The following is a 55,829-nucleotide window of genomic DNA, read 5'->3' as shown; positions in this document are numbered from 1 at the left end:
ATCTGGAACACAACCAGAACGTCTGCCCCACCTGCGGTCACCACCACCGCATCGGCGCCCGGGCCCGGCTCAATGCCTTCCTCGATGCCGAGGGCCGTTACGAGATCGGCCAGGAGGTGATCCCGGTCGACGCCCTCAAGTTCAAGGACAGCCGCAAGTACCCCGAGCGCCTGAAAGAGGCGCTTGAGAACACCGGCGAAACCGACGCCCTGGTGGTGATCGGCGGCTCGGTGCACAGCATCAACCTGGTCGCGGCCTGCTTTGAATTCGACTTCATGGGCGGCAGCATGGGCTCGGTGGTCGGCGAGCGCTTTGTGCGCGGTGTCGAGACCGCCATCGAGCAAAAAGTGCCCTTCCTGTGCTTCACAGCCACTGGTGGTGCGCGCATGCAAGAGGGCCTGCTGTCCCTGATGCAGATGGCCAAGACCAATGCGGCCCTGACCCGCCTGGCCAAGAAGGGCCTGCCCTACATCAGCGTGCTGACCGACCCGACCATGGGTGGCGTCAGCGCTGGCTTCGCCTTTGTGGGGGACATCGTGATTGCCGAACCCAAGGCCCTGATCGGCTTTGCCGGCCCTCGCGTGATCGAGTCCACCGTGCGGGTGACGCTGCCCGAGGGCTTCCAGCGGGCCGAGTTCCTGCAGTCCAAGGGAGCCGTCGATTTCATCTGCGACCGCCGGGAACTGCGCAAGACCGTGGCCAGCGCACTGGCCATGTTGCAGCGCCAGCCGGCCGACGCCGTGCTCTGAGCCCCTCCCCTCACATCTCCGTCAAAAGGCCTTTTCAAAGGCCTTTTGCTTTGTCAGGCCCAGCCCATGGAATCATCCACCCCGCCCACCTCACCCATCGCCCCCACCTTCTGGCAGGCCCTGCGTTACTGGTTCAAGCTGGGCTGCATCAGCTTCGGCGGGCCAGCCGGGCAGATCGCGATGATGCACGAGGAGCTGGTGGAACGCCGGCGCTGGATTTCAGAGCAGCGCTTTTTGCACGCCCTCAATTACTGCATGCTGCTGCCCGGGCCCGAAGCCCAGCAACTGGCCACCTACATCGGCTGGCTGCTGCACCGGCGCTGGGGCGGTTTGGTGGCGGGGGGGCTGTTCGTGCTGCCCTCGCTGCTGCTGCTGATGGGCTTGTCGTGGTTGTACATGCGCTTTGGCAGCACGCCGGCCGTGGCCGCCGCCCTGTATGGCGTCAAGCCTGCAGTGACCGCCATCGTGCTGGCGGCGGCCCACCGCATCGGGGGGCGCGCCCTCAAGAACACCCCTCTGCGCCTGATCGCGCTGGCGGCCTTCGTGGCCATTTTTGCCCTGAACCTGCCGTTCCCGCTGATCGTCCTGGGCGCTGCCGGGATCGGGTACCTCGGTGGCCGCTGGGCACCGGCCGCCTTCAGCCTGGGGGGCGGCCATGCCAGCGCCCATCAAGCCCGGCACGCCCCCGCCCTGATCGATGATGACACCCCCACCCCGGCCCACGCGCGCTTCAGCTGGGGTGGCTTCGCACGGGTGCTGCTGGCAGGCCTCGGCTTGTGGGCCCTGGCACTGGGCAGCCTCGTGGCCCTGCAAGGCTGGGACGGCCCACTCACACAGATGGCCTGGTTCTTCACCAAGGCCGCCCTGCTGACCTTTGGCGGTGCCTATGCCGTGCTGCCCTACGTCTACCAGGGGGCGGTCGAGCACTTCCACTGGCTGAATGCCACCCAGATGATGGACGGCCTGGCCCTGGGTGAAAGCACACCGGGCCCCCTGATCATGGTGGTGTCCTTTGTGGGTTTTGTGGGCGGCTGGGGGCAATCGCTGTACGGGCCTGAGGCCCTGCTGGCGGCCGGCATGGCCGGTGCAGCCGTGGTGACCTTCTTCACCTTTCTGCCCTCCTTTGTGTTCATCTTCCTGGGAGGGCCTTTCATCGAATCCACCCATGGCAAGCTGCATTTCACGGCGCCGCTGACGGGCATCACGGCCGCCGTGGTGGGCGTGATCCTCAACCTGGCGCTGTTTTTTGCCTGGCATGTGCTGTGGCCCGCTGGCTGGCAGGGGCCGTTTGAATGGCCTGCCGCAGTGATTGGGCTGGCGGCGCTGGCCGCCCTGATCCGCTACAAAGTGGGCGTGATGACCGTGGTCGGGGCGGCCCTGATGGCCGGCCTGGCCTTGCAGTGGCTGCGCTGACTCAGAACCCGATCAGAAGCCCATCAACACCGACGCCTGCACATACCCCAGCACCAGGTTGCCAATGTGCAGCGCCACCAGCAAGGCCAGTGGCGCCAGATCCACCCCGCCGACCAACGGAATCACGCGCCGGAACGGGGTCAGCAAAGGGTCACACAGGCGCTGCAGCACATGGAACATGGGGTTGGGCGACTGCACCCAGGACAGGATGGCAAACACGATGACCAGCCCCGTCATGCCCGTGAGGGCCAGCTTGAGCATGCCGAACACCGCCAGCACCGGCAGACTGACCAAGCTGGCATGACCGCCCAGCAAAGCCCACAGCAGCAAAAATTGCAGCAACTCGATCAACCAGGCGCCCAGCAGGCTGGACACATCCCAGCGCCCGATCGGCGGCACCACCCGGCGCAAAGGCAGCACCAACCAATCGGACAAGGCAAACACCATCCGCCCCACCGGATTGCCGAAGGGCACGCGTTGCAGTTGCATGTACCAGCGCAACAAACAGGCGCCGCCGAACAGGCCGGCCACCACATCCAACAAAAGTGAAGCGATTTGATAAAGCATGATCGGAGCAGAACCTTTGAAGACGTGCAATGCCGCACCCAGCGGATTATCAACGCAGCACAGCGGTGACCTGGCTGCAGCCCTGCAAGCCATGCGCACAAGCGCTGGATCCATCGCTGCGAACGCATCGAATCCGCTTCGATCTGTACCAAGGCACCGGCAAAAAACTAAAATACGCGGTTTGGTCCTTAGAGACCCCCATTTGACCCGTTCAACGAACGCATTCCATGTCTGAAAACCAACACACCGCGCACGCCACCCCCGCCCAGGACGACAACCAGCTGATCGCAGAACGCCGCGAAAAGCTCAAAGCCCTGCGCGAAGCCCAGGCCCGCGGTGAAGGTGTGGCCTTCCCGAACGACTTCAAGCCCGAACACCATGCCGATGCCCTGCATGCGGCCTACGGCCACTCCGAGGCCGAAGACCTGACCGCCCGCCCCGTGACCGTCAGCGTGGCAGGCCGCATGATGCTCAAGCGCGTCATGGGCAAGGCCAGCTTTGCCACGGTGCAGGACGCCACCGGCCGCATTCAGCTTTATGTGACCCGCGATGCCCTTGGCGAAGCGCATTACGGGGCCTTCAAGCACTGGGATCTGGGCGACATCGTGGGCGCCGTGGGCACCCTGTTCAAGACCAAGACTGGCGAACTGTCGATCCATGTGACCCAGTTGCGCCTGCTGACCAAGAGCCTGCGCCCGCTGCCCGACAAGTTCCATGGCATGAGCGACCAAGAGCAGAAGTACCGCCAGCGTTACGTGGACCTGATCACCGACGAGCATGCCCGCAAGCGCTTCGCGGCCCGCAGCAAGGCAGTGAGCGGACTCCGTGAATTCATGGTGCAGCACGGCTTTCTGGAAGTTGAAACCCCCATGCTGCACCCGATCCCGGGTGGCGCCAACGCCAAGCCCTTCGTGACGCACCACAACGCGCTCGACCAGGAGATGTACCTGCGCATCGCGCCCGAGCTTTACCTCAAACGCCTGATCGTAGGTGGGTTCGAGCGCGTCTTCGAGATCAACCGCAACTTCCGCAATGAAGGCATCTCGGTGCGCCACAACCCCGAGTTCACGATGATGGAGTTCTATGCGGCCTACTGGAACTACCAGGACCTGATGAGCTTCACTGAAGCCCTGATCCGCGACGCCGCCCAGAAGTCCGTTGGCACCCTGCAACTGACCTACCAGGGCAAGGCCGTGGACCTGGCCCAGCCCTTCGAACGCCTGACCATCCGTGAGGCCATCCTCAAGCACACCCCCGACGCCCAGGTGGACGACGCGGCCTGGCTGATCCAGAGCCTGAAGAAGATCGGCCTGTCGGAAGAAAAAAACAAGCTCAGCGGCCGCAGCGTGGCCAGCCTGCAGGTCCTGCTGTTCGAGGAAACCGTCGAAGAGAAGCTGTGGCAGCCGACCTTCATCATGGAACACCCGACCGAGATCTCGCCCCTGGCCCGTGCCAATGACCAGCGCCCCGAAGTGACCGAGCGCTTCGAGCTGTACATCACCGGCCGTGAGTTCGGCAATGGTTTCTCCGAGCTCAACGATGCCGAAGACCAGGCCGCACGCTTCCACGCCCAGGTGGCCGCCAAAGACGGTGGCGATGACGAAGCCATGTTCTTCGACCACGACTTTGTGCGAGCCCTCGAATACGGCCTGCCCCCTACCGGCGGCTGCGGCATCGGCATCGACCGTTTCATGATGCTGCTCACCGACAGCCCCAGCATCCGCGACGTGATCCTGTTCCCGGCACTGCGCCGCGAGGCGTGACAGTGGGGGGAGGGAAAGCCCTCCCTTGGTAGGTCAAGACGGTCAAACCAGGGAGAAATGCCGGATTCGACAGTTCAAGTGACCCAAAAGCCCCTTAGCATGGGGCCCTAGATCGAATGCCTGAAGTGAGACCCAACATGCCTCTTTCTTACGGAAGCCCCTTCACGGTTCTGGTGGTCGACGATCAGGAGGCCATTCGCTTGGCGCTGGCGCTGGAGCTCAGACAAGTGGGCGTACAAACCGTGTGGCAGGCCGGCTCTGCCGAGGAAGCACTGGAAGTATTTGCCACCAAGCGCCCTGATCTGGTGCTGCTCGACATCCGCATGCCCGGCCATGATGGTTACTGGACCGCCCAGAAGATCCGCGACAGCGAGCCGGGCAACTGGACACCCATCATCTTTCTATCGGGCATGGACCGCGACGAGGACCTTTGGCGAGGCATCGAGGCGGGCGGCGATGACTACCTGATCAAGCCGGTGACCTCCACCGTGCTGGCTGCCAAGCTGCGGGCCATGCAACGCCTGCTGGGGATGCAGCGCCGCCTGGTGGCAGTGACAGAAGAACTGAACCTCGCCAATCAGAAGCTCAACGAACTGGTCGAGCGCGATCCGCTCACCGGCCTGGTGAACCGCCGCGGCCTGGACAGGCTGCTTTACGCCGAGATCCGGCAGGCCCGGCGCGACAGCAAACCCCTGACCTTGATGCTGTGCGACATTGACCACTTCAAGCTCTACAACGACCGCCTGGGGCATGTCGAGGGCGACCAGTGCCTGCAGAAGATCTCGGGCATGCTCAGCACGATCTGCAAGCGGCCCTCAGATGTGGCGGCTCGCTACGGTGGCGAAGAATTCGCCCTGATCCTACCCGACACCCCTAAATCGGGAGCCATGACCTTTGCCCGGGCCTGCGCCAAGATGCTGCGGGGCCTGAAGCTGGCGCACCCCGACTCACCCACCGAACCCTGGGTGACGATATCGGGCGGTATCACCACCTGCCTGCCCGACGAGTCCACCAGCCCGGAAGGCATGCTGATGCGGGCAGACGAGGCACTTTATGCGGCCAAGGCCCAGGGCCGCAACCGCTTCTTCAGCTTCGAGTTCCAGATGGACACGGTGGAGCACCTGCAAAGCTGAGCGTGCCCCGCACAGCCTCAGGGCAGCAGACGTGCGGCCCTGACAGCGCGCCCTTCAGGGCAACAATGCCAGCGCGTTCAGATAGGCCGGCTGCAGCATCAGCTCATCCCAGGCCTGCGGCAGGGTCTCGGGCAGCAAGGCCAGTCGGCGCGACTCACTGTCCTGGCTGGGGTGCCAGAGGCCAGCAGCCCGCGCCGCAGTCAGGCCGTCCAGCAAACCGTCGACCGCACTGCCATCGCCCAGGCTTTGGTTGCACAACAACACCAGATCGCAGCCCGCGTTCAGGGCGGCCGCACCCGCCTCGGTGTAACTCACCTCCCGGCCATCCAACAGCCGGGCACCAGCCATGCTGAGGTCGTCGCTGAAGATCGCCCCATCAAAGCCCAGTTGACGGCGCAGGATCTCCTGTAGCCAGCGGCTGGAAAAGCCCGCCGGGCGGCGATCCACCTTGGGGTAGATCACATGGGCCGGCATGACGCTGGTGAGCGTGCTCGACAACCAGGGGTAAGGTGCAGCATCGTCGGCCAGGATGGCCTTGAGGCTGCGCTTGTCCACCGGGATCTCGGTGTGTGAATCCGCCTTGACGAAGCCATGGCCGGGGAAGTGCTTGCCGCAATTGGCCATGCCCGCCTGCAGCAGGCCGTGCATCAGGCTTTTGGCCAGCAGGGCCACCACACGCGGATCACGATGGAAAGCCCGGTCACCGATCACGCCACTCTCGCCCCAATCCAGGTCCAGCACCGGGGTGAAGCTGAAATCGACGCCACAGGCCCGCAACTCGCTGCCCAGCACATAGCCCACCGCGGTGGCAGCGTTGGTGGCGGCCAGCGCACCGCTGCCCGGACCACCCTTGCCGTCCTTCATCCACAGATCACCCAAGGCGCGCATGGGCGGCAAGTGGGTGAAACCATCCGAGCGGAAACGCTGCACACGCCCCCCTTCGTGATCCACGCAGATCAGCAAGTCGTCGCGCACCGCCTTGATGGCACTGGTGAGCGCCAGCAACTGAGACCGGTTTTGCCAGTTGCGTGAAAACAGGATCACGCCGCCGGTCAACGGGTGGGCCAGGCGGCGGCGGTCCGCGGCGCTGAGTTCGGTGCCGGCGACGTCGAGAATCAGAGGGGCATGGTCGGACATGGTGCGGGGTCTTCCAACGGGAAACAGAAAAAGAAATCGGGTTCAGGCCGCAGTGGCGGCGCCAGGTGCGGTGTGCTCCACCACCACAAAGCTGGCGGCGTAATCGGTCTCATCGGTCACGGTGACATGGGCACGCAGCCCGCGGGCTTCAAACCAGGTCTTGAGTTCGCCGTGCAGCACGATCACCGGCTGCCCACTGGGCAGCTTGGCAATCTCGCAGGAACGCCAGGTCATGGGCATGCGCATGCCCATGCCCACGGCCTTGCTGAAGGCCTCCTTGGCCGAGAAACGGGTGGCCAGGTAGCGAACACCACGCTCAGGCCAGCGTTCAGTGCGTTCACGCCAGGTTTGCAGCTCGGCGGGCGCCAGCACACGCTCGGCAAAGCGATCGCCATGCTGGGCCAGGCTGGCCTGGATGCGACGGACGTCGCAAATGTCGGTACCGATGCCGTAGATCATGACAAGACCCGCGACTCAGGCTGGCTGGGCCGCCACGATGCAGCGCAGGTAATCACGCACCGTGGCCTCGTAGCCCAGCTCCAGGGCATCGGCGATCAAGGCGTGTCCGATCGAGACCTCCAACACGCCAGGCACGCCCCGCAGAAAGGCACTGAGGTTGTCTCGGGACAGATCGTGGCCGGCATTGAGCCCCAGGCCAACCGCCAGTGCAGCCTTCGCCGTGTCGGCAAACTGCGCCAGCACGCGGGCTTCATCAGGGGTGCCATGGGCACGCGCCCAGGTCTCGGTGTAGAGCTCGACACGGTCCGCGCCAAGGGCGCGTGCGGCCGCCATGGCTTCCGGAATCGGGTCCATGAACAAGCTGACCCGAACGCCGAGGGCGTGGGCTTCGTCAATCAGCGGTTTGAGGCGGCCGGCATCCTGAGGAAAGCTCCAGCCATGGTCGCTGGTGAACTGACCTTCGGTATCGGGCACAAACGTGGCCTGGTGCGGCCGGAACTGGCGCACAGAGTCCATCAGGTTGTGGAAGGGATTGCCTTCGATGTTGAACTCTGCCGCCGGCCACTGCTTGAGCAAGGCCGCCAAGTCGCCCACATCATCCGCGCGGATGTGGCGCTCATCAGGACGGGGGTGCACGGTGATGCCGGCTGCACCGGCCTGCAAACAAAGCGTTGCCGCCCGGGTGACGCTGGGGATGCCCAGGTGTCGGGTGTTGCGCACCAGTGCCACCTTGTTGAGGTTGACCGACAGGGCGGTGAGCGGATGCAGGGAGGAGGTCGCAGCGTTCATAGGTTTTGCAGGTCGATCATGAGTTGCCGGGTGCGCAAGGTGCGCGAACCGCAATGGTAGTGGAGCAAGGCCCGCAGTTGGTGCTTGAGCTCGGCCGTGCCATCTGCGCTGGCGCGCAAGGTGGCCGCCAGTGGCGCGGGCTCATCGAGGGCCCGCTGCAGTCCGATCCACCAGGCACCGGGCAGACCGCCACGCTCCTGAGGTCCGGCTTCGCGCAGCCCCCCCTCGGCCACCAGCACGTAAAGCCTTTGGGCGCTCAAGGGGGCCAGCGTAGCGGTTTGCTGGTCCAGCGCAGGCAGCAGGCCCAGGTCGCGCAGCAGCACCAGCTCAAACGCCCGCAGCACGGGCTGCAAGGCATCGCCATGTTCACTGGCCAGCACACGCACCACCGCGGCATAGGCATCGAACAGGCCCGGATGCGGGTCGTCACGCGCCAGCAGACGCATCAACAGCTCGTTGAGGTAGTAGCCTAACAACAAGGCATCGCCGGTGGGCATGATGTGCCCGCCCACCCAATCAGCCGCTTTGAGGGTGTGGATTTCGGCCTGCGGATCCGGTGTCAGGCTGTAGCCCAGGCGCAGTGGCTGCAGCGGCAACAGCACGGGCCGGAAATTGGAGGTGGGCTTCTTGGCACCCTTGGCCACCAAGGCCTGGCGGCCGTGGTGCCGGGTCATGACCTCAAGGATCAGGCTGGACTCACTCCAGTCGTAGCGGTGCAGAACGAAGGCGGGTTCGTCCGCAATGCGCTTCGGGGGCGCCACGGCGAGGTCGCTTACTCGTAGCCGAAGCTGCGCACACGGGCTTCATCGTCAGCCCAACCCGAACGGACCTTGACCCACAACTCCAGGAACACCTTGGCATCCATGAGCTTCTCAAGCTCCTGACGGGCTTCGGTACCAATGCGCTTGAGGCGCTCGCCCTTGTCACCGATCACCATGGCCTTGTGGCCGTCGCGCTCGACCACGATGGTGGCCGAGATGCGCAGCATGCGGTTATGGGTCTTGCTTTTTTCTTCGTCGAACTTGTCGATGACCACGGTGGAGGTGTAAGGCAACTCGTCACCGGTGAAGCGGAACAGCTTTTCACGCACCGTTTCGGAGGCCAGGAACTTCTCGCTGCGGTCGGTCAGCTCATCGGCGCCATAGAACCAGGCCTGTTCGGGCAGGTATTTCTCACAGATGCCAAACAAGCGTTCGATGTCGCCCTTGTTCTTGGCCGACATGGGCACAAACTCATTGAAGGGGTGGCGCTCCTGCATGCCCTTGAGCCAAGGGGCCAGTTCGGCGCGGCGGTTCACGGTGTCGAGCTTGTTGGCCACCAACAGGGCCGGGATGCCCGGCTTGAGCAAGGACAGCACTTTGGCGTCGGCCAACGTGAAATTACCCGCCTCAACCACGAACAGCACCAAGTCCACATCACCGATGGCACCCATCACGGTCTTGTTGAGCGATTTGTTGAGCGCCGTGCTGTGACGCGTCTGGAAGCCGGGGGTGTCCACAAACACGTATTGGGTCTGACCCAGGGTGCGGATGCCGGTGATGCGGTGACGCGTGGTCTGAGCCTTGCGCGAGGTGATGCTGATCTTCTGCCCGATCAAGGCGTTGAGCAGTGTGGACTTGCCGACGTTGGGCTTGCCCACGATGGCGATCACACCGCAGCGCTGACCTTCGATCGGGGCGGCGCCAGCCACCACATCAGCAGCGGTCACTGGGGCTGCGCCTGGCTTGGCCGCGGCCAGCATGGCTTCGAGGTCGGCATTCGTGCCGGCTACAGGCTTTGTAGCGTCGTTCATTTGTATTTCGCTTTCAGGGTGAGCAGCATCGCTGCTGCGGCGGCCTGCTCGCCGGCACGCCGGGAGCCGCCGATGCCTCGCTCGGTCAGGCCCAGTTCGGGAATTTCACACTCGACATCAAAGGTCTGGCGATGCGCCACCCCGGTGGTGAGCACCACGCGGTAGGACGGCACTTTCATTTTGCGAGCCTGCAACCACTCCTGCAAGCCCGTCTTGGCGTCCTTGCCCATGGCTTGCATCTGAGGGTTGATCTCCACGGCCTGGTAAAGCCGATGCACCAAGGCCTCAGCCGAGCCATAACCAGCGTCGAGGAACACCGCGCCGATCAGGGCCTCTACGGCATCGGCCAGGATGGAGGGGCGCTTCTGTCCTCCAGAGCGCGACTCCCCCTCACCCAGGCGAAGCACGCCGGGCAGATCAAGGTCCAGCGCCAGTTGGTGCAGGGTGTCTTGCTTGACCAGATTGGCCCGGGTGCGGGACAGATCGCCCTCGGTCAAGGTGCCCAGGCGCCGGTACAGCAGGCTGGACACCGCCAGGTTGAGCACGGAGTCGCCCAGGAATTCAAGACGCTCGTTGTGGTCAGCGGAAAAACTGCGGTGGGTCACCGCCCGCTGAAACAGCTTCGGGTCCGCAAATGTGTGTTGCAGCTTCTGCTGCAGGGTTTGAAGTCGAGGGTCCACCTAGTTGGTCTGCGCGCTGTATTTCATGACCAGATAAGCTGGCCCGATGAGATGAATTTCACGGACATAGGCGAAGGAGACAATGATTTTGTCGCCGTTCTTCCGAATGTCGAGGTCTTTGCCCGTGATCGATGTGATGTCGTCGATGGCCGCAGAGCGATCAAACGCCTGCTGGATTTCTGCCACCGTGTCGCCCGACTTGGCCCGGTCAATGGCCCGCTTGGCCGCGACATATTCAATGCCCGTGGGAACCACTTGAGCGCCCACGACCAGAACAGACACGATCAGCGCTGCCATCAGAACCAAGGTGATGAACGACATGCCGCGCTGTGACGAGCGGCCAATTGACATGCGTCTTTTCATATTTAAACCCCTCCTGTGCCCCGGAAACGGTGCATGCACACCTGCGCCCGACTCAATGGAATGGCCCGATGCGCTTCAGATTGCCGAAGTTCATCCAGACAAACACGGCCTTGCCGACGATGTTGGCATCAGGCACAAAGCCCCAATACCGTGAGTCGAGCGAATTATCGCGATTGTCGCCCATCATGAAGTAATGGCCTTCAGGCACCTTGCAGGTCACACCTTCAACGGTGTAGTGGCAGTTGGCCTTGAACGGAAAGTCTTCCACGCCTGGCACAAAGGCAGGACGGTCCGGGTCGTTGAGCAGACGGTGAGGCCGGTCACCCAAGGCTTCCTCGAACTGCTTGAAGTAGCGCACGGCATCTTCGTCGAAGAAATCAGGGACGGCTGTCGTCTCAAGGGGCTTGCCGTTGATGGTCAGGCGCTTGTTGAGGTAGGCCACTTCATCGCCGGGCACGCCGACAACACGCTTGATGTAGTCCAGGCTCGGCTTGGGAGGGTAGCGGAACACCATCACATCGCCCCGCTGCGGTGGGGTGCCATCGGTGATTTTTTTGTTGATCACCGGCAAGCGGACGCCGTAGGTGAACTTGTTCACCAGGATCAGGTCACCCACCAGCAAAGTCGGAATCATCGAGCCCGACGGGATCTTGAACGGCTCAAACAGAAAAGACCGCAAAACGAAGACCGCCGCGATCACCGGGAACAGGCCGGCGGTCCAATCGAGCCACCAGGGTTGCATCAGCAAGCGGCTCTTGGTGTCTTCGACATCGCCATCGACCTGCTTGATGCCCATGCGGGTGAGTTCCTCGCGGCGCTGGATTTGAGCCGCTTCCACAGCCACCACAGCCTGGCGCCGGCGTGGCAGAAAGTACAGGCGCTCCGCCAACCAGTACGCACCGGTGACCAGCGTGGCCAGGAACAGCAGCAGCGCAAAGTTGCCTTCGATGCCACCGATGTTCAGGTACCAGGCCCCGATGTAGGCCGCAAAGCCGGCCAGGATGATGGCCGTGACCGTTGACATGGCATTCATCATCAATCCTCCACCTGCAGAATGGCCAGGAACGCCTCTTGTGGCACCTCGACCGAACCGATCTGTTTCATGCGCTTTTTACCCGCCTTTTGTTTCTCGAGAAGTTTGCGTTTGCGGCTGACGTCACCGCCGTAGCACTTGGCCAGCACGTTCTTGCGCAGGGCCTTGATGGATTCGCGGGCAATGATGTTGGCACCAATGGCGGCCTGGATGGCCACGTCGAACATCTGCCGGCTGATGATTTCACGCATTTTGGCTGCGACCGCCCGGCCTCGATATTGGGACTGGCTGCGGTGCACGATGATGGACAAGGCGTCGACCTTTTCGCCATTGAGCAAGATGTCCACCTTGACCACGTCAGAGGCCCGGTACTCTTTGAACTCATAGTCCATCGAAGCGTAGCCGCGACTGACCGACTTGAGCTTGTCGAAGAAGTCGAGCACGATTTCGCCGAGCGGCAGTTCGTAGGTCAACATCACCTGGCGACCGTGGTAGGCCATGTTCATCTGCACGCCACGCTTCTGATTGGCCAGCGTCATCACGGCACCGACATAGTCTTGTGGCATGTACAGGTGCACCGTCACGATGGGCTCGCGGATCTCCTGAATGCGAGCTTGGTCAGGCATCTTGGCAGGGTTCTCCACCATGATGACCTCGCCATCGCCCTTCACCACCTCGTAGACCACGCTGGGCGCGGTGGTGATCAGATCCTGATCGAACTCGCGTTCCAGACGCTCCTGCACGATCTCCATGTGCAACAGGCCCAGAAAGCCGCAACGGAAACCAAAACCCAGCGCCTGTGACACCTCGGGCTCAAATTGCAATGAGGCGTCGTTGAGCTTGAGCTTCTCCAGACTGTCGCGCAGAGAGTCGTACTGGTTGGCCTCGGTCGGGTACAGACCTGCAAACACCTGCGGCTGGATTTCCTTGAAACCTGGCAGCGCTTCGGAGGCCGGGCCAAGGTTGTTGGGCAATTTCTTTTCGAGCGTGATGGTGTCGCCGACCTTGGCAGCCTGCAACTCCTTGATGCCGGCGATGATGTACCCCACCTCACCGGCCTCAAGCGACTCGCGCGGCAGGTTGGCGGGCGTGAACACCCCCAGGTTGTCGGCGTTGTAAACCGTGCCCGTGGCCATCATCTTGAAGCGCTCGCCACGCCCCAGACGACCATCGACCACACGCACCAGCATCACCACGCCGACATAGCTGTCAAACCAGCTGTCGACGATCATGGCCCGCAGGGGCGCGTTCGGGTTGCCCTTGGGGGCCGGGATCTTGGCGACGATGGCTTCAAGAATCTCGTCAATGCCCATGCCTGTCTTGGCCGAGCAAGGAATGGCATCGGTGGCATCAATGCCAATCACATCCTCGACTTCAGCCTTGGCGTTCTCGGGATCAGCCTGTGGCAAATCCATCTTGTTGAGCACGGGCAGCACCTCGACACCCAGGTCGAGCGCGGTGTAGCAATTGGCCACGGTCTGGGCCTCGACACCCTGCGAGGCATCCACCACCAGCAGCGCGCCTTCACAGGCTGACAAGGACCGACTCACCTCATAAGAAAAGTCCACGTGGCCCGGGGTATCGATCAGATTCAGGTTGTAGATCTGCCCGTCCTTGGCCTTGTATTGCAGCGCGGCGGTCTGTGCCTTGATGGTTATCCCACGCTCTTTTTCGATATCCATCGAATCGAGCACCTGCGCCTCCATCTCACGCTCTTCAAGCCCTCCGCAGCGCTGAATCAAGCGGTCGGCCAGCGTTGATTTGCCATGGTCGATGTGGGCGATGATCGAAAAATTTCTGATGTGATTCATCAACGAGAACGCTTAAGTAATTGAATTGTCTGGGAGAGACGCAAGAAAAAAGGGCGCGTCTTGTGGCGACGCGCCCTGAACCAACAATCTATGGCAACTGCGATAGTTGGAGCTTCATTGTAGGCAAAAAGCCTGGGACGTACAGCCCGAGCAAGACCAAGACCCTGTCGTTGCAACGTTGCAACAGGAAACTTATCAACAGTTTATCCACAAATTTCTTCAGAACGTTCTGAGTCACATGTGGGCGATCTGTGGATCACTCTCCTTGGAGGGCCTGGCTTCCCGTATCGTGGTTTTCAGTCTTCTCGATATGCCTTAGCGCATCGGTCAACAGCGCGATTCTACCTAAACGGCGCATTAGGACTTGAATAGGTAAGTACCTGCAAACTTTTTATCCCCAAGCCCACCGCCGTTTGAAAAAAGCGCCAAGCCCATGAAAAACAGGGCCTGAGACCGAACAAACCCGAGCGGTCAGCAGGGTTGAAACAAGCCCGGCGTCCCGCTCAACGTGCGGGTCGCAACGTCGCCAACTGCGTCCACTCGCCACGACGGAACAGCATGCTGATGACTTTGTTGCGGTCAGCCTTGGCCAAGGCCTGCTCAAAATCCTTCACGGAAAGTGTTTCACTGTTGGCCACAGAGAGAATCACATCGCCCTCGCGCAAGCCAGCCCGGGCGGCAACATCAGTCGCCGCGTCAACACGGACGCCGCCTTTGAGCTTGAGCTCTTTCTTCTGGGCAGCCGTCAGCTCGGTGACCACCAGCCCCAAGGACTGAGCCGCCGACGAGCTGCGCGGCTTGTCGTCACGTTCGGTTTTGCGTGCGGCCACCGAATCAGGCTCGATCTCAGCGACGGTGATCGCCAGATCGCGATTGCCCCCTCGACGGAAGACCGTCAATGTACTGCGCGAGCCAGGCTTGGTGTTACCCACCAGACGTGGCAGATCGGCACTTTTCTCAATCGGCTTGCCGTCAAAACGCAGAATCACATCACCTGGCTCCACGCCCGCCTTGTCTGCCGGTGATCCAGACTCGACCCCCCTGACCAAGGCGCCCTGCGCCTTGCTCATGCCCACAGAGTCGGCAACCTCTTTGGTCACCTGATCGATCTGCACGCCGATCCGGCCCCGGGAGACCCGGCCACTGACACGCAACTGGTCACTGACCCGGATGGCTTCGTCGATCGGAATCGCAAAGGAGATGCCCATGAAACCACCCGATCGGGAGTAGATCTGGCTGTTGATGCCAATGACCTCACCGCGCATATTGATCAGGGGGCCGCCCGAGTTACCCGGGTTGATCGCGACGTCCGTTTGAATGAAAGGCAGGTAATCACCTGTTTCACGCTGCTTGGCACTCACGATGCCGGCCGTGACCGTGTTCTCCAGGCCAAAGGGAGAGCCGATGGCCATCACCCATTCGCCGACTCTCAGACGGGACACCTCACCCAGCTTCACAGCCGGCAGGCCTGCGGCTTCAATCTTGACGACAGCGACATCGGTGCGTTTGTCTGAGCCGACAATGCGGGCCTTGAATTCGCGTTTGTCCGTCAAAGTGACCAGCACCTCATCCGCATCCTCGACCACATGAGCATTGGTCATGATGAAGCCGTCCGGCGTCAAGATGAAACCCGAGCCCACACCACGAGGCTGGGCCTCTTCTTCGGGCTGGGGGCGCTGGGGCTGCTTGGGGCCCTGTCGAGGCACCTGGGGCACCGGCAAGCCGAAACGCCGGAAAAACTCCAGCATGTCTTCGTCCATGCCCGTGCCGGCGCCAGGCCGGCTTGAGACCTTCTCAAGCGTTCGAATATTGACCACCGATGGCCCCACCTGGTCCACGAGGTCCGTGAAGTCAGGCAAGGTTCGCTGCGTCGGGGCACTTTGGGCTTGGGCAGCGTGGGCCGGGAACAGAGACAGTGCGGAAGCACTGCCCACCGCAGCCAACAGCACCCAGGCATTCAGGTTTTTTTTCCAAGGGACGATCGGCATCATGGTCCTTTCAAGAATCGATTCATGCACCAGGTCCGAAACAGCTCAGGCCCGTCGCCGGATCAGCAACGAGCCGATGGACTCTGGGGAGGGATTTATTTGAGCCGCTCAAGGTTCTGAGCAAACAACTTCAAGGTCTGTGCGGGGACCTCGCCGACAAGGGTTACCCACCAATCGCCGAGCACACGCTTGCCCAGGGTTTGTGTGGCGCCCATGGAGAGCTGCACCTCATCGGCGGCGCGAGGCTGACGATCGTAGGGCTCAATGAACAGCGAAACGGTGGCCAGGCCATCAGAAAACGTCCATTGCAGGGTGGGTTCCGGCGGGCCCTTTGGGCCGATCGTGGGCGCTGGGGCCATCCCGCGCCTGTAGCAACTGACCGTCTGAAAGCCAGCCACAGGACTCTTGAGGGCCCAGCCCTCTTGCTGAGCCGTCGTCTTGGTCAGATCGGGGTGCTCCACCCGGTAGCCGCTGGTGGCCGCCATCATCTGGGCGAGCTTTTCCATTTTGACACTGGCATCGAGGTCCAGTTCGGAGAAGGCCGCCTGCTCCAGAACACGCCCGTCGGCATCCAGGGTCTGGATTTTGACCACCAACCCAGACTTTTTTTCACTCCAGATGCGGTAACCAAATCGTTGGGCGTCCTTGGCCTGGATCAGCACCACATCGGCATCGAAGCCTGCCACACGGTCCACGCCCTGAGCGCTGGCCTGGTACAGAGTGGCCAAGGCCGGATCGCCGCCTCGACGCAAATTGGGGAAGACGCCGAAGGACTCGCGTTTCTCAGCCTTCGCCACCTTCAAGTCGGGCAAAAAGGTAATGACCTGATCGTTGCGACGCAAAGTCGAACGGGGGGGGCCAGTCAGAGCGTCGATGCGTTCCATCTGCACATCGCCATCACAAACGTGCCAGATGCGCGAGCTGTACATGCCGCCTGCAGCCGACATGACCACAAACGTCCCGACATAGGCTTTGCGGCTCGACGCATTGTGCATGCGCAACAACCACTGGTTCAAGTCAAGCTCTGGCGCGGCCGGCTTGGCGACCGGCGCTGGCCCCACGATGGCCTGCACGGGCGGCTGCGCCTGCACCGGCAAAGCGCCAGACTGCAGACCCAATGCCACCATCAGTGGCAGCAATGCACGACCGATCCTCCGGGGCATGCCATCGGCACCAGGGGCAAGGCTCACCGTGATGCCCCCTCAAAAGTCGCGTTGCGCAGAAAGCCGGCCGGCGTCTGCAAAGCAGAGGCTCCGGCCGCCTGCTTGTGGGCGGCCAACAACTCATCCAGACGAGGATCGCGCAGCATGACAGCACCCTCGTCACCCGGCAGCGAGACGGCCACGGCCTGCACACCGGCAGCCGCACCGCCGTTCGCGGCCATTTGCTCACCCATGCGCGCGGGCTGCTGGTGGGCAATCACGCCCCAGCCCACAGCCGCAACCGCCACCACTGAAGCCAAGCCGGCAACCATGCGCCAGCGGAAAAGAGGTTGATTGGCTGCTTCTGCTTGAAATGTTCGCGGCGCCTCTGGCTGGGGCTGCAAGGCAGGCACCAGGGGTTCAATCTGCTCGTCAGCCAGACGGGCACGCAAACGCACCATGAAGTCAGGCGACAGGTCTGGCACGGCAGCGGCCACATTTGCGCTTGAACCCCACTCACCACGAAGCACGTCCCGGCTGAGGTGGTAGACCTCCCACGAGACGGCAGCATCGTCGTCTGCATTCAACTGATCCAACAACTTGGCAGCATCGGCGTCATCAAGGCGCCCATCAGCCAAGTCAGAGATCAACTCGCGGTTTTCAAGCTTTCGGTCCATTTGCAATCCCTTGGTTCATCACCAACGTTTCCCAGTCTGATTGGTCAGCAACGGCTTGACCTTGGCCGAAATGGCCTCCCGGGCGCGAAAAATCCGGGAGCGCACCGTACCAATCGGACAATTCATCACCTCAGCGATTTCGTCGTAACTGAGTCCTTCGATCTCCCGCAGCGTGACGGCCTGCCGCAAGTCTTCAGGCAAGGCTTCCATGGCAGAGTTCACCGCTTCGCCGATTTCTTTGGCAGCCAAGACGGTTTCCGGGGTTTCATCGCTGCTTAGTTCGTTTGAAACCGGGGAAGTTTCATCATCATCGTCACGACCGCGCAGCGCGCTTTCGTTCATCACCGGGTTGCGGCGCAGATCGACCAGGGCCTTCTTGGCGGTGTTGACCGCGATCCGATAAAGCCACGTATAAAACTGCGCATCACCCCGAAATTGATGCAGCGCGCGGTATGCCCTGATGAAGGTCTCCTGCACCACGTCATCGACCAGATCGGAATCCCGGACCATGCGCGCCACCAGGCGGGCAACGCGCCGCTGGTACTTCAGAACCAGAAGCTCAAATGCGCGCTGATCACCAGCGACCGCGCGTTGAACCAACAACAGATCACTGTCGTCCGGAACTGGCAATAGGGTTGTGGGGGTGAGGGTCATGAAAACGAAGACAACACCGAACTCAAGGCCCGATGGGCTCTTTTGACGGCTCGTGTGCAGCGCGCGAATATACCGCACAGCGCAGCAGGTGCCAGCGAGAAGGCTGGGTTCGGCGTTCCAGCCAGATCCATTTCCCGGCCAGCAAGCCCTCTGCCCGCCAACGCATCAACAGGACGACCTGCAAATCCAACAGCACATTCAGCGAGCCATGCCCGACCCAGACAGACGCGCGACGCGTCTGCAAATGGAGCGACCAGGCCATGCCGTCCCAAGCAAGCTCCCCAGGCAGGGCACGCCAGGTTGACTGCACCATGAGCGCCAAAGCAAGAAGACACAGGCTCAAGGCGCTCAGCCCCCAAGCCATGGGAGGCGTGGTCTGATAGACCCAGAGACCCAGGCAGAACAGGGTGAAAACGAAAACGCCCCCTTCACCAAGCCGTCGAAGCCGCGAGGGCTTGATCGGATAGCGGACAGGGGGCGCGGCATGCATCAATCAGCAACCGGCATGAAGTGTGTATTGATCAGAGACCACAGGGCGAGCCGCCCTGTGCCGCCGGATCAAGCCAGACGCTTGAAGACCAGCGTGCCGTTGGTACCGCCAAAACCGAAGTTGTTCTTGACGGCCACATCAATCTTCAGATCACGGGCCTCATTGGCACAGTAGTCCAGATCGCAATCCGGATCCTGATTGAAGATGTTGATGGTGGGTGGGCTCTTCTGGTGGTGGACCGCGAGTGCGGTAAAGACACTTTCGATACCACCCGCGCCACCCAGCAAGTGCCCGGTCATCGACTTGGTCGAATTGACCACGGTCTTGTAGGCGTGATCGCCCAGCGCCGCCTTGATGGCATTGGTTTCGTTGGTATCACCCAAGGGGGTCGAGGTGCCATGCGCATTCAGGTAATGGACCTGATCCGCATTGATCCCCGCATTGCGCAAGGCCATTTCCATGGAACGACGCGGGCCGTCCACGTTGGGGGCTGTCATGTGGTATGCATCGCCGGACATGCCAAAGCCTATGATCTCAGCGTAGATGCGGGCACCCCGCGCCTTGGCGTGCTCATACTCTTCGAGCACCATGACACCAGAGCCTTCACCCAGAACAAAACCATCACGGTCCTTGTCCCAGGGGCGAGAAGCCGTCTTGGGGTCATCGTTGCGGGTGGACAGCGCACGGGCTGCGGCAAAGCCCCCGATGCCCAGAGGCGATACGGTCGACTCGGCGCCGCCCGCCACCATGACATCACAGTCGCCATACTCGATCATGCGAGCCGACAAACCGATCGCGTGCAGACCGGTGGTGCAAGCGGTGACCACGGCCACATTGGGGCCCTTGAAGCCGTATTGAATGGAAACATGACCCGAGATCATGTTGATGATCGAGGCCGGCACGAAGAACGGCGAAATTCTACGCGGGCCCCGGTTGGTGTATTCGCCATGGGTCTGTTCGATCATCGGCAAGCCGCCGATGCCAGAACCAATGTTGCAGCCGATACGGGCTGCCTGCTCTTCGGTCAACGCGTCGCCGGTGGGCAAACCCGAGTCAACCACCGCCTGCATGGCAGCAGCCATCCCCAGGTGAATGAAGCGATCCATGTGACGCGCTTCTTTCTCCGGGATGTACTGGGTGATGTCAAACCCCTTCACTTCGCCAGCAAACTTGCAGGCGAAAGAGCTGGCATCGAACGACTTGATCAGGTCGATACCAGACTGGCCGGCCAGCAAATTGTTCCAGGACTCGGCAACCGTATTGCCTACGGGGCTGATACAACCCAGGCCAGTGACGACAACGCGACGACGGGACATATGAAAATCTCAGTTTGGCCGGACGCAAAGCGCCGGCGGTCTGTGACAAGCCAGGCAAAGCCGCAAGGCCCTGCCGGCCCGCACTCCAAAAGTGTAGGACCGGTCCGCCAGGGACTCAGGCCTTGTGGTGCGTGTTGGCGTAGTCGATCGCGTTTTGCACCGTGGTGATCTTCTCGGCATCTTCGTCCGGGATTTCGATGCCGAACTCGTCTTCCAGAGCCATCACCAGTTCCACCGTGTCCAGAGAGTCTGCGCCGAGGTCTGCGACAAAGGCTTTTTCGTTAGTCACTTGAGACTCTTCCACGCCGAGTTGTTCGGCGATGATTTTTTTGACACGTGCTTCGATATCGCTCATGGTTCCCTCTGAGGGTTGTGAAAAGATCCGTGATTTTAGCCGCCCCGGAGAACAATCCCGAAGCATTTGCCGCACGGACCAATCGGCTTTGATTTGCTGTTAATTTACATGTACATGCCGCCATTGACATGCAACTCTTGCCCAGTCACATACGAGGCCTGCGGCGAGGCCAGGTAAGCGACGGCATGAGCGATGTCGGCGGGCTGACCCAGATGACCCAAAGGGATCTGGGTCAGCAAGGCTTTTTGCTGCTCTTCTGGCAGCGAAGCCGTCATGTCGGTGTCGATGAAGCCCGGGGCCACACAGTTCACAGTAATGCCGCGGCTGCCCAATTCACGGGCCAGCGCACGCGTCATGCCAGCCACCCCCGCCTTGGCGGCAGCATAGTTGGCCTGCCCGGGATTGCCCGAGGCACCGACGACACTGGTGATGCTGATGATGCGTCCATAACGCTGCTTCATCATCTGACGCATCACGGCACGGCTCATGCGGAAGACCGACTTCAAATTGGTATCAAGCACCGCATCCCAATCCGCATCCTTGAGGCGCATGGCCAACATGTCGCGCGTGATGCCAGCATTGTTCACCAGGACCTGCAGAGCGCCCTGCTCTTTCACGATGCGATCGATCAGCGCATCGACGGCGGCACCATCATTGACGTCCAGCGTGGCTCCCAACCCACCCACGGGGGCCAGCGTGGCGGAGATTCGGTCGGCACCCTCATCCGTCGTGGCCGTACCGATCACCTTCAAACCCCGCCGAGCCAACTCCATGGCGATCGCCGCACCAATACCGCGGGATGCACCCGTGACCAGGGCAACCTGTCCTTCAAATTTCACGTCAGTCATGCCAACAATCCTTTGGTTTCTGCCAGTGTGGCGGGATCCAGCACCACGCCACCCACCAGCTCTGCATCGATGCGCTTGGTCATGCCAGCCAAGACTTTGCCGGGACCGCATTCAATGACATGCGCCACACCGCGGGCCTTGATCGCCTGGATGCACTCCACCCAGCGAACAGGCTGAAAAGCCTGGCGGTACAAAGCATCCCGGATTCGCTCAAGATCCGCCTCGACTTGCACGTCGACGTTATTGACCACAGGAATCTGTGGCAGCCCCAGCGTCAGGGTTGCCAATTTTTCGCGCAGTTTTTCTGCAGCAGGCTTCATCAGACTCGAATGGAACGGCGCCGACACCGGCAAAGGCAAAGCCCGCTTGGCGCCTTGAGACTTGAGGTACTCGCATGCCTTTTCGACCCCCGCCTTGCTACCGGCAATCACCGTCTGCATCGGATCGTTGAAATTGACCGCCTCCACGACCTCCGGCGAGCCTGCGCCAAATTCGGCCGTCACAGCCTGGCAGCCCGCCACGACCTGCGCCGCGGGCATGCCCAGAATGGCGGCCATGGCCCCCACACCAACGGGCACAGCCTCCTGCATCGCCGCGGCACGGAAACGAACCAAAGGCGCGGCCTGCGCCAAAGTCAACACACCAGAGGCCACAAGCGCGGAGTACTCACCCAGGGAGTGACCCGCCACCACCGCAGGCGCCATGCCCGTCTCAGCCATCCATGCCCGGTAGGCCGCCACCGCAGCCACCAACATCACAGGCTGCGTGTTGGTGGTGAGCGCCAAAGCCTCTTTGGGACCTGAATGGATCAATGCAGCAACATCCTCACCCAAGGCGTCGGACGCCTCACTCAAGGCGCTGCGCACTTCGGGGTGATCACCCCAGGCATCCAGCATGCCCACCGACTGGGAGCCCTGGCCCGGAAATACAAATGCAAATGGAGTCATGTTTTTTTGGAGACTGGACAAACGAGAACCACGTCACCCCAACACCCGGCTGCGATAGAGCACAGGGGAGGCGACACCCAGACAGAGGCCAATCTGCTCAGGCCAGCCCTCATGCCGGCCTGCAGATATCCCCTAACGGTACCTATCAATAGCGCAGGAAAACCGCACCCCAGGTAAAACCACCCCCCACCCCTTCCAGCATCAGGTGCTGGCCTCGCTTGACCTGGCCGGCGCGCACCGCCGTGTCCAACGCCAGGGGAATGGAGGCTGCCGAGGTATTGCCATGCTGGTCAACCGTTACAACCACCTTGTCGAGGGGAAGCTTCAATTTGCGCGCCGTGCTCTGCATGATGCGGATATTGGCCTGGTGCGGAATCAGCCAGTCAATGTCAGCATCTGTCTTGCCGGCCTTGGCCAAAGTGGCACGTGCGGCATCTTCCAACACCCCCACTGCCAGCTTGAAGACGGCCTGACCGTCCATCTTGAGCAAAGGATCGCCCAGGACCTGACCACCCGAGACATGCCCCGGCACACAAAGAATCCCCACATGCTTGCCATCCGCATGCAAGTCCGAAGCCAGAATGCCCGGCTCATCCGAAGCCTCCAGCACCACAGCACCCGCACCATCGCCAAACAGCACACAGGTCGTGCGATCCGTGAAGTCCAGCAGACGCGAGAAAACCTCTGAGCCCACCACCAGGGCGCGCTGCGCCGCGCCAGACTGGATCATGGCATCCGCCACCGTCAGCGCGTACACAAAGCCACTGCAGACAGCCTGCACGTCAAAGGCCGCCGCACCGGCGTTGCCCAATTTATGCTGAAGAATGCAAGCCGTGGAAGGAAACACCATGTCGGGCGTCGACGTGGCCACAATGATCAAATCAATCTGCGAAGCTTCCAAGCCTGCGGCCTCCAAGGCCCGTCGACTGGCCTGCAAGGCAAGATCGCTGCTGCCCATGTCGGGCGCTGCAAAGTGCCGGGCACGAATTCCAGTGCGCTCGACAATCCACTCATCTGAAGTTTCGACACCCTTGGCAGCCAGTTCGGCAGCCAGATCTGCGTTCGTCAGTCTGCGGGGGGGGAGATAACTGCCAGTACCGGCTATGCGCGAATAACGTCTCATTGTGCGGAGGAGCCCGCCACGCCGGCCCCGGCTTCACCCGGCACCGCCGCCAACAAAGGCGCAGCGCGAGCAATCCGGACCTTCACGCGGTCAAGCAGGTTGTTTCGGGCCGCATCATACGCCCGGTTCAAGGCCTGCTCGAAAGCGAACTCATCTGCCGAGCCGTGGCTCTTGAACACCAGGCCCCGCAAACCCAAAAGAGCCGCCCCGTTGTAGCGACGATAGTCCATTCGCTTCTTCAAAGAAGAAAGGACCGGATAAGCACAGATGGCCGCTATTTTTCGAAAGATGTTGCGAGAAAACTCTTCACGCAAGAAGCCGACGATCATGAAGGCCAAGCCCTCCGTGGCCTTCAAAGCCACGTTGCCGACAAAGCCATCACAGACCACGATCTCGGTCGTACCCTTGAAGATGTCATTGCCTTCAACGTTGCCAAAAAAATTCAGATCCCCCGAACCCGCAGCAGATCGCAGCAACTCACCCGCTTTTTTGATCGTGTCATTGCCCTTGATGACTTCCTCACCAATGTTGAGCAAACCCACAGACGGATGAGCCTCATCTTTGAGGACAGACACCAGAGCCGACCCCATGACCGCAAACTGCAACAGGTGCTCAGCCGTGCAATCCACATTGGCGCCCAGGTCCAGCACGGTGGTAGCCTGGCCTTTGATGTTGGGCATCAAGGCAGCAATCGCCGGGCGATCAATGCCATCGAGGGTTTTGAGCAAATAGCGGGCAATGGCCATCAAGGCCCCGGTATTGCCAGCAGAGACCGCCACATCGGCACGGCCGTCCTTGACCTGCTGGATGGCCACACGCATCGAAGAATCCTTCTTCTTGCGCAGCGCCACTTCCACCGTATCGTCCATGCTGACGACTTCAGAGGCCGCCAACACCTCGGCGCGGTCATGCACCAAACCCGTCAGCGCCTCAGGCTTGCCAACCAGCAAAAGCCGCGCATCCGCATGCTGCTCCAGAAAATGCCGGCATGCAGCCAGCGTGACGCGGGGGCCATGGTCGCCCCCCATGCAGTCAACAGCCAGTGTGATCATTCAGAGCTCAATCAACCGCCCAAGCGGCTTCGAAATGGATAGCCAACAAAAGAAAAGCCCGCGCTACTTGGAATGTAGCATCGGGCTTCGATGGCTCCGGAAGCAGATCAGGCTTCGGACTTGTTCTTCAGAACCTGACGACCACGGTAGAAGCCGTTGGGGCTGATGTGGTGACGCAGGTGGGTTTCACCGGTGGTAGGTTCCACGGCGATGCCCGGCACGTTCAGGGCATTGTGCGAGCGGTGCATACCGCGCTTGGAAGGGGACTTTTTGTTTTGCTGGACGGCCATGTCAGGCTCCTGGACTAAAGGGTTGTTACATGAGCCTGGGGCCAGCGAGAAAATCACGCCAGCACAGGCAGTTCTGTGCGAAATCAGTGAGAAATCAACTCACAATCAACTCAATCAGCGCGGCAACCAGATCAAAAAGACGCCGAGGAATTCGCGCGAAGCCTTTGATTATAGCTCATCTCAAAAGGCAAGCCCAGTCACTCTTTTTTGAGCTTGGCCAATGCCGCAAACGGATTGGGCTTGGCGGCCTCGGCAGCCTGGTATTCCTCGTCCTCCACCGCCATGGGCAACACCTCGGGGCAGACCTCATGGCGTGGCACCACGGGCAGCTCCATCAACAACTCATCTTCAATCAGCTCATGCAGATTGAACTCGCGACTGAGCACCAACACATCTTCTTCGGATTCATCATCTTCAGCTTCTGCTGTGGCCTCATCACGCACAAAGCGGAAGGAACGCTGACACGACAGCAACACCTCCACCGGCCCCAGGCAGCGCTGACAGATCTGCACCAGGCTGGCCTGAGCCTCCAGGTGCAGCCACACCTGATCGGCGCCACCGGTCACGGGCCGCGATTCACCTTGCGCCAACCAACGAACCTCGTGCTCGTCAATATGCGCCGTCACGGCCTCTTCAGCCAAGCGCGCAAAAGACAGCAAAGGCGCCTGCCCAGACAGGGTGTCGCCAGCCTGCGCCAACGCCTTCAGGTCGAGGCGCTCCATGAAATACTCTTTCTTCATGCGCGCAGTGTAAGAGAATCCCCGGCATGACCCCAAGCGCACCCACCCACCCCAGCCCATCGCGCACACTGGTGCTGGGCTCCACCTCCCGCTATCGCAAAGAGTTGCTGAGTCGACTCGGCCTGCCCTTTGAAGTGGCCTCCCCCGAAGTGGACGAGACGCCGCAGGCCTGCGAAGCCCCGGCCGAACTGGCCAAACGCCTGGCCCTCGCCAAAGCCCATGCCGTGGCCAGGCAGTTCCCCTCGGCCGTTGTCATCGGCTCCGATCAGGTGGCCGACCTCCATGGCGAACCCCTGGGCAAGCCTGGCAACCACGAGCGTGCCGTGGCCCAGTTGCGGCGCATGCGAGGCCAGACTGTTGTGTTCCAGACGGCGGTGGCCGTGGTCTGCCAGGCCACCGGTTTTGCCCAAAGCGATCTGGCCGCGGTGCGGGTGCAGTTTCGCCAACTCAGTGACGCTGAAATCGAAACCTACCTGCAGCGCGAGAAACCCTATGACTGCGCAGGCAGCGCCAAAAGCGAAGGGCTGGGCATTGCCCTGCTCTCCTCGATCGAGAACGATGACCCCACCGCCCTGATCGGCCTGCCGCTGATCCGCACCTGCCGACTGATCCAGGCCGCCGGCATCGAGGTACTGACATGAGCAACACCCATTCAAGCCCTGCAGGCCGCCTGTTCCTGGTTCCAGCGCCGCTGGATTTCGGCTGCAACCAGCAAGCGCCGGTGACCGATGTGATCCCAAGCAAGACCCTCCTCACGGCCGCCGGATTGCGTCATTGGGTGTGCGAGAACGCCAAAAGCACGCGCGCCTACCTCAAGCGCATTGGCGAACACCACCCCTTGGCAGCGCCCATTCAAGAGCAATCCCTGCAAGAACTGCCGCGTGCCGTGCACAAAAAAGGGGACCACCAAGCCGGCCAGTTTGACGCCCGCCCCCTGCTGGCACCAGCCCTGGCGGGTCACGACATGGGGCTGATCAGCGAAGCGGGCATGCCCGCTGTGGCAGACCCAGGCTCGTCGGTGGTGCGCGCCGCCCACGACCTGGGCATTGAGGTGGTGGCACTGACAGGCCCGATCTCTCTGCTGTTGACCCTGGCCGCCAGCGGGCTGAACGGACAGAACTTCGCCTTTGTGGGCTACCTGCCCCAAGACAACGGAGAACGCAACCAGCGCCTGCGAGAACTCGAATCACTGGCACTCAAGACCGGACAGACCCAATTGTTCATTGAAACGCCCTACCGCAATCAAGCCCTGTGGCAGGGCCTGCTGCAGAGCCTGCAACCCAATACCCGCCTGGCCATCAGTTACGGCCTGACCCTGGACCAAGGGAAAAACCGCAGCAAGCTGGTGAAGGATTGGCGCCAACAGGCCCATCAAGACCCGAAGGCCTCCGGAAAAACCAAGGACTTTCCACCCAATGACCTGCCGGCGGTCTTCGGCATCGGGCGCTGAACGCCCCGTGCAAGCACCCTGTGCTCTCAAACCTCAGCGCAAGGCAGGTACAGAGCGCAGGGCACGCACGGCACCCTCTCCAAAAGCCGCACCAAAGCGCTTGGCCAGGCGTTCGGCCACGTTGTCACGGCGGGTGTAATCCACCAGATCTTCGGCCTTGACCACCTCACGGGCCACGTAGTCGAGGTTGCCAAGCTGATCGGCCAGCCCCATCTCAACGGCCTGCTCACCGGTCCAGAACAAGCCACTGAACATCTCCGGTGTTTCTTTCAGGCGCTTGCCGCGCCCATCCTTCACCGCCTTGATGAACTGCTGGTGAATCTGGTCGAGCATGGCCTGGGCGAACACACGCTGGCGCTCGGTCTGGGGGCTGAATGGGTCCAGAAAGCCCTTGTTCTCGCCGGCCGTCATGAGGCGCCGCTCCACGCCCAGCTTGTCCATCAGCCCCGTGAAGCCGAAACCATCCATGAGCACACCGATGCTGCCCACGATGCTGGCCTTGTCGACAAAGATCTGATCTGCCGCCGCTGCGATGTAATAAGCGGCCGAAGCACAGGACTCCTCCACCACCACATACACCGGCTTGGAATGCTTGGCCTTCAGCCGCCGGATCTCGTCATTGATGATGCCGGCCTGAACTGGGCTGCCACCGGGCGAGTTGATCAGCAACACGACCGCCTGAGCGCCGTCGTCCTCAAAGGCGCTGCGCATGGCGGCCACCACAAACTCGGCACTGGCGTCAGCCCCTGCGGCAATCTCGCCTTTGATTTCAACCACGGCCGTGTGGGGAGAGCTTTTGTCGGTCACTGGGGCGGCCCGACTGAACAACATCCAGGCACTGACCGACAGCAGCAGCAGCCAGGCCAGCCGGATGATATTGCGCCAGCGCCGCGCCGCCTGCTGCTCACGCAGCGAAGCAAAGGCCAGCTTTTCAAGGGTTTCACGCTCCCAACCGGACGGCAGGGGCGAAGCCGTTGCAGAGGAAGCAGGTGCCGCAGCAGACACCGTCGGCGCAACAGGCTCAGGAGCCGGCGTCAACACGGGCTCATCGGTGGGTTCGGGCGTGCGGGGATCCGTCATCTCAGAATTCAACAGGGTGCAGGTTATAGGCAGTATGCCAGTGCACCACGCCATCCCTTTCCGACAGTTCGATGCGGATCAAGCCGCTTCGGCAGGGGCCGCCTCGGCACTGCCCCGTGTCGGGCGCATAGACCGCACCATGGGTGGCACAGAGCAGCCACCGGCCCGAATCATCAAAAAAACGATTCGGCTGGTAGTCCATTTCCATGGCCACATGGGTGCAGCGGTTCAGGTAGGCGTGGGCACGACCCTCATAGCGTATGGCAAAGGCACGGCAGGTCTGCCCGGCATAGGCCACATCAAAGGGTACTCCGTCCCCGCCGTCGATCAGATCGTTGCTGCTACACAACGGAATCATCACTTCCATCACCCCTCCCTGACCCCACCAGCACTGGCGTGGCCTTCAAGTTCAAGCGTTATTGAGCAGCCACTGGTGCAGATCAGCCACCGAATGCGCCACATGGCGCGGTCGCAGGACCTCAAACGCATCAGGCTCATGGGCACCATAACTCACCCCCACGCTGGCACAGCCGGCGTTCAGCGCCATCTGCAGATCATGGGTGGTATCGCCAATCATCAAGGTTCGTTCGGGCGCCACGTCAAACTCGGCCATCAACTCGTGCAGCATGCGAGGGTCGGGCTTGCCTGCCGTCTCATCGGCCGTGCGCGACCCATCAAACACCCCGCGCAAGGCCACAGAATGCAGCGCCTCATTCAGGCCCCGCCGGCTCTTGCCCGTGGCCACCGTGATGAGGTGCTGGCGTTCGCGCAGGGCGGCCAGCAGCGGCAACACCCCGTCGAACAACGCAATGTCGTCCTGATGCTTTAAATAGTGAAAGCGGTAACGATTCCCGAGCTCGGCGTACTTCTCAGGCGGAACATCGGGTGCCGCATGGGCCAAGGCCTGCATCAAGGCCATCCCGATCACATACGAGGCCGCCTCGTCGCTGGGACGCGCGCCCCCCACGTCCACCACGGCCGCCTGGATGCAGCGCACGATGATCTGGGTGGAGTCAAACAGGGTGCCGTCCCAATCGAAGGCAATCAGATCGAACTGGCGGGGTCGGCTGGAGGCGGTCATGGGCGGGGTTGGGCGTCAATGAAAGATTGCAATTCGGGTGGCAGGGGCAATTCCAACTGAATGGCCTCGCCGCTGGCAGGGTGCTTGAACTGTAACCGCCATGCGTGCAGAAACATGCGCTTGAGGCCATGCCTGACCAGGCGCTTGTTCAGTTCGAAATCGCCATATTTGTCATCACCCGCGATCGCGTGCCCACTGCTCGCCAGGTGCACCCGGATCTGGTGGGTGCGCCCGGTCTTGATCGTCACCTCCAGCAGCGAGAACGCAGGAAGCCCCGCCCACTGAACTGGCGGCAAAGCCGAACGCACGCGGACCAGGGTGACGGCGCGCATGGCGTCCGGATGATCCTTGTCGACCACCTTCACACGCCGCTCGCCGTCCGGGAGCAGGTATTTGTGCAAAGCCGAATCGATCACCTTCTTGTTGGCCGGCCAGGCCCCGATGGCCAGTGCCAGGTAGGTCTTGCCGGTCTCGCGGTCGCGGAACTGGTCTTGCAGATGCGTCAGCGCCGAGCGCTTCTTGGCCAGCAGCAAGATGCCCGAGGTCTCTCGATCCAGCCGGTGCACCAGTTCCAGAAAGCGCGCCTGGGGTCGTGCCTGGCGCAACTGCTCGATCACACCAAAACTCACGCCACTGCCGCCGTGCACGGCCACCCCGGCCGGCTTGGCAATGGCCAGCACATGATCATCTTCAAAAAGAATCGGAAATTCACGGGCTGGTGCCGGGGTTTCCGCCTTCTCAACGGCACGATCAGACAGACGGACGGGCGGCACACGGACGGAATCGCCGGCCTGCACCCGGGTATCGGCGGCCACCCGCCCCTTGTTGATGCGCACTTCACCACTGCGAATGATGCGGTAGACATGCGTTTTAGGCACCCCTTTGAGGTGCCGGATCAGAAAGTTGTCGAGGCGCTGGCCGGCGGATTCTTCGTCCACCAGCAAGAGGCTGGCCGCAGCGGCGGCGGGCTTGATTTGAGGGCCGACTTTGCCCTCTATAATGTGTTTCACTAGCGCTTTGCTGTAACTGGTTGATTCGTCTGGAGTTTAGTCCAGTCCCACCTCCGCAGCGCTGGCAAGGTCGATGCCGACTGACTTGTGAACTGTAGATCACGCACCAGAGTTCGTGATGACAGTGTCCCAAAGCCAGATGGGCCGGCACTTTGAAACACCGATACGGAATACCCATGCCTGAGAGCCCGCTGAAATTGCCGGGGTCTCGGGCGGATCAAAGCGAGACAACCTGTGCTGATGGCGCTGATTCAGACCTGCTTGCGGTGGCTTATGCCACCGTCAAATGGCATGCAATCGCCCATGGTGCCCGCCTACCGGTCACCTGACGCCGCACCCTTTGCGGCCACACAGCCCCTACACTCACTCGCCCCCATCCACGCGCCCCCGCCCGATACCTGAGCCACCAGCTCAGGCGTCTGTGCACCCACGGCAATTCCCTTCGTTTCAAAGCGTCTGTTCCGGCATCGTTGGCTCATTTCGGGCCTGTTGAAGATTTGACGATTGCATGGACCTACAGGGTCCAGGAAGGACACGCATCATGAAGCGGATGCTGATCAACGCCACCCAGGCAGAAGAACGCCGTTTGGCCATCGTGGACGGGCAGAAACTGCTCGACTACGAAATCGAAATCGAAGGGCGCGAGCAGCGCAAGGGCAACATCTACAAGGCCGTCGTCACCCGCGTCGAGCCCAGCCTCGAAGCCTGTTTTGTCGACTACGGCGAAGACCGCCACGGCTTTCTGCCCTTCAAGGAAATCTCGCGCCAGTACTTTGCCCCGGGCGTGTCGCCCAGCCAGGCGCGTATCAACGACGTGATCCGTGAAGGCCAGGAACTGCTGGTCCAGGTCGAAAAAGAAGAACGCGGCAACAAGGGCGCGGCCCTGACCACCTTCGTGAGCCTGGCCGGCCGCTACGTGGTGCTGATGCCCAACAACCCCCGCGGTGGCGGTGTCTCGCGCCGCATCGAAGGCGAAGACCGGGCCGAGCTCAAAGAAGCCATGGACCAGTTGGACTACCCCAACGGCATGTCCATCATTGCCCGCACGGCCGGCATCGGCCGCAGCGCCCCTGAACTGCAGTGGGACCTGAACTACCTGCTCAAGCTCTGGACCGCCATCGACGGCGCGGCCAAGGGCGGCAAGGGCGCCTACCTGATCTACCAGGAATCCAGCCTGGTCATCCGAGCCATTCGTGACTACTTCAACCACGACATCGGCGACATCCTGATCGACACCGACGACATCTACGAACAAGCGCACCAGTTCATGGCGCATGTCATGCCTGAGCATGCCGCCCGCGTGAAGCGCTACCGCGACGATGCCCCGCTGTTCAGCCGCTTCCAGATCGAACACCAGATCGAATCGGCCTATGCCCGCACGGTGACCCTGCCCTCGGGCGGCGCCATCGTGATCGACCACACCGAAGCCCTGGTGTCGGTGGACGTCAACTCGGCCCGCGCCATCAAGGGCGGCGACATCGAAGAAACCGCCACCCGCACCAACCTGGAAGCCGCTGACGAAGTGGCCCGCCAGATGCGCCTGCGCGACCTGGGTGGCCTGATCGTGATCGACTTCATCGACATGGAAGAGTCGAAGAACCGCCGCGAAGTGGAAAACCGCCTGCGCGACGCGCTGCGGCAGGACCGCGCCCGCGTGCAGTTCGGCACCATCAGCAAGTTCGGCCTGATGGAAATGAGCCGCCAGCGCCTGAAGCCGGCGCTGTCTGAGGGTTCGTCCATCCCCTGCCCGCGCTGCGGTGGCTCGGGCCACATCCGCGACACCGAAAGCTCGGCGCTGCAGATCCTGCGCATCATCCAGGAAGAGTCCATGAAGGACAACACCGCGGCCGTGCACGTGCAAGTGCCGGTCGAGGTGGCCTCGTTCCTGCTCAACGAAAAGCGCACCGAGATCGCCAAGATCGAGGTCAAGCAGCGCCTGAGCGTGATGCTGGTGCCCAACAAGGCGCTGGAAACCCCGCACTACAAGCTGGAACGCCTCAAGCACGACGACCCGCGCCTGGACCACATGGAAGCCAGCTACAAGATGGCCGAAGTGATCGAGGACCCGACCACCGTCACCCGCCGCTCGCAAGAGCCCACCAACAAGCAAACCCCGGTGATCAAGGGCGTGCTGCCGGACGCCCCGGCGCCCCAGGCCCTGCCCAAGCCCGAAGGTGCGCCCTCGGCCGCCCGTGGCCGCCAGGCCGACAAGGCCGCTCCGGCCGCTCCGGCTGCCGCGCCCGCCCCGGCTGCGCCCGCAGACACCGGCTTCTTCGGCTGGCTCAAGGGCCTGTTCGGCGTGAAGCCCGTGGCGGCACCCGCTCCGGCGCCTGTGGCTGCCGAGGCCAAGAAGGACGAAAAGCGTGAAGGCCGCAACGGCGAACGCGGCGAGTCGCGCAACGGCGAAGGCCGTGGTGGCCGCCGCGGTGAACGTGGCGAAGGCCGCAACGGTGAGCGCACGGAACGTGGCGAAGGCCGTGGCCCGCGCCGCAACGGCGAGCGTGGCGAAGGCCGCAACGGTGAACGCGGTGAGCCGCGTGCCCCGCGTGACGGTGAAGCCCGCGCCCCGCGCTCCGAACGCCCCGAGGGTGAGGCTCCGCGCCGCGAAGGCCGCCCGGACCGCGCCCCCCGTGAGCGCCGCCCCGAGAACCAGGGTGCCAATGGCGCCCCGGCCGAACTGCGCAGCCAAGGTCTGAGCGAAGGTGCCCCGGAAGCCGCCGTGGCCAACCTGGCCCTGGACGAAGCTGGTAATCCGGTGAACACCGAAGCCCGCGCCGAGCGCCCACGCCGTGAGCGTGGCGAACGCGGTGAGCGTGGCGAGCGCCGTGAACGTGGCCCACGTCAAGACCGCGCCCCGCGCGCCGAAGGCCAGGGCGATGTGCCCCAGCCCCTGGAAGGCCAAAACGCCGTCAACGCATCGGCAGATGCCCAGGCTGAAGGCCAGGCGTTCAGCACCCCGGTGGAAGGTGGCGGCGAAGAACGCCGTGAACGCCGTTCGCGTGACCGCTATGGCCGCGACCGTCGTGAACGCCAAGGTGAGCGCGCGCCGCGTGACGGCCAGGCCAACCCGGAAGGCCGTGAAGGCCAGGAGCAGGCCGAGTTCGAACCACGCGCCAGCTACTTCAGCAACGTGACACCGGCCGAACCCACCGCAGCGCCCGCCGAAGCCTTTGTGGCCCCGGTCGAAGCTGCTGCGCCAGCGCCAGCACCGACCCAAGCCGAAGTCGTGGCCCCGGTGATCGCCGAGATCGCGCCCCCGGCAGCCGCTCCAGCGCCTGTCGCCGCGCCTGTCCCCAGCCCGGTGGAAGCCGGCCTGCCCAAGGTGCAAGCCTTTGAGCTGCCGATCCCCACGCTGCAAGAACTGGCACAAAGCGCCGGCCTGGAGTGGGTCAACTCGGACGCTGACAAGGTGGCCACCGTGCAGGCGGCCATCGCCGCCGAGCCCAAGCCGGTGCACGTGCCACGCGAACGCCCCCCGTTGGTGGTGCTCGACGAAGGCCCGCTGATCCTGGTGGAAACCCGCCGCGACCTGAGCGAGCTCAAGCTGCCCTTTGAACAGCAAGCCTGAGCCCCGGCCGGCCTGAACCGGCCGCCGATCTGATCAAGCCCGGCCCCTCTTGGGGGTGCCGGGCTTTTTCTTGGGCCTTGGCGCAATCCAGGGTGCCCTGCCGGGTCTCCGGCTTGTGGGCACAATCGGACGCTGCCAAGCCAAGCGGGTGGCGCCTTCAGTTGCCCGATGCCCCACTGCCTTACTCGCTTCGACACCCACGCCATGCTGTTCCTGATCTCTCCAGCCAAGTCCCTTGACTACGACACCCCTGTGCCGGCCGGGCTGCCGCACACCCTGCCCCAGTTCCTGCCCCAGTCCCGGCAATTGATCGACGTGCTGCGCCAGAAGACGCCAGCCGACATCGCCAGCCTGATGAGCCTCAGTGACAAGCTGGCCAGCCTCAACGTGGCCCGTTACGAGGCCTGGTCGGATCAGTTCACCGCCGACAACTCGCGCCAGGCCGTGCTGGCCTTCAACGGCGATGTGTACGACGGCCTGCAGGCTCGCAGCCTGTCGGCTGCCGACCTGCAATGGGCCCAACAGCACCTGGCCATCCTGAGCGGCCTCTACGGAGTGCTGCGTCCTCTCGACCAACTGCAGCCCTACCGGCTTGAGATGGGCACCCGCCTGGCCAACCCGGGCGGCAAAGACCTGTACCAGTTCTGGGGCCCCCAGATTGCCGAACACCTGAACCAGCGCCTGCAGGCCGACGCCTCGCCGGTGGTCGTCAACCTTGCCTCGCAGGAGTACTTCAAGGCCGTGCAGCAAAAAGTGCTCAAGGCCCGGGTGATCGAATGCGTGTTCGAAGACTGGAAAGGCGGCGTCTACAAGATCATCAGCTTCCATGCCAAGCGCGCTCGGGGCCTGATGGCGCGCTACGCCATCACCCACCGGATTCAACTGCCCAGCCAGCTCGAAGGCTTTGACCTCGATGGCTATGCCTTCCAGGCCGCGGCCTCGGAGGTTGACCGCCTTGTCTTCCGGCGGCGCCTGAGCTGACAGGTCTGGCGCCGGTCCGCCCGGACAGCCTGAACGGCCTTTGCGCCAGCCGGGGCCCCAAGTCCGCCTGCATGACCGTCGGGTCGACCTAGAGTGCCTTTCGTTTTTGAAAGGCACCCTCATGTTCACCCTAGACCCCCTCCAGGCCACACACCAAAGCGCACGCCAGACTGCGCTCCAGACCGCACTTCGCGCCATCGGCCTGACCCTGGCCCTGAGCTGGGCCTGCACGACCCAGGCCGAAGAGCCAGGCCACGCCCACTGGGCCTACCGTGGCCCCCACAACGCCGCCCACTGGGCCGAGATCGAACCCGACTTCAAGGGCTGTAAAACCGGCCATCAACAATCCCCCATCGACATCCGCCACGCCATCCAGGCCGACCTGCCCCCGCTGGCATGGGACTACCTTGCCAGCCCCGCCACGGTGATCAACAACGGCCACACCGTCCAGGTCAACCTGAGCCAGGCCGGCGCCCTGCTGCTGGATGGTCAACGCTTTGAGCTGCAGCAGTTTCACTTCCACACGCCCAGCGAAGAGCGGGTCAACGGCCGTACCCACCCTCTGGAGGCCCATCTGGTGCACCGCAATGCCGAGGGCGAACTGGCTGTGCTGGCCGTCTTCATTGACCAAGGGCCTGCCAATGCCGCCCTGCAGACCGTGTTCGAGCATCTGCCCCCCAAAGCGGGTGAGGTCCAGCCGCTGGCCAGCCCCGTGCAAGTCAGCGACTGGCTGCCCACGTCTCGGCGCTACTACCGCTACCGGGGCTCGCTGACCACCCCACCTTGCAGCGAAGGCGTGCGCTGGCAGGTGCTGCAGCAGCCCATCACCGCTTCGGCTCAGCAAATTCGGGCCTTTCAGCGCCTGTACCCGTTCAACGCCCGCCCAGTTCAGCCCCTGCACGGTCGCAAGGTCGAAGCCAACTAGGGCCCTGGGGCCTTGTCAATCGGCTTCGGCTTGACGGCGCTCAGGCTGGCTTGGCGTTAGCATTGGCGCCTCATCCAGCCCTCGCCGACTCCCGATGACACTCACCTCCAGCAGCACCGCCACGCAAACCATCACCCCTGCCCTGCGCCAGTGGATCGTGGAACAGGCCGAAGCCGGCCATGACGCGCCCAGCGTGCTCAAGGCCATGCTGGCATCGGGCTGGTCTGAAGAGGTGGCCTTCGAGGCGATGGAGGCCACCCTCAGCGACCACCTGGAAGCCCAGGCCCTGCAACAAGGCCTGCCAGCGCGCAGCCCGGTGCCCGAACCCGCACTGGCCGATGCCCCCTTGCGCGTGGATGCCGGCGACCGGCCGGTGCCGGTGCTGCTGGCCATGGTCCAGCCCCGCATCGTGGTGTTCGGTCAATTCCTGTCGGACGAAGAATGCGAGGCCCTGATCGCCGCCGCCAGCCCACGCCTGGCACGCTCACGCACCGTGGCCACCCAGACCGGGGGCGAAGAAGTCAGCGTCGACCGCACCAGTGATGGCATGTTCTTTTCGCGCGGCGAAAGTGCGCTGATCCAGCGCATCGAACAACGCATCGCACGGCTGTTGAACTGGCCCCTCGAAAATGGCGAAGGCCTGCAGGTGCTGCGCTACCGGCCCGGCGCCGAATACAAGCCCCATTACGATTACTTCGACCCACACGAGCCAGGCACCCCAACCATCCTGCAACGCGGTGGCCAGCGCGTGGGCACCCTGGTCATGTACCTGAACGAGCCCGAACAAGGCGGGGGCACCACCTTCCCCGACGTGCACCTCGAAGTGGCCCCGCAGCGTGGCAATGCGGTGTTCTTCAGCTACGAGCGCCCCCACCCCAGCACCCGCACCCTGCATGGCGGCGCGCCGGTGATCGCCGGCGAGAAATGGATCGCCACCAAGTGGCTGCGCGAACGCGAATTCAACTGAACCTCATGAACAACACCCCCGAACAATCCCAGCTCGGCAAGGCCTCGGCCTACGTCGACCAATACCAACCCGGTCTGCTGTTCCCGATCCCACGCCTCGGCAAGCGCGAAGAGATCGGCATCAGCGGCCACCCACCGTTCTTCGGGGCCGACCTGTGGACGGCCTTCGAGCTGTCCTGGCTCAACCTGCGCGGCAAGCCACAGGTGGCGATCGCCCATGTCACCGTGCCCTGCGAAAGCCCCAACATCATCGAGAGCAAGTCGTTCAAGCTGTACCTCAACAGCTTCAACAACACCCGTTTCGCTGACGCCGCCGAGGTGCAGGCCCGGCTTCGGGCCGACCTCAGTGAGGCCGCCTGGCGAGGGGCCCCCCGCCCTGGCAGCGTGGGCGTGAAATTGCTCGCCCCAGAGGCCTTTGACCGTGAACCGGTGCACGAACTCGACGGCCTGAACCTGGACCGACTGGACATCGAATGCCAGCACTACACACCGGCCCCGGAGCTGCTGAGCGCCCAGGTGGGCGAAGCCCCCGTCACCGAGACCCTGACCAGCCACCTGCTCAAAAGCAATTGCCTGGTCACCGGCCAGCCCGACTGGGGCAGCGTGCAGATCCGCTACAGCGGCGCCCAGATCGACCAGGCTGGGCTGTTGGCCTACCTGGTGAGCTTCCGCAACCACAACGAGTTCCATGAACAATGCGTGGAGCGCATCTTCATGGACCTCTGGCGCCGCTGCCAACCGATCAAGCTGTCGGTGTATGCGCGCTACACACGGCGCGGGGGCCTGGACATCAACCCCTTCCGCACCAGCCACCCCCAGGCGCTGCCTGCCAACACCCGCACGGCCCGCCAGTGAGGTAGGCGGTGGGCAGCGCCCGGCTCAATGGAGCCGGAACACGCTGACCGAACGCTGCAAAGAGCGCGCGCTCTGGCTCAGGGTCTGGGCCGCCGCGGCAGACTCTTCTACCAAGGCGGCATTCTGCTGCGTGGTCACATCGAGTTGGGTCACGGCCTCGTTGATCTGGGACAGACCGGTCGACTGCTCGCGGGCCGCCGCACTGATCTGCGCCACCAGGGTGCTGACCCGCGACACCGACGCCACCACCTCGTCGATGGTGTGGCCCACGCCCTGCACCTGACGGGCCCCGTCTCCCACCTGCTGGGCCGAGTTGCCGATCAGCTCCCGGATCTCCTTGGCGGCCGTGGCACTGCGCTGGGCCAGGGCCCGCACCTCGGACGCCACCACCGCAAAGCCCCGACCCTGCTCGCCCGCCCGGGCCGCCTCGACCGCCGCATTGAGCGCCAGGATGTTGGTTTGAAACGCGATGCCCTCGATCACCGCGATGATCTCGCTCATCTTGGCCGACGAACGCTCGATGGTGCCGATGGCCTCGGCGGCCTCACGCATCGCAGCCCCCCCACGCTCAGCCAGAGCCAGACTTTGCTCGCTTTCATGCGACACCTTGCCCGAGGTGTCTGCCGTCTGACGCACGGTGCTGGAAATCTCCTCCATCGATGCCGCCGTCTCCTCCAGGCTGCTGGCCTGGGTTTCGGTGCGGCCGGACAGATCGTCGGCCCCCTGGGCAATCTCGCTCGCCGCCTGGGTGAAGCCGGCCACCTCAAAGCGCACATCGCCCACCACGGCCTTGAGGTTGACCTGGATCTGCTGCAGACGCTGCATCAGCCCCCCCAATGGTTCAGGGTAATTGAGCGCCACCGAGGTAGAGAGATTGCAACCCGACAGATCCCCCGCAAAACGCACCGCCTCATCCAGGCTGCGGCTGACCCGGGCATGGAACCAGGCCACCACCCCAGCCCCCCCGAGCAGCAACACGGCCAGTCGGATCCCCAGTGCCATGTCGCTCGACACGCCGGTCACATCAGGCAAGACCACGCCACAGGCGATCAGAAACAACCACAGCCCCAGGGTGCTGGGCAAGTCCAGGCGGGTCAGGCGAATCAGGCGTGAACCCCAGTCGCGGTTGATCACCTTGCCACCACGCAGCATCACCGTGGTACGCCCCTGCTCTTCGTCACGCCGCAGCCGCTCGTAAAGGCGCTCGGCCTCCTGCACCTGTTCACGGCTGGGTTTGATGCGCACCGACATGTACCCGGTGGGCTTGCCGTTGGACATCACGGGCGTCACATTGGCCAACACCCAGTAGTGGTCACCGTTCTGGCGCCGGTTCTTCACCAGGCCTGTCCAGGGCCGACCACGGCCGATCGTGGTCCACATGTCCTTGAAGGCCGCCGCGGGCATGTCCGGGTGGCGGATCAGGTTGTGGGGCTGCCCGATCAGCTCGTCGTAAGTGAAGCCGCTGACCTGCACAAAGGCCGGGTTGCAGTGGGTGATGACGCCACGGGTGTCGGTGGTGGACACCAGCAGTTGATCGTCATCGAACACGTACTCGTGCTGCGAGACCGGCAAATTGACGCGCATGTGAACCCCCATCCAGTAACAACTACAAAAGTAGCACCGACAGGATTGGCGCTCATCAGCCTCAACGGGGCTGTGCCGCACACGCTGCAGCAGAACGCCAACCTCCCCTGAGCCCGACGCATCGTTGGCGACTGGGCTCTTTTTTTGTAATAAATGACTGTAGCGCTTACGACTCGTCAGCGGTTGATTCGGGGCAAGAAAAACAACATGCAACGTCCGTCAGTCGAACACCCCCAATCGTCAACCCAGAGATTTGAAAGGTGTCAGTGCCGACAGCGATGGGAAGGCCCCTGCGCGCTTTTGCTTCATGGCCAGCACGGCCTCGCGCACATGAGCATTGCTCCAGATGGCGCCCTGCAGCCAGCCCATCTGGCGCAGCGAATCCTCCACCGAATGGTCGCGGGCATAGTGGATGGCTTGCTTGGTGCCCCAGATGGCCACGGGGGGCTTGGCCGCGATCTCACGCGCACACTGCAGGGCCGCGGCCAGCGTGGCTTCGGCGTTGTCGAACACCTCGTTCACCAAGCCATGCGCCAGGGCCCGATCGGCGGGCAAGCGGCGGCCGGTATAGGCCAGCTCCTTGACCAGGGCCTGTGGCAACAATTTGGGCAGGCGCTGCAGCGTGCCCACGTCCGCCACCATGCCGATGTTGATTTCCTGCACACAGAAGAAGGCATCGGCGCTGGCATAGCGGATGCAGCAGGCCGTCACCATGTCCACCGCACCGCCAATGCAGCCGCCCTGGATGGCCACGATCACCGGCATGCGCAAGGTCTCCAGACGGGTGAAGGTGGCCTGCATGTCGGTCAGCAGGTCAAACACAGCCGCCCGCCCCTCGGGACTCTGGTCGTCCATGCTGATGGCACCGGCAAAAGTGTCCAAAGACATGCCTGCGCTGAAATGCTTGCCCGTGCTCGAGATCACCAAGGCACGCGCCTGGCCCTCGCGGTTCAACTGGTCCAGCACCTCATCAAGCTCACGCCAGAAGGTGGGGTGCATGGTGTTCAAGGCCTCGGGCTGGTTCAGCACCAGGTGGGCGATGTGGTCGGACTGGGTCAGAGAAAAGCACTTCATGAGGTCTCCGTCTTGTGGGGGTGTGGGGGGCCGCAAACCGCTCGCGACCAAACGTTTCAATTTAACGTGCGCTCCAGCCCAGCCACTGGCAAACGGGCGACACCGCAACACTGAACACCTCAGAACAAGGGCTCAGTGAGCAAGTCCAGGCTGCGTTGCCCACCCGCATCAGCCCCCCCTGTCTCAGGGGGCAGCGGCTGACCATCCGGCCCCAGGCGCTGCAAGCTGCCGACCCGCACGCCCAGCAGCCGAAAACGCCGCGTCAGATCCACCCGCTTCAGGCATTGGCCAGCAGCCCGTCGGATCAGAGCCGCATCCGAGGTCGGCTGCAACAAGGTCTGGTCGCGCGTCACGATCTTGAAGTCGTCGTAGCGCAACTTCACGCCGATGGTGCGCCCCACATAGCCCTTGCGTTGCAGGTCGGCCGCCACGCGCTCGCACAGGTGGGTGAACACCGCACCCAATTCCGCCTTGTCGTGCACCGCATGCAGATCACGCTCGAACGTGGTTTCACGGCTCACCGACACGGGCTCGCTCTCGGTCACCACCGGGCGCTCATCGCGGCCCCAGGCGGCATCGTGCAACCAGGCCCCGTAGCTGCGACCAAAATGGGCCACCAGCCAGACGCGGTCGCGGGCCGCCAGATCGCCCAAGGTGTGGATGCCTTGCGCCGCCAGACGGGCCTCAGCCTTGGGACCAATGCCGTTCAACTTGCGGCAGGCCAGCGGCCAGATCACCGTTTGCAGATCGGCCTCCTGCACCACCGAAATGCCGTTGGGCTTGTTGAACTCGCTGGCCATCTTGGCCATCAACTTGTTGGGCGCCACCCCCACCGAACAGGTCAGGCCGGTCACGTCAAAAATGCGCTTCTGGATCAGACGGGCCAGCACCCGCCCGCCCTCGCGCTGGCCACCGGGTACCTCGGTGAAATCGATGTACACCTCGTCCACCCCGCGGTCCTCCATCACCGGCGCGATCTCCGTCACCACCTGCTTGAACTGGCGCGAGTACTTGCGGTATTCGTCAAAATCCACTGGCAGCAGGATGGCCTGCGGGCACAAGCGGGCCGCCTTCATCAGCCCCATGGCCGAGCCAACCCCGAACTGGCGCGCCGCGTAGGTGGCGGTGGTGATCACGCCCCGCCCGGTGTAGCCCGACAGGCGGGCAAACGCTTCGAGCGGCAAGGCGGCGCCTGCCGCCAGCACCGCGTCCTCCTGGCGGCGCCCGCCGCCAATCACCACCGGGAGCCCCTTGAGCTGCGGATAGCGCAGCAACTCGACCGACGCATAAAACGCATCCATGTCCAGGTGCGCGATGCGGCGCAAATGAGGGGGCGTGATGGCCGGCTGGTTCATGGCAGCCAAGCATAGCGCCCCAGACATCCCTCCAAACCAACCGCAGGACGGCCACCCTGCCAAGGCGGTCAGAGATGCCGCAGCCAGGCCCGATAAGGAGCCGGCAAACCTGAGATGCTTGCGCACCATGCTCACGCCAGACAACTTTCTGCTGACCCGATCCGAGACGGTTGACTCGGTGGTCTACGCCAGCCGTGCCTGCTTCGAAGGCACCCCCCTGGCCCAGGTCCGGCACATCGGTGCCTCGGCCGCCACACGCAACACGGCCATGGGGGTGGCCTCCACCCTGCTCTACCAAAGCGGCTGGTTCGTGCACTGGCTGGAAGGCCCGGGTTCGGCCATCGACCAGGTACTGACCCGCATCGCCCGCGATGCCCGTCACCGCCACATGCGCCTGCTGCACCGCGAACCCGCCCAACGTCGGCTGCTGGTGCCCTGGTCCAGCGCCGTCATGGAAAGCCCGGAAACCCCCGACAGCCTGGGCCGCCGCATCGACCAGTTCCGCCATGCCCGGCGCGAGCGGCTGGCGCTGGCGCCAAGCCAGCTGCTGCGCCTTCTGTCCACCCCCCTGGCCGGCACCGGTGGCAACCCTTTCCTGCCACCGCAGCCCATCCAGCGCCTGATGGTCTGCGCCCGGCAAAGCGAGCGCGCCACCAGCCTGGTGCACTGGCTGGCCAAAAAACACCGGCGCAAGGTCGGCCACGGCCGCTTCAACGGCGGAGCCGCCCCCACCCTGTCGATCCACTACGTCGATTTCGGACAGCAGGGTCAGCCCCGGCGCGTGGTCAGCCTGCCGCCATCCGGCTTGAAACTCGGGATCGTGCAGGCCTTGCTGGCTGACTACGGCCACTTGCTGTGTTTGTTCGAGGGCGATGCGGAGCACGACCGCTGCTTGATGCAAGACGCCCTGCGTTGCCTCGCCCTGCTGGACCCGCGGCAGCGCCCCAGCCTGATCGGCCTGGGCCTGGCGCCCAGCCTGCAACACGAACTGATCGCCCTGGCCGCGCAAGCCGGGCTGAGCTTCCGCCCCCTCGACGGCCAAGCCCCAGGCGCCACCGACACCCCCTGGTCAGGGTTGTGGCCCGGCTTGCAGGGCCTGTTCAGGCAGGCGCCCCTCCTCAAACCCCAGGATGACGCGCCCAGCCCCCCTGGCCAAACTCAGTAAGTCCCCGGCAGCAAAATGCCCTTGTCCACGGTGTCGATCTGCGTGTGGCCGCAGAAGGCCATGGTCACATCCAGTTCCTTGTGGATGATTTGCAGGGCGCGGGTCACGCCGGCCTCGCCATAGGCGCCCAGGCCATACAGAAAGCTGCGGCCGATCAGGGTGCCGCGGGCGCCCAGGGCACGGGCCTTGAGCACGTCCTGACCGCTGCGGATGCCGCCATCCATCCACACCTCGATGTCCTTGCCCACGGCCTCGGCGATGGCGGGCAGGGCCTTGATCGACGAAGGCGCGCCGTCGAGCTGGCGCCCACCGTGGTTGGACACCACCAGCGCATCGGCGCCGCTGTTGGCGGCCAGTCGCGCATCCTCGGCATCCATGATGCCCTTGAGAATCAGCTTGCCACCCCAGCGCTTCTTGATCCACTCCACATCGCCCCAGTTCAGGCAGGGGTCAAATTGCTCGGCTGTCCAGGACGACAGCGAAGACAGGTCACCCACCCCCTTGGCATGGCCCACGATGTTGCCGAACGAGCGGCGCGGCGTGCCCAGCATGCCCAGGCACCAGCGCGGCTTGGTGGCCAGGTTGATCAGGTTGCGGATCGTGGGCTTGGGCGGTGCCGACAGGCCGTTCTTGATGTCCTTGTGCCGCTGGCCCAGGATCTGCAGGTCCAGCGTGAGTTGCAGGGCCGAGCAGTTGGCGGCCTTGGCACGATCGATCAGGCGCTCGATGAAGTCACGGTCTTTCATCACATACAGCTGGAACCAGAACGGATGTCCCTGGGTGTGCTGAGCGATGTCTTCGATTGAGCAGATGCTCATGGTCGACAGCGTGAACGGGATGCCAAAGGCCTTGGCAGCCCGTGCGCCCAGGATCTCGCCGTCGGCGTGCTGCATGCCGGTCAGGCCGGTGGGGGCGATGGCCACGGGCATGGCGACGTCCTGGCCGATCATGGTGCTGCGGGTGCTGCGCCCAGCCATGTTGACGGCCACGCGCTGGCGCAGCTTGATGCCCTGGAAATCGCTTTCGTTAGAGCGGTAGGTGCCTTCGGTCCAGGCGCCCGAATCGGCGTAGTCGTAGAACATGCGCGGCACCCGCCGCTGGGCCACACGGCGCAAATCTTCGATGCAGGTGATTTTGGACAGATCGGTCACGAGGCGTTCTCCTTGGGATGCGAAATGGTAGCGATTCGGCCCGGCGGCGCACGTGAAGATTTTTGATCCGCACCTCAAATTCTCTCAAGCGGCCTCAGACCGGCGCTTGCTCCGTCGGGCGACAACGGGCCTGCAATTCCGCCCAGGACAGCTGCTGCTCGCCCCGGGCATCCCGCACCCCGATGCGCACCGGCCCCTGCAACTGGCGCAGGTCCTCCGCCAGGCTGGACAGCTCGGCCAAGGCCAACGCCCCCGCCGGGCTGTCCAGGGTCACCTGCAGCATCCAAGGCGCGGCCGCCTGCTCCAACACGCAGCGCCACCCGGCCGCCTTGGCGGGGGTGGGCAATGCTGCGGGGCGGATCACCAGCGCCAGCGGCCAGACGGCCGGGGCCTCACCGGAGGCCCCGGCCCCGGCGCTTGCCAGCCCCAGGGCCCAAGACCCGGTCGGACCGGCGTCGTGCAGCCCCAAGGCCATCAGGGCCTCATGCAGTCGCTGGCCCGCCGCCTGCAGCCCTGCGGGCCAAGCCGCACCGCGGCGCGCAGCACCGGCGCACCAGCGCTGCAGCAACTCGGCCGGCTGCAGGCAGGCCAGCACCTGAGGCGCCTCCACCCAGTCGGCATGGCGCTGGGCCGGCCCCAGGCCCTGCAACTCGATCGGCACCGCCCCGGCCGGCTGCGGGCCCTGGCGCACCAGCCCCCAGGGCACGGCCTGCAAGGCCTCCGCCAGCCAGACCGGCCCGCTGCGCGCGAGTCTGGCACAGGCGGCAGGCGCCAGTTGCAGCAGATCGTGGCTGCGCGGCGGCCACCGATGATGATGGGGGCCCCAGACGGAAGTGGGGTTCGGCAGGGTCAACATGGGCGATCTCCGCATCAGGCCGTCATTGGCCGATGCGATGCTGACGCGCCGCCAGCGAAGGAGATGAGCGAAGCGAAATCAGATGTTCGCGCCGAAGCAGGCGACAAAGCGGGCTGCGGTGGCCGCCAAGCGGCGCCAGCCAAGCCAGGGGGCGCCCTGGGCCCGCCAAACAGCAAGCGCCTTGAGCCCCAAGCGCCCGCAAGCCTGCATGCAGGTCTTACAAACTTTATCGGGGTGGGTGAGGGCTGTCGCGCTTCAGGAGATGCTCTGTATAAGCCAGAAAGTCGCCCAGAGGGTGCTCGATGATGTTGAGCGTGATCGGCAACTGCAGCGCTTGATAGGCCTCACAAGCGCGTTGAAGGTTGAGGATGGCCGCATCCTGGCGCGTGAAATCGGCCCCGAAAGTGGCTGGGCCCTTCTCGTACTCCTGCCGAACCCGCGCCACACAGCGTTCGACGGTGGAGGCCTTGTTCAATAGCACGTCATCGGCCATGCAAACGCCCCTCACGCAATATGTCCTGGACATACCCGGCACGGGCCACATCCAGATCAAGCCTGTCGCTCAAGACAGCGGCCTCCCAGACGCCCACCAGGGGGTCAGCCACCCAAAGGCGCTGGCCCAGGGTCAGGATCTGGTACTGCAACACCGTGGAGGCGGCACGCATGTCCAGCAGATCGACATCGCAACCCACCTGGTCAGCCCCCGCACTGGCCAGGTGCCATAAGCCCGCCACATCGGCATAACCCGACACCAGAACGGCCAGGTCGAGATCGCTGTCCGGCCTGGCCTGCCCTGTGATGCGGCTGCCAAAGGCATCAACGGACAGCAGCCCAGGCAAGCGCCGCCTCAGCAAGGGCACAACCTGGGCGACAAGTTGGGCATGAAGTTCGGCCGACCTGGGTGAAAAAGTGACAAGCCCCGCACCAAGACGGCGCGGGAACCCAGCCATGCTAATAGCCGACCGGCGGCCCCACCTCAAGCGCGCTTGGCCACCAGAGTCAGGATGTCGTAGCTGGCCACCAGCTCGTCGTGCTGGTTGGTGACCTCCACATCCCAGGCCACCACGCCCTGGCCGACGCCGTTGGCGTCTTTCTTCTGGCGGTCGATCTTGCGCTTGGCGGTCAGGCGGGCACGGATGGTGTCGCCGATGCCCACCGGCTTGACGAAGCGCAGCGTGTCCAGCCCGTAGTTGGCCAGCACCGGGCCGGGGGCCGGCGAGACAAACAGGCCGGCCGCGGCCGACAGCACAAAGTAGCCATGGGCGATGCGCTTGCCGAAGGGGCTGTCCTTGGCGGCGATTTCATCGAAGTGCATGTAGAAGTAGTCGCCCGACAGGCCACCAAAGGCCACGATGTCGGCCTCGCCCACCGTGCGGCGATGCGTGAGCAGCGACTCGCCGATCTGCAAGTCTTCGAAATGGCGGCGGAAGGGGTGCACCTCGGTCTCGATGCGGCGGGCGCCGCGCACGTACTCGCCGGTGACTGCGGCCAGCATGCTGGGCGAGCCCTGCACCGCGGCGCGCTGCAGGTAATGCTTGACGGCGCGGATGCCGCCCAGCTCTTCACCGCCCCCGGCGCGGCCAGGGCCGCCGTGCTTGAGCATGGGCAGGGGCGAGCCATGGCCGGTGCTCTCGGCCGCGGCCTCGCGGTCCAGCACCAGCAGGCGGCCATGGTGGGCGGCGGCCACCGGGATCACGCGGGCGGCCGTGGCCGGGTCCTTGGTGACCAGCGAGCCCACCAGGCTGCCCTTGCCCCGGGCGGCCAATTGCAGAGCCTCGTCCAGGCCGTCGTAAGGCATCAGGGTGCTGACCGGGCCGAAGGCCTCGACATCGTGCACGGCATCGTGGCTCAGGGGCTGGCGGCTCAGCAGCAGCGTGGGCTGGAAGAACGCGCCCTGGGCCGTGCCTTCGCCCAACGGGGCGAAGTCGGCTGTGCCGCCGCCATAGACCAGTTCGGCCCCTTGGCGCAGCAGGGCCACCCGTTCGGCCACGTCGGCCTGCTGGGCCTTGGAGGCCAGGGCGCCCATGCGCACGGCCTCCAGGGCGGGGTCCCCGACCACAGTCTTGGCCAGGCGGGCCTTCAGGCGCTCGGCCACCGCATCCAGGTGCTGGCGCGGCACGATGGCCCGGCGGATCGCAGTGCATTTCTGCCCGGCCTTGACGGTCATCTCGCGGGCCACTTCCTTGATGAACAGATCGAACTCTTCGTCATCGGGCGTGACATCGGGTGCCAGGATGCAGCAGTTCAGCGAGTCGGCTTCGGCATTGAAGGGGACGCTGTGGCGCACCAGGTTGGCGTTCACCCGCAGACGGGCCGCGGTATCGGCCGAGCCGGTGAAGGTGACGAAGTCCGGCCCTTCCAGGCGGTCCAGCAGGTCACCCGTGCCGCCGATCACCAGTTGCAGCGAGCCAGCCGGCAGGATGCCCGACTGGTCGATCAGGCGCACCACGGCCTCGGTCAGGTAGCTGGTGGCCGTGGCCGGCTTGCCGATGCAGGGCATGCCCGCCAGGAAGCTGGGGGCGAACTTTTCGAGCAAGCCCCAGATGGGAAAGTTGAAGGCATTGATGTGCACCGCCACGCCGCCGCGCGGCACCAGGATGTGGGTGCCTGCGAAGCTGCCTTTCTTGCCCAAGGGCAGGGCCGGGCCTTCGTGGATCAGGTTACCGCTGGGCAACTCGCCACTGCCCATCGAGGCGTAGGCAAACAGGGTGCCGGTACCGCCTTCGATGTCCACCCAGCTGTCGGCGCGGGTGGCGCCGGTGTGGGCCGAGATGGCGTAGAGCGATTCCTTGTGCTCGTTGAGGTACTTGGCCAGCGCCTTCAGGCGCGCGGCGCGCTCCTGGAAATCAAGCGCCATCAGGGCCGGCAGGCCGGTGCCGCGGGCAAAGTGCAGGGCCTCGCCAAAGTCCAGGGCCTCGGCATGGGTGTGGGCCACGGTGGCGCCGTTGACGGCGCTGTGCAGCGCTTGCGCCGCCTGTTGGCCGATCCAGCGGCCGCCGATGAAGCTTTGTAAGGTCATGATTGGATACTCCCGAAAAGTGAAAAGCTCAGCGCAGGCTCAGTGCTTGCCGCCCAGGCCCAGGTAGGTGTCGATGATCCGACGGTCGTGCAACAGGTCGGCCGCGGCGCCGCTCAAGGCCACGGCGCCCATTTCAAGCACGTAGGCGCGGTCGGCCACCTGCAGCGCGGCGCGGGCGTTCTGCTCGACCAACAACACCGACACGCCCAGATCGCGCAGCGAAGACACCACCTGCAGCACCTCACGCACGATCAGCGGCGCCAGGCCCAGCGAGGGTTCGTCGAGCATCAGCAGACGCGGGCGGGCCATCAGGGCGCGGCCGATGGCCAGCATCTGGCGCTCACCGCCCGACAGCGTGGCCGACAACTGGGCTCGCCGCTCTTTCAGGCGAGGGAAGATGGCGAACACCTCTTCCATGCGTTGCTTCTGGTCTTTCAGGCCCTTGCGCCAGCGCGAGAAGCCGCCCAGCAAGAGGTTGTCCTCGACCGACATCTCACCGAACAGTTCACGCTTTTCGGGCACCAGGGCCACGCCCCGCGCCACCATGGACTCGACGCTGAGGCGGTCGATGCGCTCGCCCGCCAGCGTCAGCACGCCTTGCGAAGGCAGCAGGCCCATGGCCGCCGACAGCAGCGTGGTCTTGCCCGCGCCGTTGGGGCCGATCACGGTGACGATCTCGCCCTCGCCCACCGTCAGGTGAACCTGATGCACGGCCTCGACCTGGCCATACGAGACGCTGAACTGCTGCAAGTCGAGCAGCGTGGGTTTCACGGTCGCGCTGCTCACAGGCCACCTCCATTGAGTTCGCCGCCGAGGTAGGCCTCGAGCACGCGGGGGTTGGCCTGCACTTCGGCGGGCGTGCCTTCGGCGATCACTTCACCGAACTCCAGCACGGTGATGCGGTCGGCCAGGTTCATCACGAACTCCATGTCGTGCTCCACTACCAGAATGCCCAGGCCTTCGGAGCGCAGTTGGTCCAGCAAGGTGGCCAGGGCCTGCTTCTCAAGGTGGCGCAGGCCGGCGGCGGGCTCGTCCAGCAACAGGGCGGCCGGTTGACCGGCCAGGGCGCGGGCGATCTCGACCACGCGCTGCTGGCCCAGGGCCAGCGAAGCGGCCGGCCGTTCGGCAAATTCGGCCAGGCCGCAGCGCTCGATCTGGCGCCGCGCCTCGGCCAGGATGGCGGCCTCTTCGGCGCGGTCCAGGCGCAGCATGCTGGCGATCCACCCCTTGCGGCCACGCCGGTGCGCGCCCAGGGCCACGTTCTCGAGCACGCTGCGCTGCCCCAGCAGGCGCACGTGCTGGAAGGTTCGGCCCAGGCCCAGCGCCGCAAAGTCGCGCGATGGCCGGCCCTGCATGGGCTGTTCCATCAAGCGCACCTCGCCTGAGGTGGGCTCGTCGACGCCGGAGATCATGTTGAAGAAAGTGCTCTTCCCGGCGCCATTGGGACCGATCAGGGCATGCACCTCGTGCGACTTCAGGTTCATGTTGACGTTGTTGTTGGCCAGCAGGCCCCCAAAGCGGCGGCTCACCTGGCGGGCGTCCAGCAACACCTGTCCGGCGGGCGGCAGCACGCGCTGTTGCAGCGTCACGGCAGCGCTGGGCGCCACGGCACGGCGCGCCTCCGGTTTGAGCCAGCGGCCCGAGGCGGCCTGCAGGCGCGGCCACAGGCCGTCGGCAAAGCGCTGCAGCACAAACAGCATCAACAGCCCGAAGACGATCACCTCGAAATTGCCGCTGGCACCCAGCAGCTTGGGCAGCCAGTCCTGCAATTGCTCCTTGAGCAGGGTGATCAGGGCCGCCCCCAACACCGCACCCCACAGGTGGCCGGCGCCGCCGACCACGGCCATGAAGAGGTACTCGATGCCGATGTTGATGTTGAAAGGCGTGGGGTTCACAAAGCGCTGCAGATGGGCATACAACCAACCCGAGATCGCGGCCAGCAGGGCCGCCAACACGAACAGCTTGATGCGGTAGTGCGCCGTGTCCACGCCCATCGACTCGGCCATCACCCGGCCGCCCTTGAGCGCCCGGATGGCCCGGCCTTCACGCGAGTCCAGCAGGTTGTGCAAGGCCCACAGGCAAAACAGCAACACGGCCCAGATCAGCGGCCCCAGGTACAGCGGCGAGGCCAGCGAGAAGCCTGCCAACGTCAGCGGCGGCAGGCCGGACACGCCGGTGAACCCGCCCAGCACGTCGAGGTTGCCGAACACGTAATACAGGCTCAGGCCCCAGGCGATCGTGCCCAGCGGCAAATAGTGGCCGGACAGGCGCAGGGTCACCGCACCGAGGAAGCGGGCGACCGCGTAAGTGGCGACCAGACCCAGCACCAGGCCCACGAAAGGCAGCAAGGCGGGCGGAAAGCCGGCCGGCAGCCAGGCCGCGGCCAGAGGCGAGGTGCACACCCAGGCCGTGGCGTAGGCGCCCAGGCCCACAAAGGCAGCCTGGCCGAAGGAGGTCATGCCACCCACGCCGGTCAGCATCACCAGGCCGGCAGCGACCATCGCATACAGGCCGATGTAGCTCATCACCGTGAGCGTGAATTCAGGCAGGAAACCCCAGGCCAGCGCCAGCGCGGCGATGCAGGCCAGGGTGAGTTGACGCGCGCTCATTCTTCGTCCTCCACATGGCGGCTGTTGAGTGAGCGCCACCACAGCACGGGAATGATCAGGGTGAACACCAGCACCTCCTTGAAGGCACTGGCCCAGAACGATGAAAACGCTTCCAGCTGGCCCACCATCACGGCGCCGGCCAGGGCCAGCGGGTAACTGCCCAGGCCGCCCACGATGGCGGCGACAAAGCCTTTCAGGCCGATCAGGAAGCCGGTGTCGTAATACACCGTGGTCAGGGGCGCAATCAGCAGGCCCGACACGGCGCCGATCAAGCCGGCCAGGGCAAAGCTGAGGTCACCCGACAGTTCGGTCGGGATGCCCATCAGGCGGGCCCCGACCCGGTTCATGGCGGTGGCACGCAGCGCCTTGCCAATGATCGAGCGTTCAAAGAACACGAACATGGCCACCACCAGCACCGCGGCCATGGCCACCACCACCAGCGACTGGCCGGTGACGGGAATGCCGCCGAGGTCGAAGCGGGCCTCCGAGAAGGCCGGTGTGCGGTACCCCTCAGCACCAAAGAACAGCAGACCCAGGCCGACCAGCACCCCGTGCAGGGCCACCGAGACGATCAACAGGATCAGCACGGTGGCGTGGGCCAGCGGGCGATAGGCCAGGCGGTACAGCAGCGGGCCCAGGGGCACGATCAGGGCCAGGGTGGCCACCGATTGCAACAACAGCGACTCCGGCTTGACCAGCAGCACCAGGGCCGCGGCCAGCGCCGGCAAGGCCAGCGTCCAGACCGCCGTGGCAGCCCATTCGACTGGCTGGCCGCGCTGATGACGCCATGCCTCGACCACCAGGGTGGCCACAGCCAGCGCAATCAGCAGCCACAACGTGGCCGGCACCTTGCCCGCCTGCATCATGGCCATCGACAGTGCGCCAAAAGCCACAAATTCGCCTTGCGGGATGAAGATCACCCGCGTGACCGAAAACACCAGCACCAGGGCCAGCGCAATCAGTCCGTACACCGCGCCATTGACGACGCCGTCCTGCCCCAGGATCAGGGCGATCTGAAGATCCATGTTGAAAATCCCGTTCAGGCCGACCCGAGGTCGGCGACAAAAAGGCAGGCTGGCGCCCCAGGTGTCATCCACCCGGGGGGCACACAAGCCCGCTCAGGGCAGGGTTCAGGGCTGGTATTTCCAGGCGCCGTTCTCGATCTTGACCATCACGCGACCGCGCTGGTCGAGGCCCAGGTGGTCGGCCGCCGAGGTGCTGAACACGCCGTGGGCACCGGCCACTTCCTTGACCTTCTCAAGTTCATCGCGCAGGGCGGTGCGGAAGGCCGGGGTGCCGGGCTGGCCCTTCTTGAGCGCGCCGGGCACGGCGGCATTGAGCACCAGGCCGGCATCCCAGGCGTGGCCGCCAAAGGTGGACACATTGGCCTGCCCGTAGGCGCCGGCATAGGCGCTCACGTAGGCCAGGGCCGATTTGCGCACCGGGTGGTCCGCAGGCAGTTGGTCCGCCACCAGCACCGGGCCGGCGGGCAGGAAGGTGCCCTCCACATCCTTGCCCCCCACGCGCAGGAAGTCGGCGTTGGCCACACCGTGGGTCTGGTAGAACTTGCCGGTGAAGCCACGCTCCTTGAGCGTCTTCTGGGGCAGCGCAGCGGGGGTGCCCGAGCCGGCGATCAGCACCGCATCAGGCTTGGCGGCCATGATCTTCAGGGCCTGGCCGGTCACCGAGGTGTCGGTGCGCGAGAAGCGCTCGTTGCTGATGATCTGCAGCTTCTTGAGTTCAGCGGCCTTGACGAACTCCTTGTACCAACCTTCGCCGTAGGCGTCGGAGAAGCCGATGAAGGCCACGGTCTTGATGCCGTGGTTGGCCATGTGCTCAGCCACCGCCAGCGACATCATGATGTCGTTCTGCGGGGTCTTGAAGACCCAGCGCTTCTTGGCGTCCTGCGGCTCGATCAGCATGGCCGAGGCCCCCAGGGTGATCATCGGGGTCTGGGCTTCAGACACGGCATCGATCATGGCCAGCGAGTTGGGCGTGGTGCTGGAGCCGATCACGATGTCGACCTTGCTCTCGGCGATCAGCTTCTTGGTGTTGCTGACGGCTGCGGTGGTGTCTGAGGCATCGTCAAGCACGATGTAGTTGACCTTCTGACCCGCCATGGTCTTGGGCAGCAGGGCAATGGTGTTCTTCTCGGGGATGCCCAGCGAAGCGGCCGGGCCGGTGGCCGACACGGTCACGCCCACATTGATGTCGGCATGGGCCATCAGGCTGGCCAGCAAGGCGGTGGCCAGGGCCACGGGTTTGAGCAGTTTCATGGTTTGTCTCCTTCAGTTTTTGGGGCCCTTGGCCCCGCTTGATCCGGCAGTTTGATCGGTTAGTTTCAGACCAGCGATAGGTTAGTCCGACGTACGGGCTACGGGAGGCTTGACAGCAGTCAATCCACCCATGAACAAATCCGCCACTATCGGAGCCATGGCATCGTAGTCGAGTTCCCCTTCGGGCTTCATCCAGGTAAACATCCAGTTGATCATGCCGAACAAGAGCATGGTCAAAGGCTTGCTCAGTTCGGCCTGCAAGGACTCGCCACGCACCTCTGCGACGGCTCTGGCAAAGCCGCTGACCACGTCGCGTTCATGGTCCAGAACGCGCTCGCGATCGGCCTCGTCGAGAAACTTGACGTCTTCGGTGAGCACGCGATGGGCGTCCTGGGCGTCGGCGTATTCCTCGACGATGCGGCGGATCAGCTCACGCAGGCGCTGCTCGGGCGCCAGGGGCTCGGCTTCAACGTCGACCACCAGCGCCTGCAGACGCGACACATGGCCTTCGGCAATGCTCACGAGCAGGCTGTATTTGTCTTTGTAGTAATGGTAGAGCGTGGCCTTGGACAGGCCACAGGCCTCGGCCACCTGGTTCATCGAGGTCGAGGGGTAGCCCCGCCGCGCAAACAGGTGCGCAGCCTGCTCCAGAATCATCTCGCGCTGGTCGTTGTAACCAGCAGCCCGTCCTCGGCCCATCGGTGTGTCCTTGTGTCTTGTTCAGTTCAACGTTCGTCGAATGATAGGACGACCCGCGGGGTCAGCGGATGGGCCTGGCAGGACAGCACAAAGCCGGCCTCGACCTCCGCCTTGTCGAGGGCGAAATTGCGCTCCATGCGCACCTCACCTTCGAGCAGCTTGCAACGGCAGGTGCCGCACACGCCCGAGGTGCAGGAGAAGGGCACTTCGAGCCCGGCCGCCGACGCGGCATCGAGGATGCTGGGCTGGTCCTTGCTGAAGCTGATCTCGCGGTGCAGGCCGTCACGCACGATGACCACACGGGCGGTCTCGGCGTCGCCCGGCTGGGCCTGGTGCACCACGGCCCCTGCGGCCGGGCCGGCGCTGGCCACGCCGAAGCGCTCGATGTGGATGCGCTCCTCGGGCACGCCTGCCGCCTTCAGGGCCACCTCGGCCTCGTCGTTCATCTGGAAGGGGCCACACACATACACATGGTCGATGCCCGCCGGGTCCAGCACCTTGCCCAGGAAGGTGCCCAGCTTGCCACTGTCCAGCCGCCCCGCGTACAGAGGCGCATCCACATGCTCCTGAGTGAACACGTGGTGCAAGGACAGCCGCGCCATGTAGCGGTTCTTCAGGTCCTCAATCTCTTCCTTGAACATGGTCGAGGCCGGGGTTCGGTTGCTGTAGATCAGGGTGAACTGGCTGTGCGGCTCCCGCGCCAGCACGGTCTTCATGATGGACAGGATGGGGGTGATGCCGCTGCCGCCCGCAATGCCCACGTGGTGGCGGCGGGAAGCCGGCTCGATGGGCACGAAGAATCGACCTTGCGGCGCCATCACCTGCACGCTGTCGCCCACTTTGAGGTGCTGGTGGATCCAGGTCGAGAAAGCCCCACCATTGACGCGGCGCACGGCCACGCGCAATTCGCCGTCGTCCACGCCGGCACAGATCGAATACGAGCGGCGCAGGTCCTTGCCGTCGATGGTGCTGCGCAGGGTCAGGTACTGGCCCTGGGTGAAGCCGAACGCTTCGCGCAGGCTGTCAGGTACAGAGAAGGAAACGATCAGGGACTCGGGCGTGTCTGCCTCGATGGCCTTGACCGGCAGGGGATGGAACATGACGCTCATGGCGATCTCGCTTGAATCTGGTTGTTGTAGGAATGGACGGCTGGAGGGCGGGTTCAGATCGGCTTGAAATGCTCGAAGGGTTCGCGGCAGCTCATGCAGCGGTAAAGCGACTTGCAGGCTGTCGAACCGAAAGCGCTCAGACGTTCGGTCTGCAAGCTGCCGCAGCGCGGGCAGGCCAGGCGTTGCCCCGAAGGCGAGCGACCCACAAAGTGCATGGGCACCCCTTCGCTGAGATCCACCGGGCCCGGCGGGGCAATGCCGTAGTCGAGCAGTTTCTGCCGCCCTTGTTCGCTGATCCAGTCCGTGGTCCAGGCCGGGGCGCGGCGCATCGTGACACGCGCCGGGCCCAGGCCGGCCGCGGCCACCGCCGCCAGCACGTTCTGCTCGATCAGCTCGGTGGCCGGGCAGCCCGAGTAGGTGGGCGTGAGCACAATCTCCAGCCCATCCTCATGGGCCAGCACCTCGCGCACCAGGCCCAGGTCGACCACCGACAACGCGGGCACCTCGGGGTCGAGCACGGTGCCCAGCACCTGCCAGACCGGTGCCAAGATGCCGCTGGTGGGGACCACGGCAGCCTGGTTCACCACACGCCCCCGGGGAAGGCGCGCTGCAGGTACTGCATTTCAGCCAGGATGAAACCCATGTGCTCAGAGTGCACACCACGCCGGCCTGTGCTGCGGTACACCGAATCGGCGGGCACCGGCAGCTTCACAGCAGCCAGCAGCGCCGTCATCTCGGCACGCCAATCGGCCTGCAGCTCGGACCACTTCGGGCCCAGGCCACTGGCCGCGGCCTGCTCGTCGATGGCGTCGTCTTCAAACAGCTCGGCGCTGTAGCGCCACAGTTGGGCCAAAGCGGCCTTCAGGCGCCGGGCCGACTCGTCTGTGCCGTCACCCAGGCGCACCACCCAGTCGCAGGCGTGCTGCTGGTGGTAGCGCGATTCCTTCAGGGCCTTGCCGGCAATGGCGGCCAGCTCGGCATCGCTGGAGGCCGACAGGCGCTGCCACATCAGCTTCAAAAACGTGGCCACCATGGCATTGCGCAGCACGGTGAAGGCGAAGTCGCCGCGCGGCAGCTCGACCAGGGTGGGGTTGAGGTAATCGCGCTCGTCGCGCAAAAAGGCCAGTTGGTCTTCATCATGACCCAGGCCGCTGATCTGGCCCGCATGGGTCAGCAGCGCACGGGCCTGGCCGATCAGGTCGAGCGACATGTTGGTCAGCGCGATGTCTTCTTCGAGCACAGGCGCATGACCGCACCATTCGGCGATGCGCTGGCCCAGGATCAGGCAGGTGTCGCCCAGGCGCAGCACGTACTGGGTGGCCGCATCGCGGCCGGGTTGGATGGTGGCTTGCATGGCGCGGCTCACATGTGGTTCACGGATTCGGGCAACTGATAGAAGGTGGGGTGGCGGTACACCTTGTCTTCCATCGGGTCGAAGAACATGCCCTTGTCGCCGGGGTCGCTGGCCACGATCTGGTCCGAGCGCACCACCCACACGCTCGTGCCTTCCTGGCGCCGGGTGTAGACGTCGCGTGCCAGCTGGATCGCCATCTTGCTGTCGGCGGCGTGCAGGCTGCCGCAATGCTTGTGGTCCAGGCCGGCCTTGGCGCGGACAAACACTTCCCACAGGGGCCATTCGTTCTGGGTTGTCATGGAGGTCTCCTTGTCTTGCTTGAATCAGGCAGCCTGTTGCTGCGGGGTGTGC

The 55,829-nt window shown here is 64.0% G+C and carries 57 protein-coding genes (2 of these 57 cut by a window edge); 12 read left to right on the top strand and 45 right to left on the bottom strand.

The window, feature by feature from the left end:
• Together accD and chrA are read left to right on the top strand one after the other, a co-directional pair.
• Window positions 1-749, top strand: partial view of an acetyl-CoA carboxylase, carboxyltransferase subunit beta gene (accD, locus tag AC07PT_RS07960; RefSeq protein WP_019575003.1) — the 3' portion only. It extends 124 nt beyond the left edge of the window; the window shows 749 of its 873 coding nt (coding positions 125-873); its start codon lies beyond the left edge, outside the window; it ends in the stop codon at window positions 747-749.
• A 66-nt stretch (window positions 750-815) separates the two neighbouring features.
• A complete protein-coding gene (gene chrA, locus AC07PT_RS07955) occupies window positions 816-2,162 on the top strand; it encodes a chromate efflux transporter (protein WP_494656368.1) in 1,347 nt (448 codons plus the stop codon).
• Window positions 2,163-2,174: 12 nt separating this feature from the next.
• On the opposite strand, the gene AC07PT_RS07950 is transcribed toward chrA, so the two are convergent.
• On the bottom strand, window positions 2,175-2,729 hold the full coding sequence (locus AC07PT_RS07950; protein ID WP_492346813.1) for a YggT family protein: 555 nt from the start codon (window positions 2,727-2,729) through the stop codon (window positions 2,175-2,177).
• Window positions 2,730-2,956: 227 nt separating this feature from the next.
• Here AC07PT_RS07950 and lysS point away from each other — a divergent pair, with 227 nt between their 5' ends.
• Complete coding sequence (gene lysS / locus AC07PT_RS07945; protein WP_492346812.1) at window positions 2,957-4,492, top strand: lysine--tRNA ligase; 1,536 nt, start codon at window positions 2,957-2,959, stop codon at window positions 4,490-4,492.
• Window positions 4,493-4,629: 137 nt separating this feature from the next.
• Window positions 4,630-5,625, top strand: coding sequence for a GGDEF domain-containing response regulator (locus AC07PT_RS07940; RefSeq protein WP_492346811.1), 996 nt, complete (start codon window positions 4,630-4,632; stop codon window positions 5,623-5,625).
• Between the two features lie 54 nt (window positions 5,626-5,679).
• Here the strand turns inward: AC07PT_RS07940 and nagZ are convergent, their stop codons facing one another.
• The 22 genes from nagZ to AC07PT_RS07830 form a co-directional block, all read right to left on the bottom strand.
• Window positions 5,680-6,762, bottom strand: coding sequence for a beta-N-acetylhexosaminidase (gene nagZ, locus AC07PT_RS07935; protein ID WP_492346810.1), 1,083 nt, complete (start codon window positions 6,760-6,762; stop codon window positions 5,680-5,682).
• 42 nt (window positions 6,763-6,804) lie between these two features.
• The gene (gene acpS / locus AC07PT_RS07930) at window positions 6,805-7,221 is read right to left on the bottom strand and encodes a holo-ACP synthase (protein ID WP_494656367.1); all 417 of its coding nucleotides are present in this window, start codon (window positions 7,219-7,221) and stop codon (window positions 6,805-6,807) included.
• Between the two features lie 15 nt (window positions 7,222-7,236).
• Window positions 7,237-8,010: a pyridoxine 5'-phosphate synthase gene (locus tag AC07PT_RS07925; protein ID WP_492346808.1), complete on the bottom strand. Its 774-nt coding sequence runs from the start codon at window positions 8,008-8,010 to the stop codon at window positions 7,237-7,239.
• Window positions 8,007-8,771, bottom strand: a complete 765-nt coding sequence (gene recO, locus AC07PT_RS07920) for a DNA repair protein RecO (RefSeq protein WP_494656366.1) — start codon at window positions 8,769-8,771, stop codon at window positions 8,007-8,009. The genes AC07PT_RS07925 and recO overlap by 4 nt, the downstream gene beginning before the upstream one ends.
• 11 nt (window positions 8,772-8,782) lie before the next feature.
• Entirely contained in the window at window positions 8,783-9,802 is a 1,020-nt protein-coding gene (gene era / locus AC07PT_RS07915) for a GTPase Era (protein WP_492346806.1), read from the bottom strand.
• Window positions 9,799-10,482 carry a ribonuclease III gene (gene rnc / locus AC07PT_RS07910; protein WP_492346805.1) on the bottom strand — a complete coding sequence of 228 codons (684 nt, stop codon included), beginning with the start codon at window positions 10,480-10,482 and terminating at the stop codon, window positions 9,799-9,801. The genes era and rnc overlap by 4 nt, the downstream gene beginning before the upstream one ends.
• On the bottom strand, window positions 10,483-10,833 hold the full coding sequence (locus AC07PT_RS07905) for a DUF4845 domain-containing protein (protein WP_492346804.1): 351 nt from the start codon (window positions 10,831-10,833) through the stop codon (window positions 10,483-10,485).
• 64 nt (window positions 10,834-10,897) lie between these two features.
• Entirely contained in the window at window positions 10,898-11,878 is a 981-nt protein-coding gene (lepB, locus tag AC07PT_RS07900) for a signal peptidase I (RefSeq protein WP_492346803.1), read from the bottom strand.
• Window positions 11,879-11,880: 2 nt separating this feature from the next.
• Window positions 11,881-13,689, bottom strand: coding sequence for a translation elongation factor 4 (gene lepA, locus AC07PT_RS07895; protein ID WP_492346802.1), 1,809 nt, complete (start codon window positions 13,687-13,689; stop codon window positions 11,881-11,883).
• Between the two features lie 503 nt (window positions 13,690-14,192).
• Window positions 14,193-15,680, bottom strand: a complete 1,488-nt coding sequence (locus AC07PT_RS07890) for a DegQ family serine endoprotease (protein WP_494656365.1) — start codon at window positions 15,678-15,680, stop codon at window positions 14,193-14,195.
• A 92-nt stretch (window positions 15,681-15,772) separates the two neighbouring features.
• Window positions 15,773-16,840, bottom strand: a complete 1,068-nt coding sequence (locus AC07PT_RS07885; RefSeq protein WP_494656364.1) for a MucB/RseB C-terminal domain-containing protein — start codon at window positions 16,838-16,840, stop codon at window positions 15,773-15,775.
• A 23-nt stretch (window positions 16,841-16,863) separates the two neighbouring features.
• Entirely contained in the window at window positions 16,864-17,496 is a 633-nt protein-coding gene (locus tag AC07PT_RS07880) for an RseA family anti-sigma factor (RefSeq protein WP_494656363.1), read from the bottom strand.
• A gap of 18 nt (window positions 17,497-17,514) precedes the next feature.
• Complete coding sequence (gene rpoE / locus AC07PT_RS07875; protein ID WP_492346799.1) at window positions 17,515-18,150, bottom strand: RNA polymerase sigma factor RpoE; 636 nt, start codon at window positions 18,148-18,150, stop codon at window positions 17,515-17,517.
• 22 nt (window positions 18,151-18,172) lie between these two features.
• The gene (locus AC07PT_RS07870; protein WP_494656362.1) at window positions 18,173-18,640 is read right to left on the bottom strand and encodes a hypothetical protein; all 468 of its coding nucleotides are present in this window, start codon (window positions 18,638-18,640) and stop codon (window positions 18,173-18,175) included.
• A gap of 68 nt (window positions 18,641-18,708) precedes the next feature.
• A complete protein-coding gene (fabF, locus tag AC07PT_RS07865; RefSeq protein WP_494656361.1) occupies window positions 18,709-19,956 on the bottom strand; it encodes a beta-ketoacyl-ACP synthase II in 1,248 nt (415 codons plus the stop codon).
• 115 nt (window positions 19,957-20,071) lie between these two features.
• Window positions 20,072-20,311, bottom strand: a complete 240-nt coding sequence (gene acpP / locus AC07PT_RS07860) for an acyl carrier protein (protein ID WP_019575021.1) — start codon at window positions 20,309-20,311, stop codon at window positions 20,072-20,074.
• A gap of 104 nt (window positions 20,312-20,415) precedes the next feature.
• Window positions 20,416-21,159, bottom strand: a complete 744-nt coding sequence (gene fabG, locus AC07PT_RS07855) for a 3-oxoacyl-ACP reductase FabG (protein ID WP_492346796.1) — start codon at window positions 21,157-21,159, stop codon at window positions 20,416-20,418.
• Window positions 21,156-22,106 carry an ACP S-malonyltransferase gene (gene fabD, locus AC07PT_RS07850; RefSeq protein ID WP_494656360.1) on the bottom strand — a complete coding sequence of 317 codons (951 nt, stop codon included), beginning with the start codon at window positions 22,104-22,106 and terminating at the stop codon, window positions 21,156-21,158. Before fabD ends, fabG begins: the two co-directional genes overlap by 4 nt.
• Before the next feature lie 145 nt (window positions 22,107-22,251).
• Complete coding sequence (locus AC07PT_RS07845) at window positions 22,252-23,229, bottom strand: beta-ketoacyl-ACP synthase III (protein WP_492346795.1); 978 nt, start codon at window positions 23,227-23,229, stop codon at window positions 22,252-22,254.
• Complete coding sequence (gene plsX, locus AC07PT_RS07840; RefSeq protein ID WP_494656359.1) at window positions 23,226-24,281, bottom strand: phosphate acyltransferase PlsX; 1,056 nt, start codon at window positions 24,279-24,281, stop codon at window positions 23,226-23,228. Before plsX ends, AC07PT_RS07845 begins: the two co-directional genes overlap by 4 nt.
• A 107-nt stretch (window positions 24,282-24,388) precedes the next feature.
• A complete protein-coding gene (gene rpmF / locus AC07PT_RS07835) occupies window positions 24,389-24,571 on the bottom strand; it encodes a 50S ribosomal protein L32 (protein ID WP_005794249.1) in 183 nt (60 codons plus the stop codon).
• Window positions 24,572-24,768: 197 nt separating this feature from the next.
• Window positions 24,769-25,311 (bottom strand): YceD family protein, encoded by a 543-nt coding sequence (locus AC07PT_RS07830; protein WP_492346793.1) that lies wholly within the window; start codon window positions 25,309-25,311, stop codon window positions 24,769-24,771.
• Between the two features lie 26 nt (window positions 25,312-25,337).
• Here AC07PT_RS07830 and AC07PT_RS07825 point away from each other — a divergent pair, with 26 nt between their 5' ends.
• Together AC07PT_RS07825 and AC07PT_RS07820 are read left to right on the top strand one after the other, a co-directional pair.
• Window positions 25,338-25,952 (top strand): Maf family protein, encoded by a 615-nt coding sequence (locus AC07PT_RS07825; RefSeq protein WP_494656358.1) that lies wholly within the window; start codon window positions 25,338-25,340, stop codon window positions 25,950-25,952.
• Entirely contained in the window at window positions 25,949-26,761 is an 813-nt protein-coding gene (locus tag AC07PT_RS07820) for an SAM-dependent methyltransferase (RefSeq protein ID WP_492346791.1), read from the top strand. The genes AC07PT_RS07825 and AC07PT_RS07820 overlap by 4 nt, the downstream gene beginning before the upstream one ends.
• Before the next feature lie 33 nt (window positions 26,762-26,794).
• Here the strand turns inward: AC07PT_RS07820 and AC07PT_RS07815 are convergent, their stop codons facing one another.
• From AC07PT_RS07815 to AC07PT_RS07800, 4 genes are read right to left on the bottom strand one after another with little or no spacing between them, the layout of a single operon-like run.
• A complete protein-coding gene (locus AC07PT_RS07815; RefSeq protein ID WP_492346790.1) occupies window positions 26,795-27,841 on the bottom strand; it encodes a S49 family peptidase in 1,047 nt (348 codons plus the stop codon).
• 1 nt (window position 27,842) lies between these two features.
• Window positions 27,843-28,208: a Rieske (2Fe-2S) protein gene (locus AC07PT_RS07810; protein WP_492346789.1), complete on the bottom strand. Its 366-nt coding sequence runs from the start codon at window positions 28,206-28,208 to the stop codon at window positions 27,843-27,845.
• Window positions 28,209-28,250: 42 nt separating this feature from the next.
• Window positions 28,251-28,922, bottom strand: a complete 672-nt coding sequence (locus tag AC07PT_RS07805) for an HAD family hydrolase (RefSeq protein ID WP_492346788.1) — start codon at window positions 28,920-28,922, stop codon at window positions 28,251-28,253.
• The gene (locus AC07PT_RS07800; RefSeq protein WP_494656357.1) at window positions 28,919-29,932 is read right to left on the bottom strand and encodes an RluA family pseudouridine synthase; all 1,014 of its coding nucleotides are present in this window, start codon (window positions 29,930-29,932) and stop codon (window positions 28,919-28,921) included. Before AC07PT_RS07800 ends, AC07PT_RS07805 begins: the two co-directional genes overlap by 4 nt.
• A gap of 541 nt (window positions 29,933-30,473) precedes the next feature.
• Between AC07PT_RS07800 and AC07PT_RS07795 the strand changes: the two genes are divergently transcribed.
• From AC07PT_RS07795 to queF, 5 genes are all read left to right on the top strand, one after another.
• Window positions 30,474-33,500 (top strand): Rne/Rng family ribonuclease, encoded by a 3,027-nt coding sequence (locus AC07PT_RS07795; RefSeq protein ID WP_494656356.1) that lies wholly within the window; start codon window positions 30,474-30,476, stop codon window positions 33,498-33,500.
• Window positions 33,501-33,704: 204 nt separating this feature from the next.
• Window positions 33,705-34,481: a peroxide stress protein YaaA gene (yaaA, locus tag AC07PT_RS07790; protein WP_494656522.1), complete on the top strand. Its 777-nt coding sequence runs from the start codon at window positions 33,705-33,707 to the stop codon at window positions 34,479-34,481.
• Window positions 34,482-34,602: 121 nt separating this feature from the next.
• On the top strand, window positions 34,603-35,406 hold the full coding sequence (locus AC07PT_RS07785; RefSeq protein WP_494656355.1) for a carbonic anhydrase: 804 nt from the start codon (window positions 34,603-34,605) through the stop codon (window positions 35,404-35,406).
• Window positions 35,407-35,500: 94 nt separating this feature from the next.
• Window positions 35,501-36,373: a 2OG-Fe(II) oxygenase gene (locus AC07PT_RS07780; protein ID WP_494656354.1), complete on the top strand. Its 873-nt coding sequence runs from the start codon at window positions 35,501-35,503 to the stop codon at window positions 36,371-36,373.
• A 5-nt stretch (window positions 36,374-36,378) separates the two neighbouring features.
• A complete protein-coding gene (gene queF / locus AC07PT_RS07775) occupies window positions 36,379-37,227 on the top strand; it encodes an NADPH-dependent 7-cyano-7-deazaguanine reductase QueF (protein ID WP_494656353.1) in 849 nt (282 codons plus the stop codon).
• A 24-nt stretch (window positions 37,228-37,251) separates the two neighbouring features.
• Here queF and AC07PT_RS07770 read toward each other — a convergent pair whose 3' ends face one another.
• The 3 genes from AC07PT_RS07770 to dinB all read right to left on the bottom strand — a co-directional run bounded on the left by AC07PT_RS07770 (window position 37,252) and on the right by dinB (window position 41,240).
• Window positions 37,252-38,811, bottom strand: coding sequence for a methyl-accepting chemotaxis protein (locus AC07PT_RS07770; RefSeq protein WP_494656352.1), 1,560 nt, complete (start codon window positions 38,809-38,811; stop codon window positions 37,252-37,254).
• 240 nt (window positions 38,812-39,051) lie between these two features.
• Entirely contained in the window at window positions 39,052-39,885 is an 834-nt protein-coding gene (locus AC07PT_RS07765) for an enoyl-CoA hydratase-related protein (RefSeq protein ID WP_492346781.1), read from the bottom strand.
• A gap of 119 nt (window positions 39,886-40,004) precedes the next feature.
• Window positions 40,005-41,240: a DNA polymerase IV gene (gene dinB / locus AC07PT_RS07760; protein WP_494656351.1), complete on the bottom strand. Its 1,236-nt coding sequence runs from the start codon at window positions 41,238-41,240 to the stop codon at window positions 40,005-40,007.
• Between the two features lie 127 nt (window positions 41,241-41,367).
• Between dinB and AC07PT_RS07755 the strand changes: the two genes are divergently transcribed.
• Window positions 41,368-42,405 carry a BLUF domain-containing protein gene (locus AC07PT_RS07755; RefSeq protein ID WP_494656350.1) on the top strand — a complete coding sequence of 346 codons (1,038 nt, stop codon included), beginning with the start codon at window positions 41,368-41,370 and terminating at the stop codon, window positions 42,403-42,405.
• Here AC07PT_RS07755 and AC07PT_RS07750 read toward each other — a convergent pair.
• The 15 genes from AC07PT_RS07750 to paaA all read right to left on the bottom strand — a co-directional run.
• Entirely contained in the window at window positions 42,399-43,556 is a 1,158-nt protein-coding gene (locus AC07PT_RS07750; RefSeq protein ID WP_492346778.1) for an alpha-hydroxy acid oxidase, read from the bottom strand. The genes AC07PT_RS07755 and AC07PT_RS07750 overlap by 7 nt on opposite strands.
• A gap of 94 nt (window positions 43,557-43,650) precedes the next feature.
• Window positions 43,651-44,412, bottom strand: a complete 762-nt coding sequence (locus AC07PT_RS07745; RefSeq protein ID WP_492346777.1) for a hypothetical protein — start codon at window positions 44,410-44,412, stop codon at window positions 43,651-43,653.
• A 226-nt stretch (window positions 44,413-44,638) separates the two neighbouring features.
• Complete coding sequence (locus tag AC07PT_RS07740; RefSeq protein WP_494656349.1) at window positions 44,639-44,905, bottom strand: hypothetical protein; 267 nt, start codon at window positions 44,903-44,905, stop codon at window positions 44,639-44,641.
• Entirely contained in the window at window positions 44,895-45,251 is a 357-nt protein-coding gene (mntA, locus tag AC07PT_RS07735; RefSeq protein ID WP_494656348.1) for a type VII toxin-antitoxin system MntA family adenylyltransferase antitoxin, read from the bottom strand. Before mntA ends, AC07PT_RS07740 begins: the two co-directional genes overlap by 11 nt.
• 137 nt (window positions 45,252-45,388) lie before the next feature.
• Window positions 45,389-47,431: a phenylacetic acid degradation bifunctional protein PaaZ gene (gene paaZ / locus AC07PT_RS07730; RefSeq protein ID WP_492346774.1), complete on the bottom strand. Its 2,043-nt coding sequence runs from the start codon at window positions 47,429-47,431 to the stop codon at window positions 45,389-45,391.
• A 39-nt stretch (window positions 47,432-47,470) separates the two neighbouring features.
• Window positions 47,471-48,202: an ABC transporter ATP-binding protein gene (locus AC07PT_RS07725; RefSeq protein WP_494656521.1), complete on the bottom strand. Its 732-nt coding sequence runs from the start codon at window positions 48,200-48,202 to the stop codon at window positions 47,471-47,473.
• An 11-nt stretch (window positions 48,203-48,213) separates the two neighbouring features.
• A complete protein-coding gene (locus AC07PT_RS07720) occupies window positions 48,214-50,040 on the bottom strand; it encodes a branched-chain amino acid ABC transporter ATP-binding protein/permease (RefSeq protein WP_494656347.1) in 1,827 nt (608 codons plus the stop codon).
• Entirely contained in the window at window positions 50,037-51,065 is a 1,029-nt protein-coding gene (locus AC07PT_RS07715; protein ID WP_492346772.1) for a branched-chain amino acid ABC transporter permease, read from the bottom strand. Before AC07PT_RS07715 ends, AC07PT_RS07720 begins: the two co-directional genes overlap by 4 nt.
• Before the next feature lie 105 nt (window positions 51,066-51,170).
• The gene (locus AC07PT_RS07710) at window positions 51,171-52,316 is read right to left on the bottom strand and encodes an ABC transporter substrate-binding protein (RefSeq protein ID WP_492346771.1); all 1,146 of its coding nucleotides are present in this window, start codon (window positions 52,314-52,316) and stop codon (window positions 51,171-51,173) included.
• Between the two features lie 81 nt (window positions 52,317-52,397).
• Window positions 52,398-53,015, bottom strand: coding sequence for a TetR/AcrR family transcriptional regulator (locus AC07PT_RS07705; RefSeq protein WP_492346770.1), 618 nt, complete (start codon window positions 53,013-53,015; stop codon window positions 52,398-52,400).
• 26 nt (window positions 53,016-53,041) lie between these two features.
• Window positions 53,042-54,124 (bottom strand): 1,2-phenylacetyl-CoA epoxidase subunit PaaE, encoded by a 1,083-nt coding sequence (paaE, locus tag AC07PT_RS07700; RefSeq protein WP_492346769.1) that lies wholly within the window; start codon window positions 54,122-54,124, stop codon window positions 53,042-53,044.
• 53 nt (window positions 54,125-54,177) lie between these two features.
• The gene (paaD, locus tag AC07PT_RS07695; RefSeq protein ID WP_492346768.1) at window positions 54,178-54,711 is read right to left on the bottom strand and encodes a 1,2-phenylacetyl-CoA epoxidase subunit PaaD; all 534 of its coding nucleotides are present in this window, start codon (window positions 54,709-54,711) and stop codon (window positions 54,178-54,180) included.
• Window positions 54,705-55,478, bottom strand: coding sequence for a 1,2-phenylacetyl-CoA epoxidase subunit PaaC (paaC, locus tag AC07PT_RS07690; protein ID WP_492346767.1), 774 nt, complete (start codon window positions 55,476-55,478; stop codon window positions 54,705-54,707). Before paaC ends, paaD begins: the two co-directional genes overlap by 7 nt.
• 8 nt (window positions 55,479-55,486) lie before the next feature.
• Window positions 55,487-55,777 carry a 1,2-phenylacetyl-CoA epoxidase subunit PaaB gene (paaB, locus tag AC07PT_RS07685; RefSeq protein WP_019575056.1) on the bottom strand — a complete coding sequence of 97 codons (291 nt, stop codon included), beginning with the start codon at window positions 55,775-55,777 and terminating at the stop codon, window positions 55,487-55,489.
• 24 nt (window positions 55,778-55,801) lie between these two features.
• Window positions 55,802-55,829 carry the final stretch of a 1,2-phenylacetyl-CoA epoxidase subunit PaaA gene (gene paaA / locus AC07PT_RS07680; protein ID WP_492346766.1) on the bottom strand. The gene runs 983 nt beyond the window's last position, so 28 of the gene's 1,011 nt are visible here — the last part of the coding sequence; the start codon falls outside the window, past its right edge — the gene reads right to left on this strand; it ends in the stop codon at window positions 55,802-55,804.

This window comes from Curvibacter sp. GW821-FHT09D12, assembly GCF_059416245.1.
The sequence above is the reverse complement of the archived record's forward strand: the minus strand, read 5'-3'. Positions and strand labels throughout refer to the sequence as shown.

Excerpts from the sequence above, each read along its gene's own strand:
- AC07PT_RS07770 (WP_494656352.1), bottom strand. The coding sequence starts at position 38,811 with ATGCGCGTCAATTTGCCGGTCTCGCAGCACGAGTACGTGTTCGATGAC.
- fabG (WP_492346796.1), bottom strand. The coding sequence starts at position 21,159 with ATGACTGACGTGAAATTTGAAGGACAGGTTGCCCTGGTCACGGGTGCA.
- yaaA (WP_494656522.1), top strand. The coding sequence starts at position 33,705 with ATGCTGTTCCTGATCTCTCCAGCCAAGTCCCTTGACTACGACACCCCT.
- queF (WP_494656353.1), top strand. The coding sequence starts at position 36,379 with ATGAACAACACCCCCGAACAATCCCAGCTCGGCAAGGCCTCGGCCTAC.
- AC07PT_RS07805 (WP_492346788.1), bottom strand. The coding sequence starts at position 28,922 with ATGACCGCCTCCAGCCGACCCCGCCAGTTCGATCTGATTGCCTTCGAT.
- AC07PT_RS07720 (WP_494656347.1), bottom strand. The coding sequence starts at position 50,040 with ATGAGCGCGCGTCAACTCACCCTGGCCTGCATCGCCGCGCTGGCGCTG.
- paaZ (WP_492346774.1), bottom strand. The coding sequence starts at position 47,431 with ATGACCTTACAAAGCTTCATCGGCGGCCGCTGGATCGGCCAACAGGCG.
- AC07PT_RS07810 (WP_492346789.1), bottom strand. The coding sequence starts at position 28,208 with ATGGAAGTGATGATTCCGTTGTGTAGCAGCAACGATCTGATCGACGGC.
- AC07PT_RS07890 (WP_494656365.1), bottom strand. The coding sequence starts at position 15,680 with ATGATGCCGATCGTCCCTTGGAAAAAAAACCTGAATGCCTGGGTGCTG.
- paaE (WP_492346769.1), bottom strand. The coding sequence starts at position 54,124 with ATGAGCGTCATGTTCCATCCCCTGCCGGTCAAGGCCATCGAGGCAGAC.
- era (WP_492346806.1), bottom strand. The coding sequence starts at position 9,802 with ATGAACGACGCTACAAAGCCTGTAGCCGGCACGAATGCCGACCTCGAA.
- plsX (WP_494656359.1), bottom strand. The coding sequence starts at position 24,281 with ATGATCACACTGGCTGTTGACTGCATGGGGGGCGACCATGGCCCCCGC.
- fabF (WP_494656361.1), bottom strand. The coding sequence starts at position 19,956 with ATGTCCCGTCGTCGCGTTGTCGTCACTGGCCTGGGTTGTATCAGCCCC.
- paaB (WP_019575056.1), bottom strand. The coding sequence starts at position 55,777 with ATGACAACCCAGAACGAATGGCCCCTGTGGGAAGTGTTTGTCCGCGCC.
- AC07PT_RS07950 (WP_492346813.1), bottom strand. The coding sequence starts at position 2,729 with ATGCTTTATCAAATCGCTTCACTTTTGTTGGATGTGGTGGCCGGCCTG.
- AC07PT_RS07905 (WP_492346804.1), bottom strand. The coding sequence starts at position 10,833 with ATGTCAATTGGCCGCTCGTCACAGCGCGGCATGTCGTTCATCACCTTG.
- lysS (WP_492346812.1), top strand. The coding sequence starts at position 2,957 with ATGTCTGAAAACCAACACACCGCGCACGCCACCCCCGCCCAGGACGAC.
- acpS (WP_494656367.1), bottom strand. The coding sequence starts at position 7,221 with ATGATCTACGGCATCGGTACCGACATTTGCGACGTCCGTCGCATCCAG.
- AC07PT_RS07940 (WP_492346811.1), top strand. The coding sequence starts at position 4,630 with ATGCCTCTTTCTTACGGAAGCCCCTTCACGGTTCTGGTGGTCGACGAT.
- rpoE (WP_492346799.1), bottom strand. The coding sequence starts at position 18,150 with ATGACCCTCACCCCCACAACCCTATTGCCAGTTCCGGACGACAGTGAT.
- AC07PT_RS07870 (WP_494656362.1), bottom strand. The coding sequence starts at position 18,640 with ATGCATGCCGCGCCCCCTGTCCGCTATCCGATCAAGCCCTCGCGGCTT.
- rpmF (WP_005794249.1), bottom strand. The coding sequence starts at position 24,571 with ATGGCCGTCCAGCAAAACAAAAAGTCCCCTTCCAAGCGCGGTATGCAC.
- AC07PT_RS07820 (WP_492346791.1), top strand. The coding sequence starts at position 25,949 with ATGAGCAACACCCATTCAAGCCCTGCAGGCCGCCTGTTCCTGGTTCCA.
- AC07PT_RS07885 (WP_494656364.1), bottom strand. The coding sequence starts at position 16,840 with ATGCCCCGGAGGATCGGTCGTGCATTGCTGCCACTGATGGTGGCATTG.
- AC07PT_RS07780 (WP_494656354.1), top strand. The coding sequence starts at position 35,501 with ATGACACTCACCTCCAGCAGCACCGCCACGCAAACCATCACCCCTGCC.
- lepB (WP_492346803.1), bottom strand. The coding sequence starts at position 11,878 with ATGAATGCCATGTCAACGGTCACGGCCATCATCCTGGCCGGCTTTGCG.
- AC07PT_RS07785 (WP_494656355.1), top strand. The coding sequence starts at position 34,603 with ATGTTCACCCTAGACCCCCTCCAGGCCACACACCAAAGCGCACGCCAG.
- nagZ (WP_492346810.1), bottom strand. The coding sequence starts at position 6,762 with ATGTCCGACCATGCCCCTCTGATTCTCGACGTCGCCGGCACCGAACTC.
- AC07PT_RS07715 (WP_492346772.1), bottom strand. The coding sequence starts at position 51,065 with ATGGATCTTCAGATCGCCCTGATCCTGGGGCAGGACGGCGTCGTCAAT.
- AC07PT_RS07795 (WP_494656356.1), top strand. The coding sequence starts at position 30,474 with ATGAAGCGGATGCTGATCAACGCCACCCAGGCAGAAGAACGCCGTTTG.
- AC07PT_RS07880 (WP_494656363.1), bottom strand. The coding sequence starts at position 17,496 with ATGGACCGAAAGCTTGAAAACCGCGAGTTGATCTCTGACTTGGCTGAT.
- lepA (WP_492346802.1), bottom strand. The coding sequence starts at position 13,689 with ATGAATCACATCAGAAATTTTTCGATCATCGCCCACATCGACCATGGC.
- fabD (WP_494656360.1), bottom strand. The coding sequence starts at position 22,106 with ATGACTCCATTTGCATTTGTATTTCCGGGCCAGGGCTCCCAGTCGGTG.
- AC07PT_RS07755 (WP_494656350.1), top strand. The coding sequence starts at position 41,368 with ATGCTCACGCCAGACAACTTTCTGCTGACCCGATCCGAGACGGTTGAC.
- AC07PT_RS07710 (WP_492346771.1), bottom strand. The coding sequence starts at position 52,316 with ATGAAACTGCTCAAACCCGTGGCCCTGGCCACCGCCTTGCTGGCCAGC.
- acpP (WP_019575021.1), bottom strand. The coding sequence starts at position 20,311 with ATGAGCGATATCGAAGCACGTGTCAAAAAAATCATCGCCGAACAACTC.
- chrA (WP_494656368.1), top strand. The coding sequence starts at position 816 with ATGGAATCATCCACCCCGCCCACCTCACCCATCGCCCCCACCTTCTGG.
- AC07PT_RS07830 (WP_492346793.1), bottom strand. The coding sequence starts at position 25,311 with ATGAAGAAAGAGTATTTCATGGAGCGCCTCGACCTGAAGGCGTTGGCG.
- AC07PT_RS07925 (WP_492346808.1), bottom strand. The coding sequence starts at position 8,010 with ATGAACGCTGCGACCTCCTCCCTGCATCCGCTCACCGCCCTGTCGGTC.
- AC07PT_RS07815 (WP_492346790.1), bottom strand. The coding sequence starts at position 27,841 with ATGACGGATCCCCGCACGCCCGAACCCACCGATGAGCCCGTGTTGACG.
- AC07PT_RS07705 (WP_492346770.1), bottom strand. The coding sequence starts at position 53,015 with ATGGGCCGAGGACGGGCTGCTGGTTACAACGACCAGCGCGAGATGATT.
- paaC (WP_492346767.1), bottom strand. The coding sequence starts at position 55,478 with ATGCAAGCCACCATCCAACCCGGCCGCGATGCGGCCACCCAGTACGTG.
- AC07PT_RS07845 (WP_492346795.1), bottom strand. The coding sequence starts at position 23,229 with ATGAGACGTTATTCGCGCATAGCCGGTACTGGCAGTTATCTCCCCCCC.
- AC07PT_RS07825 (WP_494656358.1), top strand. The coding sequence starts at position 25,338 with ATGACCCCAAGCGCACCCACCCACCCCAGCCCATCGCGCACACTGGTG.
- AC07PT_RS07745 (WP_492346777.1), bottom strand. The coding sequence starts at position 44,412 with ATGTTGACCCTGCCGAACCCCACTTCCGTCTGGGGCCCCCATCATCAT.
- dinB (WP_494656351.1), bottom strand. The coding sequence starts at position 41,240 with ATGAACCAGCCGGCCATCACGCCCCCTCATTTGCGCCGCATCGCGCAC.
- AC07PT_RS07740 (WP_494656349.1), bottom strand. The coding sequence starts at position 44,905 with ATGGCCGATGACGTGCTATTGAACAAGGCCTCCACCGTCGAACGCTGT.
- AC07PT_RS07765 (WP_492346781.1), bottom strand. The coding sequence starts at position 39,885 with ATGAAGTGCTTTTCTCTGACCCAGTCCGACCACATCGCCCACCTGGTG.